This is a genomic window from Mycobacterium sp. ACS1612 (assembly GCF_001667505.1).
Lineage (GTDB): Bacteria > Actinomycetota > Actinomycetes > Mycobacteriales > Mycobacteriaceae > Mycobacterium.
This window is the reverse complement of sequence record NZ_LZHZ01000028.1, coordinates 1-44,705: the sequence shown is the minus strand read 5'-3', so window position 1 is coordinate 44,705 and position 44,705 is coordinate 1. Positions and strand designations below refer to the sequence as shown.

Sequence of the window (44,705 nt, the reverse complement as noted above, 5' to 3'; positions counted from 1 at the left end):
GGGAAAAAAAGGGGCGGCAAAAAACAACAAACAAAAACCACCAAACACACTATTGAGTTCTCAAACAACACACCCGCTCGGCCGCGCAACGAGCCCGCGGCCAAAGGCCGCGTACTTGTAGTGCGGACGATCAGGAACCCACCGAAGTGGGGCTTCCCTCTGGGAGCCGCCGCGCTCTTCCGGGCCAGGCCCGTGTCGCAGCGACTCCGATAAGTTACGTGAGGGATAACTCGGAGTCAAATGACCTGATAGGGCGTGTCTTTCGGACTCCGACCCATCGCGCGCACCAGGGTGCGTCGACTCCAACAAGTGGTGCAACGCACATTGCGAATCGTTTGTTCCCGCGTTTCAGCCGACCCGCTCGACGCCCGCGATATTGCGCTTTCCTCGCCGCAGCACCAACCACCGGCCGTGTAGGAAGTCGCTCGGCTGCGGCACCCACTCCTCACTGTCGATGCGCGAGTTGTTGACATATGCGCCGCCCTCGCCGATCGTCCGCCGCGCGGCGCCCTTGCTCGGTGAGAGCCCCGTGGCCACCAGTAACTCCGTAATCGTGTCGGGACCACCGGGCTTGAGCTCGGCGACCGAGGCTTCGCGCAGCGCGGCGGCGAGAGTCGGCTCGTCCAGTTGGGATAGCTCACCCCGGCCGAACAGCGCCTGACTGGCGTGTTCGACACCCGCCGTCGCCGCCTCGCCGTGCACCAGCGTGGTCAGCTCGCGGGCAAGCCGGCGCTGGGCCGCGCGTTCGTGCGGCTTCTCTGCCGTGGCCTGCTCGAGTTCCGCGAGTTCGTCGCGAGACAGGAAGGTGAACCACCGTAGGTACCGGATGACATCGGCGTCGGCCGTGTTGATGAAGTACTGGTACCACGCGTAGGGGCTGGTCATCTCCGGGTCTAGCCACAGGCTGCCGCCACCGGTCGATTTGCCGAACTTCTTGCCTTCGGAGTCGGTCACCAGTGGCGTCGTCAACGCGTGCACCGTCGCACCCACGATCTGCCGGACCAGCCGCACCCCGGCGATGATGTTCCCCCACTGATCTGAGCCGCCGACCTGCAACGCGCAGCCATACCGTCGGTGTAGCTCCACATAGTCGTTGGCCTGCAGCAGCATGTAGCTGAATTCGGTGTAGGAGATGCCGTCACCCTCGAGTCGGCGCCGTACCGTCTCGCGGTCGAGCATCACATTGACCGAGAAGTGCTTACCGAGGTCGCGCAGGAACTCGATGGCCGACAGCTCGCTGGTCCACGTCAGGTTGTTCTGCACGATCGCGCCGGTCGGGGAATCGTCGAAGTCGACGAACCGCTCGAGCTGACCGCGGATCCGGTCGGCCCAGTCCGCGACGGTGTCGGCGCTGTTCAGCGTCCGCTCCCCGGTGTCGCGCGGATCCCCGATCATGCCGGTCGCGCCGCCCGCGAGCACGATCGGCCGATGCCCCGCCCTTTGGAATCGGCGCAAGGTGAGCAGCGGAATCAGGTGCCCGGCATGCAGGCTCGGTGCGGTTGGGTCGAAGCCCGAATAGACAGTCACCGGTCCGGAGGCCAGCTCGGTCGCGAGCGCATCCCTGTCGGTGGACTGTGCGATCAGCCCACGCCATTCCAACTCGTCGAGAATCGCCGCGTCCGCAGAAGTCACGCCTCGATCTTCCCTTACCGTCAACGCTGATGTTGTTGCAGATCGAGGGCTATCACCTGCCCGGCCCTGTGTGGCAGACCGGCGACGAGTACTACGACAATGTCCACGTCGGCATCCAGGTCGGCAAACGGCCGCACGACCTCGTGCGCGGCGACGTCGGCTCGGCGTCGTGGTCACTACCGATCGAGGTGGTCACCGTCGACGGTGGGCTGGATTTCCGAGGCGCAGCGGTGCAGGGCAGGCGCGGCGACCGGTTCGTGTATCTGACCTGGGGCACCGTCGATGCTGACGGGTCATTCGTGATGTTCCGCCGGGCCAAACTCGTGCTCGCCGATCTCGAACCGCTGATCACGGACGCGGCCGCCACCCGGGTGATCGCACGCGTCGACCTCACCGACGACCACGGCGGGCCGCGGTGCGCCAGGCTCAAACCGCCGGCGCTGACCCTGCACCGCGACAACTAGTCGCTTGCACCTGGCGCGGGTGCCCGCGGACTGCGGCGATACAGCGATACCTCGGGACGGCCGGCTATCCAGAACCGCCACGGTCGGTCGGCCGCCTTGCTGACCCCGACGCGCGGGCCCGCCACACCATCGCTCTTCTCGGCCAACGTCAACCTGACCGGGCTGTCGGGATCGAACAAGTCGATTCCGTTGTCCTCCATGGTGATTCCGAGTGCGGAGCAGAGATTGCCTGGGCCACGCGCCAATGCAGTCGGCCGCGTCGCAGCACCGCGTCGGGCCTGCGCTTCGTCGACGCCGGCCGCTACGGCCGCCGCGCGCAACAGCACCGCCGCAGCCACCCCATCGCTGGCACACACCACGTTCGCACACACATGGATTCCGTGGCTGCGGTAGGTGTAGAGCCGCCCGGCCGGTCCGAACATCACCTTGTTACGCCCGGTCGGTCCCCGATACGAATGCGCGGCGGCGTCCGGCCATGGGCCATCGCTCGGCCCGCCGTAGGCCTCCACTTCGACGATCATTGCCGACACTCCACGGCCGCTCAGCGCCGCTCCGAGCAGTCGCCGCGCCGCGGTGACGGGATCGACGGACAGCAGCGCGGCGCTCACCCGAGCGATTGTGCCTGCGGGCCTTGACACGCGAATCATCGGGGAGCACTATTCATCACATGATGAGTTCATCTAGCGATGAATTTCGTCGCACTTCGACCGACATCGCGATCGACGTCCAGAACCTGCGCGTCATACGCGGCAAACGGGTCGCTCTCGACAACATCTCGGTGCAGATCGCCCGCGGCACCATCACCGGTCTGCTCGGCCCGTCCGGGTGCGGCAAGACGACGTTGATGCGCTGCATCGTCGGCACGCAGATCGTCGACTCCGGGACGGTGACCGTATTGGGCCGACCCGCGGGGTCGGCCGACCTGCGCCACCGCGTCGGCTACGTCACCCAGGATCCGACCATCTACGACGACCTACGCATCGTCGACAACGTGCGGTATTTCGCCGCACTCTACGGCACCGACGCCAACGCCGCCGACGAGTCGATCGCCGCCGTCGGCCTCGACGATCATCGAACCGCGTTGTGCGGCAACCTTTCCGGCGGCCAGCGCACGCGGGCGTCACTGGCCTGCGCGCTGGTCGCCCGTCCCGAACTGTTGGTGCTCGACGAACCCACCGTCGGCCTCGACCCCGTTCTGCGGGTCGAGTTGTGGGAGCAGTTCCACCAACTCGCCAGGCGCGGAACGACTTTGATCGTGTCCAGTCATGTGATGGATGAGGCGGACCACTGCGGCGACCTGTTGCTGATGCGCGAAGGCCACCTGCTGACCCACAGCACACCGGCGAAGCTACGGGAGGACACGGGATGTCAGTCACTGGAGCAAGCGTTTCTGTCCGTCATCCGGCGCAGCACCGCAGCCGCAGCAAGCTGAGCCCACAGGGCTACCTCGCCACCACCGCTCGGATTCTGCGCCAGCTTGCCGCCGACCATCGCAGTGTCGCGATGATCCTCGTCGTGCCGAGCTTGATCATCACGTTGCTGTACTTCATGTTTCAGAACGCCCCGCACCGGCCCGGCGCGCCGAGCCCGTTCAACAACGCGTGCCTGATCATGCTCGGCGTTTTCCCGCTGATCGTCATGTTCCTCATCACGTCCATCACCATGCAACGGGAACGCGCATCGGGCACCCTCGAGCGAATACTGACGACTCCCCTGCGCAGGCTCGATCTGCTCGCCGCCTATGGCACTGCGTTCTCGATCGCCGCGGCGGCGCAGGCCACCTTGGCTTGTCTGGTGTCGTACCTGTTCCTCGGCCTCGACACCAAGGGCAGCCCGGTCCTGGTGTTCGTCATCGCGATCATCAATGCGGTGCTCGGCGTGGGACTCGGGCTGCTGTGTAGCGCCTTCGCGCGCACCGAGTTTCAGGCGGTGCAGTTCATGCCGGTGGTGATCGCCCCGCAGCTGTTGCTGTGCGGCATCATCGTCCCCCGCGACGTGCTGCCCGACTGGCTGCAATGGATCAGCAATGTGCTGCCTGCCAGCTACGCTCTGGAGGCGCTGCAACAGGTGGGCGCTTACTCGGAGCCGACGGCGATCGCCGTGCGCGACATCGCCGTCGTCGTCGGTTTCGCGGTAATAGCGCTGGCGCTGGCGGCGGCAACACTTCGACGGAGGACTCCATAGGGTGACGGCAGAACTCGAACGCAAACGGCCGGGGCGCCCACCCGGGCCGTCCGACTCGCGTGACCGCATCTTGTCGAGTGCCCGTAACCTGTTCGCCCGCAACGGCATTGACAAGACATCGATTCGCGCGATAGCCAAGGACGCCGGCGTCGACCCCGCGTTGGTGCACCACTACTTCGGCACAAAGACCCAACTGTTCGCCGCGGCCATCCACATTCCGATCGACCCCATGCAGGTCATCGGTCCGCTGCGGGAGGTCCCGGTCGACCAATTGGGTCACGTCCTGCCGCAAATCCTTCTGCAGCTGTGGGATTCCGAGCTGGGTAAGGGATTCATCGCGACGCTGCGGTCCATTCTCGCGGGCGGTGAAGCGTCGCTGATCCGGTCGTTCCTGCAGGAAGTGATCGCCGTCGAGGTCGGCAACCGGGTGGATGATCCGCCCGGCAGCGGTCGACTTCGCGTCCAGTACGTCGCGTCCCAGTTGGTCGGCGTCGTGATGGCCCGGTACATCCTGGAGTTGGAGCCGTTCAAATCGTTGCCCGTCGAGCAGATCGCCGAGACCATCGCGCCCAACCTGCAGCGCTACCTGACCGGTGAGCTACCCGGCCTGGCCTGACGCGCGATCCAGCATCCGCTGGTGTTCGGCGTCGTCGGTTACGGCGATCGCCTCGTCGATGAGGAGCACCGGGATGCCGTCCTCGATCCGGTAGGCGCGGCGCAGCCGCGTGTTGTACAGGTATTCGTCGTCGACCAACAACAGCGGACCGAGGTCCTGCGGGCAGACGAGAATGCCCAGCAGTTTTTCGTCGAGCACGACGGCTGGCTACCCGACGCCGATGAAGGCGCCCGGAGTTCCACCCGGCTCGACCGGCACGCCCGGAGGAATGGCGGGTCCCATACCCGGAGGCGCTTGGCCGATACCGAAGTTGTATCCCGGCTGCGACGAGTTGTTCGCGTTCTGCTGGAGCGCCTGCATTTTGTGCTGGTAGGCGAGCGTGTCCTTGAGCGCCTCGATCAACGGCGTCTGGTTCGGCCGGTAGTCGAGCGCCTTGACGATGGCATCTTTGTTTGCGTTGGAGGGCTTGAAGCCCTGGGCGCGGAGTGTCAGCACGCTGTGGATCAGCTGGGATAGCTGACCGCCGCCTGCGCCGGTGTCGTAGTCCTGGTCGATGATGGCGAGTACCTGATCGGCCGTCATCGGCTGGGCAGCGCCGTCGGCCGGCGCGCTTGCCGCAGCTGGATCGTTCTTTGCGCACTCGGCCCCTGTGCAGCTCTGACCGGGCTCGGCGTACGCCGGCGCCACTCCAAGGCCCCCGAGGAGTCCGATGGCCACGGCGCTGCCGCCCAAGACGCCGGTGACCGCGCGCCGCAGATTACCGTTCTGCAATGTCATCTCCTCCTGCCGCCAGCGGGAGCCTAACAGTGATACCGCCTCACTGTTGGGCGCCGACGATCTCGGTGCGTACTGCCACAGTCAACCGCTTGTATCGATTCGTATCGGGATCCAAATACCAGGCGTTACGTGACGGTTTGGGTACCCCCTGCTCTTGGAGCGGGCTGACCAGCGGACGGTAGGTCGCAGACAGCCTCATCTCCGGCACCACGTGCACGATGTCGGGCGGGCTGCCGACGGGCAGATCGGCCAGCGCCTCGTTCAGATCGGCCGACGGAATGCTGCCGCCCGGGCACAGCGCCAGCGCGGTGACAGCCAGCTGCCCGCCGTTCACGTCGACCCCGTAGGTGACGGCAAGGTCGACCGCGCCGAGCCTGCCCATGGCATCGTTGACCGGCGAGGCGAACACGCTGCCGCGCTCGGTGTGGATCACGGCGCCGCGGTTGTCGACGAGCCAGAAGTCGCCGTCCTCGTCGCGACGGAACAGGTATTCGGTGGACACCCAGGTGTCCGCGGGGGCGAAGACGCCGCGCTTGACCGACGCCGTCGGGTCCACCGGGCCGCGCGGGTGGGCCAGCAGCACACCGACCTCGTTGGCCTCGGCCCTGCGTACGAAGCCGCGCTCGTCCTCGAGGATCAGGTCATCCTCCGGGTCATACGCGGCGAGTTCGACGTAACCGCCACCGGGCAACGGCCTGCCCTTGCTGCCGATCTTCGCGCCGGACACGTTGGCCAACACGGCCTGGCCGTCGGTCGTCGCGAAGAACTCGAGGACGTGAGCGGGCGTGAACACCTCCTCGACCCGCTTCCACAGACCGGTCGGCATACCGGACCCGATGAACAGCCGGACCGGGTGGCTGCCCGTCAACGAGAACGACGGATCGTCGATGACCGCGCGCAGCATCGCCCACGTGTAGGACACGACCGTGACGCCGTACTGACGGATCTCCTGCAGGAACCGCGCCGGCCGCAACTCCCGCGACAACGCGATGCGCGATCCGCCGACGACCGCGCCGCCGAGGCTGACCAGCAGCCCGGACTGGTGGTGCAGGGGCGTGAGGCAGTAGACGGTGTCGCCGCGGCCGAGGTTGGCCGCCGATGCGGTGCCGAACGCGGACAGCGACCACCGGTAGTTGGTGATCTGGCGGGCCACCAAGTCGCCGTTGATGTTGCTGAACCCGATGAACGCCAGGTCGCGGGCCAGTCCGGGGTTCGGCCGGTACCACCCGGGCAGATCGACGACGTCGGGGTCGATCTTCTCCATGTCGATGACGTCGGCGTGCTCGGGTAGGTGCAGGTCGCGCGATTCGCCGCCGCCGAGCACCAGGACCCGCATGCCGAGTCCGCGGGCGCCCTCCAGGTTGCTCGGGTCGGCGATGATCTCCGAAACCGCGCCCAGCCGTGCGGCCTGGACGAGGTCGACATCGGGCGGCATCAGAACCGCGACGGCGCCGAGGCGCGACAGCGCGGCTATCGCGACGAGTGCACTAGGCCGGGTCTCCATCAGCACGCCGACATGCGAACCCTGCCGGACGCCGACCTCGATGAGGCCCCGTACGACGTTGTTGATCCGGCGGTCCACCGCCTCGTAGGTGTGCACACGCCCGTCGAACAACAGGCACTCGCCCTGCGGGGCATCACGAGCCTGCTCGGACATGATGCGCCCGAGCGAGATTCGGGTGTGATCGTTGATCTGGCCGAGGCGCGCCAGCCTCGGCAGGGTCCGATACGTCTCGACCGCCAGCGTCCGCGCCGACTTGTTCGCGGCCACCACGGCCTCCGCGGCGGTCCGTGCCAGGCTGAAGGCCAACTCGGTGGCCGCGGCGGTGGTGTGTGCCACCCGTGAGGTGAACGAGACGCCGCTTTCGGTGTGCTCTGCGGGCTGCAGCGCCATCGGGTTGACGTCCTCGGGCTGATCGCCGGTGCCGTCGATCCATTTGACCCACTGCGCGACGGTCGGCCATGTCTGGTTGGCCGCCTTCGAACCGACGACCAAGCCGAAATGGCCTGCGCGGATGAGGTATTCGTAGACGTCGGCCTTGGGGGCGGCGCGTTTGATGCCACGCACCGATGCCGGTTGACCGATGTCGTCGACCTCGCCGACGACGGCCAGCACCGGGCAGTCGATATCCGACAGCGTGACCAGGTCGCCGTGGATCGAGAAGCCGCCGCTCATCATCCGGTTGTGGGCGATGAACTGCTTGAGCAGCTCGGCGATGGCGGGCCCAGACCATGCGATCCAGCCTTCGGAGGCAAGGAATCTGCGTTGTTGTTCCCGGCTCAGCAGCGCCTCGCGGTCGTGCAGTTGGCGGAGGAAGTCCAGCCGCGACTGCGCGGTCTTGATGGGGTCGAGCATCTGGAAGCCGGTGCGGGCGAGCCAGCCGGGAATGTCGATGCGGCTGAACACGTGGTCGGCCATGAACTCGGCGGCCGCGGGCGCCATGCTGGCCGGCATGTTCATCGGCAGCGCGGCAAGCGTGTCGACAGGCGACCCGAAGGCCACGATGCTCGCCAGGTCCTTCGACCGGCGATAGGCCGCCGTTTGATAGGCGAACATGCCGCCTTGTGAGTAGCCGGCCAGATGCACATCGCGACCGGTGACCTCTTTGACGGTGTCGATGGCTTCGCTCAGCGCGACGACGTGGTCGGCGAGGTTGCGCTCCATGCCCCCCTCGACCTTGTCGGGCGAGCCGAAGTCGATGACCCACGGATCGATTCCCGCTTTGTGCAGGATGCCGACCGCGCCGTCATCACGGGTGACGTCCCACATGTCCGCAGACATCATCATCGGATGCACCATCAGGACCGGAGGCCCCGGCCGTTTGGCGCCCGGCCGCGCGTCCGGCGGAAAGTAGCGCCGCAGCCGGTACATCGGAACGCTCTCGATGATCTGAAATGGAGAGGGCACCGCCCCGGTCTCGAGGCCGCCGTAGCGCAGCACTTCCAACCCGTTCTGTGCGGTGGCCACCAGCCGCCCCACAGGCCTGGTAATAGCCGACAGGTCCACCACTACTCCCCTTGATGCGTGTTCAGTCCCCCGACTGCACCGGTCATCATTTCACGCCGCACACATATCATCGGCGCCTGATGGCGAATCTGATCAACGTCGAGAAAGCGACCGTCGGTTACGGCACTCGGACACTGCTGGACGGGGTCAGCCTGGGCGTCGAGGAGGGCGACGCGGTCGGCGTCGTCGGCCGAAACGGCGACGGCAAGACCACACTGCTTCGAGTGTTGACCGGCACCCGGCCGCCCGATTCGGGCCGGGTCACCCACACCTCCGGTTTGTCGGTGGGCTACTTGCGCCAGGGCGACGAGCTGATCGGCGCCACGGTGCGCGACGTGATCGTCGGTGGTCGCGCCGACCATGTGTGGGCGGCCGAACCGGAGACGCGTGAGGTGGTGTCGCATCTGTTGTCGGGCATCGACCTCGACTCCCCGGTCGCGGTGTTGTCCGGCGGCGAGCGACGCCGGGTGGCGCTGGCCGAGGTGCTGTTGGCCGGCCACGACGTGCTGGTGCTCGACGAGCCGACCAACCACCTCGACGTCGAGGTGATCGGGTGGCTGGCCGGGTATCTGACGGGGCGGCGCGCCAAGGCGCTGGTGGTGGTCAGTCACGACCGCTGGTTTCTCGACGCGGTGTGCACGCGGACATGGGAGGTGCACGACGGCACGGTCGACGCCTACGACGGCGGATACGCGGCTTACGTCCTGGCACGGGCCGAGCGGATGCGGGTGGCGGCGGGTACGGAGGCGCGTCGACGCAACCTGATGCGCAAGGAGTTGGCATGGCTGCGCCGGGGCCCGCCGGCACGCACGTCGAAACCGAAGTTCCGGATCCAGGCCGCCAACGACCTGATCGCCAATGAACCGCCGCCGCGCGATTCGCTTGTGCTGCAACGCTTTGCCACTACCCGGCTGGGCAAGGACGTATTCGACCTGCACCGCGTGGTGTTGCAGGTCGCCGACCGGGTGATCCTGGATCGTGTCGACTGGTCGATCGGGCCGGGCGCCCGGATCGGGTTGGTCGGCGTCAACGGTACGGGGAAGACGTCGGTGCTGCGATTGTTGAACGGCGAATTGCAGCCGTCCGCGGGCACGATCAAACGCGGCCTGACGCTGCGGATCGGCTACCTCAGCCAGGCGCTGGCCGAACTGGACGGGCCCTCCAGGGTGCTGGACGCCGTCGAAAACCGCCGTCGGGTCACCGAATTGGCGGGCGGCCGGGAGATCAGCGCGGACACCCTCCTCAAGGATTTCGGTTTCACCGGCGACAAGCTGACGACGCGGATCGACGAACTCTCCGGCGGCGAGCGCCGCCGGTTGCAATTCCTGCGACTGTTGCTCGACGAACCGAATGTGTTGCTGCTCGACGAGCCCACCAACGACTTGGACATCGACACGCTGACGGTGATCGAGGACTATCTGGATGGCTGGCCGGGCACGCTGATCGTCGTCACCCACGACCGGTATTTCCTGGAGCGGGTCAGCGATGTGACGTATGCGCTGACCGGTGGCGGCCGGTGCGATCTGCTGCCCGGCGGCATCGAGCAGTATCTGGCGGACCGCGCCAATGCGCCTGGCGAGAGCAAGGTTTCGGCGCCGTCGCGGGGCGAGTCGGCGTCGGCGCGCGAGCGTCGGGCCGGTAAGGAGATGGCCCGCATCGAGGGGCAGCTGGAAAAGCTGGACGGCCAGATCGCGGCGCTGCACGAGTCGATGGCCGAGGTGGCTGCCGATCACGTGCGCCTCGGTGAGCTCAACGGTCAGCTTCAGGACTTGTTGGAGCGCAAAGAATCCTTGGAAGAGGCCTGGTTGGCCGCGGCCGAGGAATAATCGGTGCTGTTGCGACGGTCGTCAGCGCCTGAGCCGCAGCCGTAGCCGATCGACGGTGTCGTGCACGACGCCGAGTTGCTTGGCGACCTGGATCGGGGCGGTGCCGCCGCGGGCGTCGCGCGAGTTGACCGAGCCGTCGACGGTGAGCACCTCGCGCACCTCTCCGGTCAGTTCGGGATGGATCTCGGCGAGCTCCGCGTCTTCGAGATCCTCCAGCCCGACGCCGCGGGCCTCCGCTGCGCGCACCGCCGCACCGGCGGCCTCGTGCGCGACCCGAAACGGAACTCCCCTGCGCACAAGCCATTCCGCGACATCAGTGGCCAGGGTGAAGCCCAGCGGCGCCAACTCGGACATCCGGTCCACGTCGAAGCGCAGGGTGGCAACGAGGCCCGCCATCGCGGGCAGCAGCAGTTCGAGTTGGGCCACCGAGTCGAAGACCGGCTCCTTGTCCTCCTGCAGGTCGCGGTTGTAGGCCAATGGCTGCGCCTTGAGCGTGGCCAGCAGCCCGGTCAGGTTGCCGATCAGCCTGCCGGATTTGCCCCTGGCCAGTTCAGCGATGTCGGGGTTCTTCTTCTGCGGCATGATCGAGCTGCCCGTCGACCACGAGTCGTGCAGCGTCACGTAGCCGAATTCGGTTGTGCTCCACAGGATGATGTCTTCCGCGAGCCGGGACAGGTCGACGCCGATCAGCGACAGCACGAAGGCCGCTTCAGCGGCGAAGTCGCGCGATGCTGTCGCGTCGATCGAGTTGTCGGCCGCGGCGTCGAACCCGAGGTCCTCGGCGATCGCGTCCGGATCCAGCCCCAGCGACGACCCGGCCAGTGCTCCGGACCCGTACGGCGACACCGCGGCCCGCTTGTCGAAGTCGGCGAGCCGATCCACATCGCGCAGCAGCGGATGCGCGTGGGCGAGCAGGTGGTGCGCCAGCAGCACCGGCTGAGCGGACTGCAGATGCGTCTTGCCGGGCATGATCGCCGTCGGATGCGCCGCCGCCTGGGTCGCCAACGCTTTGACGACTTCGAGTGTGCCGTCGGCGACACGTCGGATGGCGTCGCGCAGCCACATCCGAAACAGCGTGGCCACCTGGTCGTTTCGCGACCGGCCCGCCCGCAGCCTGCCGCCGAGTTCCTCACCGACGCGGTCGATCAGGCCGCGTTCCAGCGCGCCGTGCACGTCTTCGTCGGTGACCAGCGGCCCGAAGCTGCCGTCGGCGACGTCGGCGGCCAGGCTGTCCAGACCGGTCAGCAGACCGTCGCGCTGCTCCTGGGTCAGCAGACCCGCCCGGAACAGCACCAGCGTGTGCGCCTTCGACGCGGCGACGTCGTACGGCGCCAGCACCCAGTCGAAATGCGTCGATTTACTCAGGGCAGCAAGGGCGTCCGACGGCCCGTCGGCGAACCGGCCGCCCCACAGCGATCCCTCGTTGGTGCTCACAGTCGATGCTCTTCGGACAAGCTGCTCGGCATCACTGACCCGCGAGATCCCGGCGGGCAGAGATCTTCGACGACAGGCCGTGCACGTGTACGAAGCCCTTCGCCGACGACTGGTCGAACGTGTCGCCCTCGTCGTAGGTGGCGAGGTTGAAGTCGTACAGGGACTCCTGGCTGCGACGCCCGTTGACGGCGATGTGCCCGCCGTGCAACACCATCCGTATCTCACCGGACACGTGCTCCTGTGTCTTGGCGACGAACGCCTCCAGCGCGGCCTTCAGCGGCGAGTACCACAGGCCGTCGTACACCAGCTCGCCCCACTTCTGGTCGGTGCCGCGTTTGAACCGGCCGAGTTCGCGTTCCAGTGTGACGTGCTCGAGTTCGGTGTGGGCGGTGATGAGCACCATCGCGCCTGGCGCCTCGTAGATTTCGCGGCTCTTGATGCCGACCAGCCGGTCCTCGACGACGTCGAGGCGGCCGACGCCTTGCGAGCCTGCGCGTTGGTTGAGTTCCTCGATGGCTTGCAGCACGGTCACCGGCCGACCGTCGATCGACACCGGCACGCCCTTGTCGAACCCGACGATCACCTCGTCGGGTGTGCTCCAGTTGACGGTCGGATCCTCGGTGTAGTCGTAGACATCTTTGGTCGGCGCATTCCACAGATGCTCGAGGAACCCGGTTTCGACGGCGCGGCCCCACACGTTCTGGTCGATCGAGAACGGTGAGCGTTTGGTGACGTTGATCGGGATCGCGTTCTCCTCGGCGAACGCGATCGCCTTCTCCCGCGTCCACGCGTAGTCGCGGACCGGGGCCAGCACCTCGAGATCGGGTGCCAGCGAGGCGAATCCGACCTCGAAGCGGACCTGATCGTTACCCTTTCCGGTGCAGCCGTGCGCGACGATGCCGCCACCGAACTCACGGGCCGCGGCGACCAGATGCTTGACGATCAACGGCCGCGACAGCGCCGACACCAGTGGGTAGCGGTCCATGTAGAGCGCGTTCGACTTGATCGCGGGCAGGCAGTACTCCTCGGCGAACTCGTCTTTCGCGTCGACGACCACGGCCTCGACTGCACCGCAGTCGAGCGCCCTCTTGCGGACGACCTCCATGTCCTCGCCGCCCTGGCCGAGGTCGATGGCGACCGCGACGACTTCACGTCCGGTTTCCTTGCCGATCCAGCTGATCGCCACGGAGGTGTCCAAACCACCGGAATACGCCAGGATGACGCGTTCGGACATTACCCAATCTCCTTTTGTTGAATGCTTTCCAGCTTCGCGGCGAGTTCAGCGCCGGTCATCGGCTCGCGGGCCACTACGAAAATGGTGTCGTCGCCGGCGATCGTGCCGACCACATAGGGAAGTGCAGCGCGGTCCATCGCGCTGGCCAGATAGTGTGCCGCCCCTGGCGGTGTGCGCAGCACAGCGAGGTTGCCGCTGGCGTCGGTGGACACCAGCAGTTCACCGAGCAGGCGCGTGACCCGCTCTGTGCCACCGGAAACGCCGCGGACCGGGCTGCCGTCCTCGGGCACGACGTACACACCGACGCCGCCGTCGGCGCCGCGCAGCTTGACCGCGCCGAGTTCCTCCAAGTCCCGCGACAGTGTGGCCTGCGTGACGTCGATGCCTTCGTCGGCCAGCATCGCGGCCAACTCGGTTTGGCTGTGCACCGATTGCGACGACAGGATCGACACGATGCGGGCCTGCCTGCCGACCCGGGTCGGGGTGCTCACGACCGCTCCAGCAGCCACACCATCAGCGCCTTCTGCGCATGCAACCGGTTCTCGGCCTCGTCCCACACCGCGCTGTGCGGCCCGTCGATCACCTCGTCGGTGATCTCGTGGCCGCGATGCGCCGGAAGACAATGCAGCACAACAGCATCCGGGTCTGCGAGGCCCACCAGTTCGGAGTTGAGTTGGAACGGCCGAAACGGCCGCACCCGGTCGAGTCCGTCGTTTTCCTGCCCCATCGAGGTCCACGTGTCGGTGACCAGCACATCGACGCCGTCGGCGGCCTCCTTCGGGTGGGCCGTCAATGTGACCGTCGCCCCAGTCACCTGCGCCCGTTCCTCGGCGGCCGCGACGAACTCGGGATGCGGTTCGAAGCCTTTCGGCGCGGCGATGGTCACGTGAATGCCCGCGGTGACACCGCCGAGCATCAACGAATGCGCCATGTTGTTGGCGCCGTCGCCGAAGTATGCCATCCGCAGGCCCGCCAATCGGCCCTTGCGCTCGGCCAGCGTCTGCAGATCGGCGAGCACCTGGCACGGGTGGAACTCGTCGGACAATGCGTTCACGACCGGCACTGTCGATCCGGATGCCATGGCGCTCAGGCGTTCCTGTGCGAACGTGCGCCACACGATCGCGTCGACGTAGCGGGACAACACCGTGCCGGTGTCTTCGAGGGTCTCTTCGCGGCCGAGCTGAGTGCTGCGGCCGTCGACGACGACGGCGTGTCCGCCGAGTTGGGCGATGCCGACCTCGAACGAGAACCGGGTGCGGGTGGAGTTCTTGTCGAAGATGACCGCGACACCGCGGGGGCCTTCCAGGGGCCTGCGACTGAACGGGTCTTTCTTCAGCTCAGCGGCGAGCGCCAACACCTCGGCCTGCTCGTCGGAGGTCAGATCGTCGTCGCGCAGGAAGTGGCGCGTCATGACGCCGCCCCGTGGTCCAGGACGCCGGGCAGCGCCTTGAGGAACCCGTCGATCTGCTCGTCGGTGACCACCAGCGGAGGCGCCAGCCGGATCACGTCGGTGGCGGCGGCGTTGACCAGGAACCCGGCCTCACGGGCTGCTGCCTCAACGGGTTTCGCGACTTCGGCGGTCAGCACGATCCCCTGCAGCAGCCCTTTGCCGCGGACATGTCCGACGAGGGGGTGCCCCAACTCTTCGATGCCGTGGGACAACGTCTTGCCCAGCACATCGGCGCGGCCGATCAGATCGTCATCGGCGAGCACCTTGAGCACCGCGTTGGCGGCGGCCGTGCAGACCGGATTGCCGCCGAATGTGCTGCCGTGCAGGCCGGGAGTGAGCAGATCGGCGGTCGCACCGATCGCCAGGCATGCTCCGATCGGCAGTCCGCCGCCCAACCCCTTGGCGAGTGTGACGATGTCGGGTGTGATGCCGTCGTGCTGATGCGCGAAAAACGCTCCGGTGCGGCCCATTCCGGTCTGCACCTCGTCGAGCACCAGCAGCGCACCGTGTTCGGCCGTGATCTCCCGTGCCGCGACCAGATAGCCGGCGGGTGGGACGACCACACCACCCTCCCCCATGATCGGCTCGAGGAACACGGCCGCGGTGGTGTCGTCGACGGCTGCGGCCAGCGCTTCGGTGTCGCCGTAGGGAACGTGGACGACGTCGCCGGGCAGCGGCGCGAACGGCTCCTGCTTGGACGGCTGGCCCGTCAGCGCCAGCGAGCCCATCGTGCGGCCGTGGAAGGCGCCATGCGCCGCAACCAGTTTCGTCTTTCCGGTCAGCCGGGTGATCTTGAATGCGACCTCGTTGGCCTCGGTGCCGGAGTTGCAGAAGAACACGCGTGCTTCGGTGCCGAGCAGTCCCACCAGGGACTCGGCCAGCGCGATACCGGGTTCGGTGGCGTAGAGATTCGACGTGTGGCCGAGCGTGTTCAGTTGCGCGGTGACGGCGTCGATGACGGCCGGATGGCGGTGGCCGAGGATGTTGACCGCGATGCCGCCGAGCAGGTCGACATACGTCTTGCCGTCGACATCGGTCACCACGGCGCCGTCACCGCTGGCCAGCGCCAACGGCGGTGTGCCGTAGTTGTTCATCATCACGCCCTGCCAGCGCTCAAGCAGCGTCACGCGCTCACCACCTTCGTGCCCGTCCCTTCGTCCGTGAACAACTCGACCAGCACGCAGTGTTCGACACGTCCGTCGATCACATGTGCGCTCGGCACGCCGCCCGATACGGCGCGCAGGCATGCCTCGATCTTGGGCACCATGCCGGCCTCCAGCGCCGGCAGCAGTTGCGTCAACGCGGCGGTGTCGATCTCACTGACCAGCGAGTCCCGGTCGGGCCAGCTGGTGTAAAGGCCCTCGACATCAGTGAGCACGACCAGTTTCTCGGCACCGAGCGCTTCGGCCAGCGCGGCCGCCGCGGTGTCGGCGTTGATGTTGTGCACGACACCGTCGACATCGGGAGCGATCGTCGACACCACCGGGATACGGCCCGCGGCAATGAGATCCATCAGCGCGGCGGCGTCGACGTGTTCCACATCGCCGACCAGGCCGATGTCGGTGGCCACCCCGTCGACGGTGACGCTGCGCCGCACCGCGGTGAACAAGTGGGCGTCCTCGCCGGTGACCCCCACCGCATACGGCCCGTGTGCGTTGATCAGGTTCACCAGTTCGCGGCCGACCTGACCGAACAGCACCATCCGGGCGACGTCGAGTACCTCTGGTGTGGTCACCCTGAAGCCGCCCTTGAAATCGCCTTCGATGCCAAGCTTTTTCAGCATCGCACTGATCTGCGGGCCGCCGCCGTGCACCACGACGGGGTGGATGCCGCAGTTGCGTAGGAACACCATGTCCGCGGCGAAGGCGGTCTTCAGCACCTCATCGGTCATCGCGTTACCGCCGTATTTGACGACGACGATCTTGCCGTGCAGTTGCTTCAGCCACGGCAGTGCGGCGGCCAGCACCTGCGCCTTGACGGGCGTCGCTGGCGGAGCCGCTTTGCCGGCGACGTGAGACGAAGTCATGAGCTGTATGCCGAGTTCTCTTCGACGTAGCCGTGCGACAGGTCGGTGGTGCGGATGCTCGCGCGTGCCGGGCCGACACCGAGGTCGATGGTGACGTCGATATCCGCACCGGACAGGTCGACGTCGCGCGCGCCGGGGGCACCGGTGCCGTCGATGCACACCGGAGACCCGTTGAACGACACGCTGATCCGCTCGGCGTCAAGGGTCACCGGCGCCATGCCGACCGCGGCCAGCACCCGGCCCCAGTTCGGGTCGGAGCCGAACAGCGCGGTCTTGACCAGGCTGTCGCGCGCCACCACCCGGGCGGCAGTCAGTGCCTCGTCCTCCGACGCCGCCCCGGTCACCGTGACGACGACGCGCTTCGTGACGCCCTCGGCGTCGGCCTGCAATTGTGCGCACAGGTCGTCGCACACCCGCAACACGGCGTCGTCGAGCTCGGCCTGGGTGGGCGTGATGGCACTGGCACCCGACGAAAGCAGCAACACGGTGTCGTTGGTCGAGCAACTGCCGTCGACGTCGAGTCTGTCGAAGGTCAGCGCGGCCGCCCTGCGCAGCGCGTGGTCCAGCGCCGCCGCGTCGGCGACGGCGTCGGTGGTGATCACCGTCAGCATGGTGGCCAGCGAGGGAGCCAACATGCCCGCGCCTTTGGCCATCCCGCCGACCGTCCAGTTGCCGCTGTGGTGCAGCGCAATCTGTTTCGGCACCGTGTCAGTGGTCATGATGGCGCGGGCGGCCTCCTCGCCGCCGGTCAGCCCGCCCGCCAGTTCGTGCACCACCTCGGTGACACCGGCCAGCACCTTGTCCATCGGCAACCGGTCGCCGATCAGCCCGGTCGAGCAGACCGCCACCTCGATGGCGCCGGTCTCGGTGCCCCAGTCCGACAACGCGGCGGCGACGGCTTCCGCGGTGGCGTGAGTGTCCTGGAAGCCCAGCGGGCCGGTGCACGCGTTGGCGCCGCCGGAGTTGAGGATCACCGCGCGCAGCCGACCGGTCGTCAGCACCTGCTGCGACCACAACACCGGCGCGGCCTTGACCTTGTTGCGGGTGAACACGCCGGCCGCGGCGTAGTCGGGTCCCTCGTTGAACACCAGCGCCAGGTCCAGTGCGCCGGACGCCTTGATACCCGCGGCGATCCCGGTGGCCCGGAACCCGGCCGGTGCGGTGACGCCCTGCGTGCGGACCAGCCGGGTGTCGGTGGAAAGTTCAGTCACGGCGCCACTCCCACGATCGAAAGCCCTTCCGTCTCCGGCCATCCCAATGCGAGGTTCATGGACTGCACAGCCGCGCCTCCTGTCCCCTTGACGAGGTTGTCGATCGCGGCGACCGCGACGAACGTCGCGGCCTCCTCGTCGAGCGCGACGGCCAACTGGGCGGCGTTGCTGCCGATCACCGCACCGGTCTTCGGCAACTGGCCTTCGGGCAGCAGGTGGACGAAAGGCTCAGCGTCGTAGGCCTTCTCGTAAGCGGCGCGCAGTTGCGACAGCGGCGCAGCGGTGCGGGCGGTGCAGGTGGCCAGTATTCCCCGCGAGGTGGGAATGAGCACCGGCGTGAACGAGACGGTGACGTTCTTGTCGGTCAGCGCCTCGAGGCCCTGCGCGATTTCCGGGGTGTGCCGGTGCGTGCCGCCGATGTTGTAGGCGCGGGCTGACCCGATCACCTCCGAGCCGAGCAGGTCCACTTTGGCGGCACGACCCGCGCCGGAGGTGCCGCTGACCGCGACGACCGTGACAGCGGGCTCGACGAGGTCCTCGGCGATCGCAGGCCACAACGCGAGCAGAGCGGCTGTCGGATAGCAGCCCGGGACGGCGATCCGCTTCGCCGCACGCAATCTCTCGCGGGCCCCGGGTAGCTCCGGTAATCCGTAGGGCCAGCTACCCGCGTACGCGGACCCGTAGAACTTCTCCCACGCCGCCGAGTCGGTGAGCCGGAAGTCGGCGCCGCAGTCGATAACGACGGTGTCGGGGCCCAACTGCTCGGCCAGCGCGGCCGAGTGCCCGTGCGGCAGCGCGAGGAAGACCACGTCGTGTCCGGCGAGCACGTCCGCGTCGGTGGCGTCGAGCACCCGGCCCGCCAGCGGCAGCAGGTGCGGATGATGTTCGGCGATCGTGCTGCCCGCGCTGGCGGCGGCGGTGAGTGAGCCGATGGTCAACCGTCCGGCCGCATACCCGGGGTGCCCGAGGAGCAGTCGGAGGATCTCGCCACCGGCGTATCCGCTGGCTCCGGCGACCGCGACAGACGTCATGCAGGCAGTCTTGCATGTTTATGCAGACTGCTGCAAACCGATTACAGGCCGGTCATCGTGGGCATCGGGGCCTGGTCCGGACTGGACGGCCAGAACATCCCCTCGGGCGCCACGATAAGCAGGATGGACAGTGCGAACAGGATGGCCGCGGTGCCGTACGTCACCAGCCGCCCCCACGGCAGGGTCTTCTCCACCGCGATCAATCCTGCGATCACAGCCATCCAGAAGACGCTCATGACGCCGAGCGCGAAGAGCGAGGCCATCAGCGCCCAGCAGCACCCGACGCACCATGCGCCGTGCTTCATCCCCATCTGCAGTGCCCCGGCCAGGCCGTCGCGCCAGGAGCCGAGCAGGAAGCCCAGCGGGCTGCGGCAGTGCCGAAGGCAGACGTTCTTCAATGGCGTGAATTCGTACACCGCGGCGACGACGAGGACGCCGGCGGCGACCCACCGGTCCGCACGGTCCCACGCCAAAGTCTCCCCGGCGAGGCGAGGCCCGAGTCCGGATACGACGAAGGCGACCAGCCCGGGCACTGTCCAGGTGACCAGATAGCCGCAGGCGAAGACCAGCGGGGCGAGCGGGCCGCGACCTCTCGTCATCGTCGAGTACAGCGCCACCGTCGGCGCGACCGACGGAAACATCATCGCGGCCATCATCACCAGCCAGATGCCGATGAACCAAGCCAGCGAGCCGAGTTCGGCGCCAGGGCCTTCGTCCATACCGCGCATCTGGTCGACGGTGCATTACCACGCCAAGGCGGCAAGGACGAACAGCAGCGCGACCAGGCCGAGCCGACTGCGGGCCGCGCTGAAAAGCGGTCGCAGGCCGTCCTGTTGGACAGTCACGCGGTCAGGACGCCCAGGAGAACTCAGAGGTGGTGATCGCGGATTTTCCTTGGTACTCGATACCGAACAGGCTGATGTCTGCCGATTTCGCCTTCGCGACAACGAATTCCGAGGCCGCTGGATGGAAGATGCCGGTGACCCGGGCCGGCTCCCCGGTCTCGACGCCGAACGGTACGACATCCTCGACCTCGAAACCCGTTGTGTCGCCTATCCGCACGCTGTGCTGCAGGCCTTCTTCGCGCACCTCGATGGCGGCACGCTGGACGCCGAGGTTTTCGCTGACCAGCGGTCCGAGTGCGGCCATCGGACCGCCGAGGTCGCCGCTGAAGACGGCCCTCAACTTATCGGCCTGTTCGTCGGTTGCCCTCGAATCGATCACCGTGCCGAGGCGCCAATTGCCCTCTGTCATGACCTTCGGCGTGTCGGCAATGACCACCACCGCGAGCCCACCGACGTCGGTGCCCTCGACGTCACCACTGGCGATGTTGAAGACGAGCGTCGCTCGGCAGCGGTCGTAGTCTGCACCGTTGGCCAGATTGAAGTTGCATGGGCAAAAGAATTCGCACGAACAAGTTTCGACGTATGTTCCCCGTAGATGCCACGTCATGGCTGGATTGTCCGCCGATTGACGGCGAGTCGAAGCGGTTCGCGCAGAAAACGCCCATACTTCTCAGCAAACAGCTACTTCCGGGGGAACTGTGACGACAACCGAACGCCCATCCGTCGATGCGCTCTTCACCTGCGATACCAGCTTGCACGACGTGCTGCGGGAAGCGGCCCGGCTGGGGCCGCTCGCCACCGACGCGACCACAGGCGCCACCGTCGCGCTGCGACAGCGCGACGTCGAGGAACTCGCCCACGATCCACGCCTGATCGGAGTCGGGCTGACGTTCTTCGACATGATGGGGATCAGCGACGGGCCACTGCGCGACTGGTACGGCCAGTTGATGTTCACCACCGAGGGCGACTATCACCGTCGCGTCCGATCACTGGTGTCACGCGCCTTCACGCCGCGGTCCGTCGGGGCGCTGCGCGCGGCTGCCGCGGAAATGGCCACCGCCGCTGTAGCTTCGGCGAGCGAATCGGGTGATCTCCGCGTGCTCTCCTCGATCGGTACCCGGATGATCTGCCGACTGCTGGGGGTACCCGACGGCGACGACGGGGTGTTCACTGAGTGGGCAGAGGCGTTGAGCCCGGTGTTCTCGATCATGTCCGCCGAACAGATCGCCGCGGCCACCACAGCAATCGTTGAGATGCGAAGTTACGTCGACGACTTGACGAGGCGGCGGGCCAGCGACCCGAAAGACGACCTGATCACCTCACTGCTGGCCGCCGAGTCCGACGGAGAACGCCTGACGCACGCCGAAACCGTTACGATGATTGCGAATCTTCTTGTCGCCGGCCACGATACGGCAGGCAGCCAGATTCCGTGCAGCATCGTGGTCGCCCTGCAACACCGCGATACACTCGCGGGCGTACTGGACGATCCGGCCCGGTTCACCAGCGCCGTCAGCGAAACCATGCGCCTGGAGCCCAGCATCGCGATGATCCCGCGCACCACCGTGTCGCCAATCGAATTGCACGGCACCACGATTCCCGCCGGATCGATGCTGTTTCTGTGCATCGCCTCGGCATGTCGCGACGACGCCGCGTGGCCCGATCCCGACCGTTTCGACGCCGACCGCTTCACCCGGCCGGACAGTGCCAAGTTGTTGAATTTCGGCGCCGGAACGCATTACTGCTTGGGCACCGCGTTGGCCAAGGTCGCCGTCGAGGAATGTGTGCGCGCCGTGCTGGCCGCCGACCCGCCTCTGCAGCTGTCCGAGGATCCTGCGGCGCTCCCGTGGCGGCAGGTGCTCGGCCGCAGCCCGGCCCGACTGCCTGTGGCGTCCGCGAGCTAGGCGCGTTGCACGGCGCCGACCCGCGCGGCCGCCGTCCTCACCGCGGCGTCGCGCGCCGCACTGGCCTCGTCTTCGGTGAGTGTCCGGTCGGTGGCGCGGAACCGCAGCGCCAGCGCCAGCGATTTGCGGCCCTCGCCGATCTGCGGTCCGGTGTAGACGTCGAACAGTCGGACATCCTCGAGCAACTCGCCCGCACCGTCGCGCACCGCATCTACCACCGACTGCGCGGCAATGTCGTCGGCGACGATAAGGCTGACGTCCTGGAACACCGCGGGAAACGGCGAGACCGACGGCGCGGGCAGTCGCTCGACCAACGGGATCGCGTCGAGGTTGAGTTCGACCGCGCACGTGCCCTTCGGGAGGCCGGTGCGCTCCACCACGGCCGGGTGCAACTGGCCGGCATGGCCTACCACCGTCTCATCGACGAGTACCTCGGCGCAGCGGCCCGGATGCCACGGCAACTGCTGGGCGGCCTGCAGCCTGAAGTCGACTCCCGCCGCGCGGCCGATCACGCGCACCGCCTCGAACGCGTCGCGGGCCTCGACCGGACGGCCTGGCCCCCATGGGCCCGCCGGTTCGCGCAGTCCGGTGAGCACCGCGGCGACGTGTTGCGGCTGGTGCGGCAGCGACGCGTCGAGGGTGGCGATCTCCTCGTCGGTGGGCCTGCGGTTGTTCGGGATCCGTTCGACGACACGCGTCTGCGCGGTGCGCTCCGCCACTTGCTGGATGGCGTACAGGGCGACGTCGACAGCGCCGCGGGACACGTTGCGCGCCAACGCTTCCAACAGCCCGGGCAACAGGGTGGTCGCGAGCTCCGGCCGGTCCGCTTCCAACGGGTTGAGCACCTTGGTGGTCGCCCGGCGCGGGTCGTCGTCGGGCAGTCCCCACAGGTCGAACACGCCGGCAGGTAGGAACGGCGTCGGCAGGACTTCGACATAACCGCTGAGCGCCAACGACTTTCCGATCGCGCGGCGGCGTTGCTGGATCGGGGTGAGACCCCCGCCCGCCGGCGCCTGCGGGAGCACCGACGGGATGATCTCGAGGCCCTCCAGGCGCAGCACTTCCTCGACGAGGTCGGCAGGCTCACGCAGGTCGGGTCGCCAACTCGGCGGGATGACCGTCACCCGATCGCCGTCGGTCGTCACGTCGGCACCGATCTGGCTCAGCCTGCGCTGTGTGGTGCCCTCGGGATAGTCGACGCCTGCGGTCCGGTCCGGCAGGTCGGCGGCCATGCTCACCGGAGGGTGCGTCCAATCCTCTCGTGGCGGATCGCCGCGCCAGTCGGTCAGCTTGGGTTCGATTGTGCCGCCTGCGATGTCGGCGAGCAGGGCGGCGGCCCGGTCGAGTGCGGCGACCGAGACGGCCGGGTCGACGGTGCGTTCGTAGCGGCGGCCCGATTCGCTGGTCAGATGCAGTCGGCGTTGGGTCCGCGACACCGCGGCCGGATCCCACACCGCCGCCTCCAGCATCAGGTCGGTGGTGGTGTCGCGCACCTCGGTGGTGCCTGCGCCCATGATGCCGCCGATCGCCGCGGTCGCGACGTCGTCGACGATCAGCACGTCGCGCGGGTCGAGTTTGCGTTCGACATCGTCGAGGGTGACGACCGTCTCCCCCGGTTCCGCGAAACGGACCTTCAAGCCACCGGTGATCAGGCTGCGGTCGTGTGCGTGCATCGGGTGCCCGAGTTCGAGCATCACGTAGTTGGTGACGTCGACGGCAGGCGAGATGGCGCGAACGCCGCTGAGCAGCAACCGCCGTTGCATCCACCACGGCGACACCGCTTTCGGGTCGATGCCCGTGACGGGTCGCAACCCGAACCGGAGCACCCCGGTGCCGGGCTGGATGGTCACCGGCAGCGCCTCACCCTCGGCGGGCAGCGGCGGGACGTCGGCGGGGTCGACGTAGTCGAGGTCGTAGGCGCAGGCGATTTCGCGGGCCATGCCGCGCACCGAAAGGCAGTAGCCGCGGTCGGGCGTGATCGCGAGGTGAAAGACCACGTCGTCGAGACCGAGCACGTCGGCGGCGGGCGTGCCCGGTTCGGCGGTGCCCCGCGGCAGCACGAGGATGCCGGAATGGTCGGTGCCCAGGTTGAGTTCGGCCGTCGAGCAGATCATCCCGTCCGAGGTGCGGCCGTACGTCTTGCGCGCCGCAATCCTGAAGTCGCCGGGCAGCACGGTACCGGGCAGCGCGACCGCGACGAGGTCGCCATCGGCGAAATTCGTTGCACCACAGACAATGTCGCGATGTTCAGGTTCACCGACGTCGACCTTGACGGCCCGGATCGGCTTCTTGAACTCGGTGAGTTCCTCGATCTCGACCACGCGGCCGACAGTCAGCGGTCCGGTGACCGGCCCGACAGGGATGACCTCCTCGACCTCGTGGCCGATCCGAATCAGCGTCTGCTCCAACTCGTCTGCTGGCACATCCCAGCCGGGAGCGCCGGCCTGGACGACGTCGCGAAGCCAGCTGTAGGGAAGCCGCATCAGGCTCCCACCCCGAACGGCAGCGAGAAGCGGACGTCGCCCTCGACCATGTCGCGCATGTCCGGGATGCCGTTGCGGAACTGCAGGGTCCGCTCCAGCCCCATGCCGAACGCGAAGCCGGAATACACCTCGGGGTCAATCCCGCAGGCGCGCAACACGTTCGGATTGACCATTCCGCAGCCGCCCCATTCCACCCAGCCGGGGCCGCCCTTCTTGTTCGGGAACCAGATGTCCACCTCGGCGGACGGCTCGGTGAACGGGAAGAAGTGCGGGCGAAACCGGGTGCGGCCCTGCGGCCCGAACTCGGAGCGCGCGAACGCGTCGAGCGTGCCCCGCAGATGCGCCATCGTCAGGCCCTTGTCCACCGCGAGCCCCTCCACCTGATGGAAGACCGGGGTGTGGGTGGCGTCGAGTTCGTCGGTGCGGAACGTCCTGCCGATCGAGATGATGTACACCGGAAGCTCGCGCTCGAGCAGCGCCCGGATCTGCACCGGCGAGGTGTGCGTGCGCAGCACCTGACGGGACCCGTCAGGTGCCACGTAGAAGGTGTCCTGTTCGCTGCGCGCCGGGTGATCGGGCGGGAAGTTGAGCGCGTCGAAATTGAACTGCTCGGTCTCCACCTCGGGGCCCTCCGCCAACTCCCAGCCCATCGCGATGAACGTGTCGGCGACGTGTTCGGCCAGGATCGTGATCGGGTGCCTGGCACCGATCGGCTGCCGGGTCGACGGCAACGTGACGTCGATGCGCTCGGCAACCAGGACGGCGGCGTCACGCTCGGCGCGCAGCACGGCCAGGCGCTCGTCGTACGCGCGCTGCGCTTCGGTGCGCGCGACGTTGACCCGCTTGCCCGCGTCGGCGCGGTCGGCCTTGGGCAGCGAACCCAGCGCCTGGCGGGCCAACGCGATCGGCGATCGGTCACCGAGGTGCTCGGTCTTGGCGCGGGCCAGTGCGTCGAGATCCGCGGCCAGGCCAAAGGCATGCTGGGCCGCGCTGACGGCTTTGGTCAGCGATTCTTCAGACAGGTCTATGGGCTGATCAGCCACCCGGCGATCGTACGCGATGGCCGGAGGTGGCCTTAACCGCATTACTGGCAAGCGCCTGCTCCACCCGGTGCCTGCTCAGCGCCTCTCCGATCACCGCGCCCGCCAGGCCGGCAGCCGTCGCAACCAACATGTCGGTGCTGGCCAGCACCAGGTAACCGAACGCGGTCGCACCGCCGAGCAGCACCACCCGAACCACGGTCCAGTGCCCGGGTCCGCGAAGTCGGATCGCCACCAACATCCCCAAGCCCAGCGCCACCACGTGTCCGACGTCGGTGAAGTCGCGTCCGACGAGCACCATCGCCACGCCCGCCGCCACGAACCACCCGATCCACGCGGGCCGCCAGCGACTCGGTATCGCAGCTGTCAGCGAGCCGAGAACGGCAGCGGCCCCATAGCTCATGCCGACATCGGTTGCCCGACTGACGGACAGCGGCAGCCAACCCAGCTTCACCGCCATCGCCAGGCCGGCGGCGACCAACAGGGTGGCGCCGATGTGGCCGGTGGCGAACGTCGCCGCCAGCAGCCCGCTGCGGAACGTCAGCTCGGCGACGGCGAGCAGGCAGACCAGCCCCGGCAACCACACATAGATCGGTCCGGCGTCGACCACGAAGGCGCTGCCGATCAGCGTGCCGAAGTGGCCGTGCCTGAGGTTGTGCAGGTTCGTGCTGACATGACTGACCACTCGGTCCTGCGCGGCAGGACCGAGGACGGACAGGGCGATGGTGACGGAGGTGACGATCACCGCGTATGCGACGGTGACGCGCACCCGCGCCAACCAGCCCAGCACCCTGAGCAACATGTCAGACCACTATGCGCCGGCCGGGTCGTCTTCGCCGTTCGGGCCGCCTGGCAACTGCCTGCGAGTTCTCAGTCGATACATGGCCAGGTCGGCGGGCACCCCGTCTTGCCTGGCCGTGAAGACCTGTCGGCGAAGCCGTTTCGCCGTCACACCCAGCGTCTGGAAATCCTCATCGGCGATCCGGTCGAGCGTGGCGGCGGAGACCACGAATTCACCCCTGGTGGCGCGTTCCATCACCCGTGCCGCGATGTTGACGTCCACACCGAGCCAGTCCGACCCGATCCGTTGCGGCCGTCCGGTGTGCACACCGACCCGCATTCGCGGCGTATAACCGTCCACCTCAACGGCTTTCACCGCTTCACGAGCCACGATGACCGCGCGCACCGCGGTGAGAGGGTCAGCGAACACGGCCATGATGCCGTCGCCCATCCGCTTCACGATGTGGCCGCCCGCCTCCAACAGCGGCGGCTCGACGACCTGGGCCACCCGGCGCAGCAGCTTCAACGTTGCCTCGTCGCCCGCGCTCAGCGACCACGCCGAGAAGCCGACGAGGTCGGTGAAGACCAGCGTCACCTCGCGGTTCGCGGGCTTACCCGACACCCGCTCGGTGAGCGCCTGCCACACCTGCAATGCGCCGAGGCTCACCTCCCGCGACGCCGCTTCCCGCTCGAGCAGCCGATCGGCGGCGCGTGCCGCCGCGCGCGGGCCTCCGTCCCCGTCGACCGACAGCGGGTCCCCGAAGTCGGGGTCGCCGGGCAGGGCGCGCCGCGCCCGTCGCAGAAAAGCGATGACGGCGGGGTTGTGATTGGCGCCCGACAGCCAACCGCGTGGGCCGGATGATTGTGGGCCGGGCCGCTCGTCGATCGACTCGACATCATCCACGGGCGCCAGCCTAGTGGAGGCAAATTGGAGCGGTAAAACGCCAGGTCACAACGATGTGGCACAGCGATGGAGGCTGCATGACACCGTATCGCCACACCGCCGCAAATCGTAGACAACATATGTTGTCATCACTATCTTTGAGAGGTGCGCTCACCGTCGACCGCAAACACGGGCAATCCTCTCGGCCCCGATTCGTTGACCTGGAAGTATTTCGGTGACCTTCGCACCGGCATGCTCGGCGTCTGGATCGGGGCGATTCAGAACATGTATCCGGAACTCGGCGCCGGCGTCGAGGACCACTCGATCCTGTTGCGGGAGCCGCTACAGCGGGTGGCGCGGTCGGTGTACCCGATCATGGGGGTGGTCTACGACGGCGATCGCGCCCCGCTGACCGGCGAGCAGATCAAGAGCTACCACAAGACGATCAAGGGCATCGACGCCGAAGGTCGCCGCTATCACGCGCTGAACCCGGAGACCTTCTACTGGGCGCACGCCACCTTCTTCATGCTGATCATCAAGACCGCCGAGTACTTCTGCGGCGGGCTGACCGAGGCGGAGAAGCGACAACTGTTCGACGAGCACGTCCAGTGGTATCGGATGTACGGCATGAGCATGCGGCCGGTGCCCGACAGTTGGGAGGACTTTCAGGAGTACTGGGCCCGCAAGTGCCGCGAAGAGCTCGAGGTCAACAAGGCCACTCTGGACATCTTCTCGATCCGGATCCCGAAACCGTGGTTCGTGCTGATGCCCAGCGCGGTGTGGGACCAACTGTTCAAGCCGATGGTCGGAGCGCAGCGGTGGATCGCGGCCGGTCTGTTCGACGACACGGTGCGGGAAAAGGCCGGTATGCGCTGGACGCCGGGCGATGAGGTGCTGCTGCGACTGTTCGGCAAGCTCGTCGAGCTGGCCTTCGTTGCGGTGCCCGACGAGATCCGGCTGCATCCGCGCGCATTGGCGGCATACCGCCGCGCGCAGGGCAAGCTGCCCGAGGACGCTCCCCTGGTCGAGGCGCCGGCGTTCGTCGCGCCGCCGCGCGACCGGCACGGCCTGCCCATGCATTACCTGCCGCCGCGCAAGTCACTGCTGGACCGAGCTGGGTCGTTGGTGCACACCACGTTCTCATTGGCCGGGCTGCGTCCGGCGCGCGGACGCCATAAGGCAGCCTGAACGCATGCTGGAATGGTCTGACGTCGATCTCGCCGTGCGCGACGCCGTGCGTGAGTTCGTGGACAGAGAGATACGCCCGCATGTCGACGAGCTGGAAAGCGGCGACATGGAGCCCTACCCCATCATCCGCAAGCTGTTCGCGACGTTCGGCATCGCCGACATGGCGCGCGACTCGCTGAACAAGCGGTTGGCGAAGCTGCGCGACGGTGGCGAGTCGCCTGGCAAGCCGTCGTCCGGCGGCGGCATGTTCGGCGACGCCGCGGGCGGCATGGGCTTCGTGGTGGTCAGCGAGCTGTGCCGGGTGTCGATGGGCATCGTCACCGGCATGGGCGTGTCGTTGGGGTTGACGGTGCCGACCATCATGGGACGCGGCACCCTGGCCCAACAGGAACGCTGGCTGCCGGACCTCGTCACCTACGACAAGATCGGCGCGTGGGCAATCACCGAACCTGATTCAGGCAGTGACGCTTTCGGCGGCATGAAGTCCTATGTGGTGCGCGACGGCTCAGGAAATGGGGACTACATCCTCAACGGGCAGAAGACGTTCATCACCAACGGGCCCGACGCCGATGTCGTGGTGGTCTATGCAAAGCTGGACGAGCCGGGTGTCGACAAGCGCGACCGCAAAGTGCTGACCTTCGTGCTGGATCGCGGCATGGAGGGTTTCGTCCAGTCAAAACCGTTCCGCAAGATGGGAATTCACAGTTCGCGCACCGGTGAGCTGTTCTTCAACAACGTCCGGTTGGGGCGCGACCGGTTGCTCGGCGAGTCCGAGGACGCGGCGGGCGACGGTCGGGCCAGCGCGCGGTCCAACTTCTCGGCAGAACGGATCGGCGTGGCGGCGATGGCGTTGGGAGTCATCGAGGAATGCCTGCGACTGTGCGTCGATTACGCCAAGAATCGCAAACTTTGGGGCCAGGAGATCGGTCAGTTCCAGCTCATCCAGCTCAAGTTGGCGAACATGGAAGTGGCGCGAATGAACGTGCGCAACATTCTGTTTCGCGTCATCGAGTCGGCACAGAGCGGTAAGGCGATCTCTCTGCCGGAAGCGTCGGCCATCAAGTGGTACTGCTCGCAGGCCGCCACGGACGTCGCGATGGACGCGGTGCAGTTGTTCGGCGGCAACGGCTACATGACCGAGTACCGGGTCGAGCAGTTGGCGCGTGACGCCAAGTCGCTGATGATCTACGCGGGCAGCAACGAGGTGCAGATCACCCACGTCGCCAAGGGCTTGTTGAGCGGCTAGGCACTACGCGGCGGGCGGGCAGGCAGCGTCATCTCGGCGACCTTGGCGTGTAATTCCTGAACCCGCTTGTACATCCGCTCCTCGGTGGACCGCGGCATGCACCCGGGAAGGTATCGGCCGCGCTTGAGGCGCGTCACCCGACCCTGGGCGATCTCCCGGCGCAGTGCCTCGGAGACCGCCTTCGACGCGCGCCCGGTGGTGCGGAAGCCGTGATAGGCCAGTGCGTCGACCAGATCGTTCACGGTCGCCGGGCCATGGTCGAACAGGTAGGCGGTGATGAGGTAGCGAAGGTCGGTACCCCGCACCTGTAACGAGTCGGTCATGGGCAGACAATGGCACGCGGGTACGACAAGAACTCACTCGGCGACTAACGCCGGTGCGCCTTCGCGCTTTGGTACAGGCAGATCGACGCGGCCGACGCCACGTTCAGACTCTCGGCGCTGCCCGGCATCGGGATGTGCACCCGATGGGTGGCCGTCTGCGCCAATTCGACCGGCAGGCCGCGGGCTTCGGGACCGAACAGCCACGCCGTCGGGCCGGACAGGTCGGCGTCGTCGAGGCCGATCTCGCCGTCGACGGTCGTGGCCAGCACCTGCAGTCCGGCGTCGGTGAGCGCGGCAACCGTGCCTGCCGCATCGGATTCGGGGACGACGGGAATCGAGAAAATGCTGCCCGCCGAGGACCGCAGGCACTTCCCGTTGTAGGGATCGACGCTGTTTCCGGCGAGCACCACCGCGTCGGCGCCCATCGCGTCGGCAATCCGGATCAGCGTGCCCGCATTGCCGGGTTCCGAGATCTCCACCGCAACGGCGACCAGGCGCGGTGACTCCGTGAGCACATCGGCCAACGTCGTCTCCGGCATCGAGCACACGGCGACCAGGCCGACCGGAGTCACGGTGTCCGACAACGCTTTCGCGGCAGGCTCGGTGACCAGATGCACCGGGGCATCGGTGAGCATGGAACCGAATCGGCTCATCGCGGTTTCGGTGGCGAACACCTCGGAAACGAGTCCGCGCCGCAACGCCGACTCGACGAGATTGGGTCCCTCGGCGAGAAAGCGTGCGGCGCGGCGTCGTCCGATGTGGCGGTGCAGCTTGACCGCGGCAGCCACCCGCGCGGAGCGCTCGGTGAGCGTCAGGCGGCCTCGCCGGCGTCTGATGTCGCCGGCCTTCCGGCTCCGGCAGGAGCGTTCACGTCCTCGGGCAGCGCACCCTTGGCGACCTCGACCAGCGCGGTGAACGCGGCGGGATCGCTGACCGCGATCTCGGCGAGGTTCTTGCGGTCCACCTCGACACCGGCGGCCTTCAGGCCTTGGATGAGCCGGTTGTAGGTGATGTCGTTGGCGCGAGCGGCCGCGTTGATCCGGGAGATCCACAGCTTACGGAACTCGCCCTTGCGGGCACGCCGGTCGCGGTAGGCGTAGGTCAACGAATGCAGCTGCTGCTCTTTGGCTTTGCGATACAGCCGCGACCGCTGACCGCGGTAGCCCTTGGATGCCTTGAGTACTGCGCGACGCTTCTTCTGAGCGTTGACTGCGCGCTTGACGCGTGCCATGTGAGTGTTCCTTCGTTCAGGTCGTACGGAGCCGGGCCAGTTAGCCGTTCAGCAGCTTCTTGATGCGCTTGGTGTCGTTGGCCGCCACCTCGGTACGGCCGGCAAGGCGACGGGTGCGCTTGGTCGGCTTGTGCTCGAGCAGGTGCCGACGGTTGGCCTTCTGGCGCACGACCTTGCCGGTCCCGGTCAGCCGGAACCGCTTGGAAGCGCCGCTGTGGGTCTTCGCCTTTGGCATGTGTCCTCTTTCAGTTCTGCGTTACGTCTGACTGTCTTCAGTTGGTGCCGCAGTGGGCGCCGGGGCCTGTTCTGCCCGTCGCGCCGGCGCGGCATCTGCGTCGTGCGCCGCCTTGGCGCGAGTCTTCGCGCCGCGGTGCGGGGCCAGCACCATCGTCATGTTGCGGCCGTCCTGTTTGGCCGACGTCTCGACGAAGCCGTAGTCGGCGACGTCGGCGCCCAGCCGTTGCAGGAGTCGGTAGCCGAGTTCGGGCCGCGACTGCTCGCGCCCGCGGAACATGATCGTCACCTTGACCTTCGACCCGGCTTGCAGGAAGCGGACGACGTGACCCTTCTTGGTCTCGTAGTCGTGCGGGTCGATCTTGGGACGCAGCTTCTGTTCCTTGACGACGGTCTGCTGCTGATTCTTGCGAGACTCGCGCGCCTTCTGAGCCGTCTCGTACTTGAACTTGCCGTAGTCCATGATCTTGCAAACCGGTGGTTTGGCATCAGGAGCTACTTCGACAAGGTCGAGATCGGCGTCCGCGGCGACGCGGAGGGCGTCTTCGATGCGCACAATGCCTACCTGCTCGCCGCCTGGTCCGATGAGACGGACTTCAGGGACTCGAATGCGCTCGTTGACGCGGGTCTCAGTGCTGATGGGGCCTCCTATGTTGTCCTCTAGGAGCCCACGCCTTCAGCCACTCTGCTCGGATGAACAGAAAAGCCCTGCTCAAAGCAGGGCCCAAAGCCGACCAGGACAGGCACGGATGCCTGTGACCGGACCGCTGGACCAGTATGGTCGGCGGTGGGAGCGGGACTCCACTTGTCGGTCCCGGCCTTCGCCGGGACGGTACTTCCATGTCCCTGGCGTACGCCGGGACGGTCGCGCATGCCACTCTAGCAGGCATGACCGAGTCTCCCAACATTCGCGAGCTAGCCGAGATTCCCGCCGTCGAGGTGATCACCCGATCGGCCGTCATGCTGATGAGCGCCGCCGCGGAGAAACTCGGACTCTCGGCAGAGGATCCCGAAGACAGCCCGCACCGCGACCTCGACGAGGCGCGCCGGTTGATCACTGCGCTGGCCGGACTGGTCACCGCCTCCGTCGAATACCTCGGCCCGCACGCCGGGCCGGTGCGCGACGGACTGAAAACACTGCAGGTGGCCTTCCGCGAAGCCAGCGCCGCACCGGACGAGCCGGGCCAGGGACCGGGCGAGAAATACACCGGACCCGTTTGGTAGCTGGCGCAGTCACAACAATTTCTGAGCTTGAGCGAATATCCTCGCGGCCTATGACCGCCACGTTGACGCGTCAGGCCTCTCGTTACTCGTGGGTCCCCGCAGCCGCCGGCTGGACGGTCGGCACCATCGCCACACTGTCGTTGATCGCGAGCGTCTCGCCCGGCATCCGGTGGATCATCAAAGAGCCGCGCGAGTTCGTCAACGACTACGTCTTCAACTTCCCGGACACCAGCGTCGCGTGGGCCTTCGTGCTCGCGCTGCTGGCGGCGGCGCTGGCCGCGCGCAAGCGGATCGCCTGGTGGATCCTTGTCGGTTACATGCTGGCGTCCATCGTCTGGAACGTCGGCGGCCTGGTCACCAGTCCGAAGTCGGTGCTGGACGACATCGGCGAGGTCATCGGGCTGGTGCTCCACACCGCGTCGATTCTGTTTCTGGTGCTGGCCCGCAGAGAGTTCTGGGCGAAGGTCCGCCGCGGCGCGCTGCTGAAGGCGGCAGCCACGCTGGTGGTCAGCATGGCGGTCGGCACGCTGATCGGCTGGGGGCTGCTGGAGGTGTTCCCCGGCTCGCTGGCCCGCGAGGACCGATTCTGGTACGCGCTGAACCGCGTCAGCGCGTTCGCAGGCGCCGGTTCCGAGTCGTTCACCGGCTATCCACACGTGTTCGTCAACGCGTTGCTCGGCCTGTTCGGCGCGCTCGCCTTGATGGTGACGGCGATCGTGCTGTTCCAGTCGCAGCGCGCCGACAACGCGCTCACCGGCGAGGACGAATCGGCAATCCGGGGCCTGCTCGAATTGTTCGGCAAGAACGACTCGCTCGGCTATTTCGCCACCCGCCGCGACAAGGCGGTCGTGTTCGCGCCCAACGGCCGGGCAGCCATCACCTACCGCGTCGAAGTCGGTGTCTGCCTGGCCAGCGGCGATCCGGTAGGTGACCCGAAGGCATGGCAACAAGCCATCCACGCGTGGCTGGCCCTGTGCCAGACCTATGGTTGGGCGCCCGGCGTGATGGGTGCCAGTTCGACCGGCGCGGAGGCGTTCCGCCTCGCCGGCCTCAACGCGCTGCAACTCGGCGACGAGGCGATCCTCTACCCGGACAACTTCCGGCTCTCCGGCCCGGATATGCGCGCCGTGCGCCAGGCCGTGACACGGGCGCGACGGGCGGGTGCGTCGGTCCGGATCCGGCGGCACCGCGACCTGTCAAGCGAGCAAATGGCCAAGGTGATCGAACGCGCAGACGCCTGGCGCGACACCGAAACCGAGCGAGGCTTCTCGATGGCGCTGGGCAGGCTCGGCGACCCCGCCGACGGCGACTGCCTGCTGGTCGAGGCCGTGCAGAACGATGACGTGGTGGCGATGCTGTCCCTGGTGCCGTGGGGCACCAACGGCGTGTCACTCGACCTAATGCGCCGCTCGCCGCAATCCCCCAACGGCACCATCGAGCTGATGGTCAGCGAGCTCTGCATGCAGGCCGAAGACATTGGGGTGAGCCGGATTTCGCTGAACTTCGCGATGTTCCGCACGGCCTTCGAACAGGGTGCGCAGCTGGGCGCGGGTCCGATCGCGCGGCTCTGGCGCGGCCTGTTGGTGTTCTTCTCACGCTGGTGGCAACTCGAGACGCTGTACCGATCGAACATGAAGTACCAACCGCAGTGGGTGCCCCGCTACGCCTGCTACGAAGACGCACGTCTGGTCCCCCGCGTCGGCGTCGCCTCGGTGATCGCCGAAGGCTTTCTGGTGCTTCCGTTTTCGCGGCGCAACGAGCAACCGCACACCGGCCATCACATCTCGGCTCCCGACGATCTGGTCGCCAGCGGGCTGTTGCACCACGACGGCAGCGCGCCCGACCTGGGTTCACTGCAGGCCGATCTGCCCGAGGCGGATGACAGCCAGCGTCTGCCGGAGCAGGTGCGGGTGCGGATGGCAAAGCTGAAATCGTTGCAGGACAATGGCGTCGACGCGTACCCCGTCGGGGAGGCACCCAGCCACACCATCGCGCAGGCGGTCGAATCCGAGGGAGCGGGCACCGTCACCGTGGCCGGGCGGGTGCTGCGGATCCGCGACTACGGCGGCGTGCTGTTCGCCCAACTGCGCGACTGGTCAGGCGAAGTCCAACTGCTGCTCGACAATTTGACCCTGGAGCAGGGCGACACCGCGGACTTCACCCAGGCCATCGACCTGGGTGACCTCATCCAGGTGTCCGGAACCATGGGCTACAGCAAGAAGGGCACCCGGTCGCTGCTGGTTCTCAGTTGGCGGCTGATCGGCAAGTGCCTGCGCCCGCTGCCGGACAAGTGGAAGGGGCTGACCGATCAGGAAGCGCGGGTGCGGGTCCGCTACGTCGATTTGGCGATCAACACCGAGGCCCGCGACCTGATCCGCGCACGCAGCGGTGTGCTGCACGCCATCCGTGAAACCCTGGTCAGCAAGGGTTTTTTGGAGGTCGAGACCCCGATCCTGCAGCAGATCCACGGCGGCGCCAACGCACGACCGTTTCTCACCCACATCAACGCCTACGACCTCGACCTTTATCTGCGCATCGCGCCCGAGCTGTACCTCAAGCGGTTGTGCGTCGGCGGCGTCGAGCGGGTCTTCGAACTCGGCCGCGCGTTCCGCAACGAGGGCGTGGACTTCAGCCACAATCCCGAGTTCACCCTGCTGGAGGCCTATCAGGCGCACGCCGACTACAACGTGTGGATCGACGGCTGCCGCGAACTGATTCAGAACGCCGCCCAGGCCGCCAACGGGGCACACGTGTTCCTGCGCCCGCGCGACGACGGCGCCCTCGAACCCGTCGACATCTCCGGCCAGTGGGCGGTCAAGACGGTGCACGGTGCGGTATCGGAGGCGCTCGGCGAAGAGATCCGGCCCGACACGGAACTTCCTGTGCTGCGCAAGCTTTGCGACGCGGCGGGCATTCCGTATCTGACGCACTGGGACGCGGGCGCAGTGGTACTCGAACTCTACGAGCGGCTCGTCGAGGACCGCACCGAGGAGCCCACCTTCTACAAGGACTTTCCGACATCGGTGTCGCCGCTGACCCGCCCGCACCGCAGCATTCCCGGGGTGGCCGAACGCTGGGATCTGGTGGCGTGGGGCGTGGAGTTGGGCACCGCCTACAGCGAGCTGACCGACCCGGTCGAACAGCGCAGGCGGCTGCAGGAGCAGTCGCTGCTGGCCGCGGGCGGCGATCCGGAGGCGATGGAACTCGACGAGGACTTCCTGCAGGCAATGGAGTACGCGATGCCTCCGACGGGCGGGCTCGGGATGGGCGTGGACCGGGTCGTCATGCTGATCACCGGCCGCAGCATCCGTGAGACCTTGCCGTTCCCATTAGCCAAACCGCGTTAGCAGCTGGCTCACAGCCAGCGCCAAGGAAACACGGCCACGATTGTTGCCGTGACGTTACCCGACGAGTTTCGCCACCATCTCTCGCTGATGCATGGATGGCTGCCGATCACCGTGCAAGTCATCACCGGCTTTTTGCTGCTGGCCGCGATCGGCTGGCGTACACGGCGCTGGCGTTTGGTATGGCTGCCGTGGACGGCGCTCGTCGGCGCGGCACTGTCGGTGGCGGTGTACTGGTACATCGCCTCGCAGGGGCTCAGCGACGACAACAACCCGGCGCCCGTCTCGCTGTGGATCTGGATCGGTTTGACCGGTGTGGCGGCTGCTGTGCTGATCGCGGGTTGGCGCAGCGCCCGCTGGTGGCGGCGCGGGGTGTCCGCGGTGGCGTTGCCGGCGTGCCTGCTGTGCGCGGCGCTGGCGCTCAACCTCTGGGTCGGATACTTCCCCACCGTGCAGAACGCGTGGAATCAGCTCAGCGCGGGCCCGCTGCCCGATCAGACTGACACCACCACGGTGGTCGCCATGCAGCAACGGCACGCGATCCCGGCGAAGGGCACGGTGGTGCCGGTCAGCATCCCCGACACCGCGTCGGGGTTCAAACACCGCGGTGAGCTGGTCTATCTACCGCCTGCCTGGTACGCCACCGATCCCCCGCCACCGTTGCCGACGGTGATGATGGTAGGCGGCGAGTTCAACACGCCCGCCGACTGGATGCGAGCAGGCAACGCCATCAACACGATCGACGCGTTCGCTGCCGCACACGGCGGCAACGCACCGGTGTTCGTGTTCGTCGATTCCGGCGGTGCATTCAACAACGACACCGAATGCGTCAACGGCACCCGCGGCAGAGCTGCCGATCACCTCACCAAAGACGTTGTGCCGTTCATGATTTCGAACTACCGAGTGTCGGCCAGCCGGGCCAACTGGGGCATCGTGGGATGGTCGATGGGCGGCACCTGTGCGGTCGACCTGACGGTCATGCACCCCGACATGTTCAGCGCGTTCGAGGACATCGCGGGCGATCTGACGCCCAATTCGGGTAACAAGTCCCAGACGATCCAGCGCCTGTTCGGCGGCGATGCCGCGGCCTATGCCGCGTTCGACCCGACCACGGTGATCACCCGGCACGGGCCCTATGTCGGGGTGACGGGCTGGTTCGACATCAACGGCACGCCGTCGGCGCAACCGCACATCGTGAACGCCGTGGCACACCCCAACGATCAGACGGCGGCCGCAAACTCGCTGTGCGCGACCGGCAGCGCGTACGGAATCCACTGCGCCGTCGAGATGCGGCCCGGCAGGCACGATTGGCCGTTCGCGGCGCGCGCTTTCGCGGCGGGACTGCCATGGCTCGCGAGCCAACTCGACACTCCGGGGGTACCGCTGGTGCCGCTGCCACCGTCGACGGTGATGTCGCAGGCAGGGTCGCCGCCCGCAGCACCCCACTCCGGACCGAAACTGCAGGCGGCCGCGAAGTAGGCCTTAGAACTGCAGGGCTGCCGTCAAGGCGTCTGCGACCGGATCGTGATAGCCCGCAGGCGCGAATAACTGCCACTCTCCGGGGACGCCCTTGAGGTCGTAGAATCCCCGACCCGAAAAGGTGATTCCTGACCCGTAGACAAGCTCCTTCACCGTGTTGGAGACGAGTACCTCGCCCGAACTTGCCTTCGCAGCGATTCGCGCGGCGATGTGGACCGCGATCCCACCGATGTCGTTGCCGCGACGCACACACTCTCCCGTGTGTAGACCACTACGAATCTCGACTCCGATCCGCGGCATGCGTTCGGCAAGAGCCGTTGCACACAAGACTGCTCGCGTCGGACCGTCGAAGGTGGCTAGCAGGCCGTCGCCGGTATCTTTGACGAACCGCCCTTGGAACGAATCGATCTCCGCATGTGCAATCTCGTTGTGGCGCTCTAAGAGGTCACGCCAGCGTTCGTCACCGAGTTCGGCGGCGTGCCGGGTCGAGTCGACGATGTCGGTGAACATCACGGTCGCTAGCACTCGGTCTTGCGGATGCTCATGCCGCTGGCCGGTCAAGAACTCTTCGACCTCGCCGACCACCGACTTGTAGTCTCCTGCCCACGGAATGTGGTCGACGCCATCGAGTTCGATCAGCCGGGCGCGTGGCAGCCGGGCGGCGAGGGCGCGACCGAACTCGACGGGTATCGCGTCGGCTCTGCGGTGCAGGACCAGTGTCGGGACTTGGATATCTCCAACGATGTCCGGCATATCCAGCTGTCGGAGGACGGCGAGCCAGGTGATCAAGGCCATCTTGGGGCTCATGGCGGCCCTTTCAAAGGCACCCATCTCCCGTCTTGCGTCCGGGTCGCCACTCAAGCTCGGTGCGGCCCAATCCAGCGTCTGCCCTTCACCCCAATGATCAATCGTCGCTCTGATCCGATCGAAGGTCTCGTATACGCGTTGCACCATCGCGGAGCCGAAGCGATCGGGTGGTCCTCCTGCGCCCGTCCCGTAGAGAATCAACGCGCGGACCCGCTCCGGATACGTCGCGGCGAACAACACACTGATCGGTCCGCCTTCGGAGAATCCGAATAGCGCCGGGCGGTCGCATCCGGCCGCATCGATCACCGCTCGTAGGTCGTCTGCCCGGTTTTCGACGGTAGGCACGCCGTCGATCGGATCGGATAGGCCAGTACCGCACTTGTCGTACAGAACCAGACGCGCGAATGTTGCGAATTCACTGATGTACGCGCGCCAGAGCGGGTTCTCCCATTGCTTGTCGATATGGGAGAACCAGCCCGGCACGATCACGAGATCGGTTGGACCGTCACCGACCACCTGGTAGGCGATGTTCCCGTTCGGGCCCTTCGCGTAATGCGTGTCCGGTTGCCGGACCATAACTGCAGTGTCCCACCGCACTACGAGCGACACGGCGGTTCCGACAAAGCCGAGTACCGTGAGGCCATGCCCGAGGAACCCGACGCGAACGAGCCGAGCGCACCGCCACCCGCCGAACCAGCAGATACCGGCTACACACCCGGCGGCGTGCCGACGTTCGAATCGGTGCGCGAGAAGATCGAAACGCGGTACGGCACCGCGATCGGCGCGTCAGAACTGGCCGCCGAGACACCGCAGGGCCGCACTGTGGAGGAGCAGTACGACGCGCGTCAGCGGGCGGCCGCCGAGCGCCTCGCCGAGATCCGCAAATCGATGCACCGCGACGAGGACGACGCTCAGTAGTCCGATTCGGCGGCCAACACTTCGGCCAGGAACGCGTCACCGGCGGGCGCACGCAGCCTCGATCGGGCAAACTCCCTGATCCGCTCGCGCGTCTGTGGTGACTCGTCGATGTCCGCGCCTACCGCCACCGCGGTCGACCGCCAATCGTGGTCCCAGGCAGCCGATTCCGCGACAGGGTGTTGCTCCGCGTCGAGAAGCGGGAACGTGGCAGCCCCGTCGGCGTCGAGCACGCCCGAACCCGTGAACTTGTCAGAACGCAGCCGCACAGGGATGCCCGCCGACAGTCCTGAACCTGATAACCTTACGCGCACAATGGCTTTCGCGGTCCCGTCCGCCGCTTCAACGCGCCACTCCACAGTGTCCTCTGCGGCATCGAACACACCGGGCGGGACTGCGCTCCACTTCACGGAGTCGGTCCCTGCGGCGACTGCACCCGCGCCGCGGCCACGTCCGTCCACACCTGCGGCCAACGCGTAGTCGTCGCGACGCTGGGTGACGCAGGCAGATTCGGCGAGCACGACGCCGACGTCGTCGGCGAGATCCGCACAGCCGGTCACGAGTTCGATCACCCGCGGGTCGCCGGCATGCAGATGCGCGCTGAGCGCCGCGGTGTGCGGGCGCAACAGCGCAGCCACGTCGGAATCGAAGGTGTCGTCGGTGAAGTAGTCCTCGGCGGCCGCCGTGAGCATCGCGATCTCGGCGTCCAGCAGTGCGCCGTCGAGCGCCGCGATACCGTCGCGCTCGCTGACCGGCCACCACCGCCGCAGCCAATGCCCGAGCGCGAGTCTGCGCAGCGGTTCCAACGATTCTGGTTGCAGGTCGACGCCGGCGATCTCGACGTCCGCGCCGGGCGGCCGTCCGTTCACCGCCGCGGCGACGGCGACGTGCCCCGATTCGCCGAGCACCCGCCACAGCCAATCCGCACGGTCCACATCGGTGAAGGTGATCTGCGCGGCATGCGTGGGGTCGTCAACGATCCACGACAGCACGGCACCACTGACCTCCAGGACGGCGACGAGTTGCGGCTGCGCTGCCTGGTGGCCCGTGCTCCACAACCCGGCGTCGGCGACGAGTCTCATCCGGCCACCTGCAATTCCAGCATCGCCTTGATCCGCTGTCGGTGGTCGAGGCTCACCGACCGTGCCACACCCTCCAGAAGCGCCCGGACATCGTCGACGTCGTCGCAGGGTTCCTGCCAGACATCGCGACCGTGCAGCCGGGCCCACAACCGGCTCAGATAAGGGCGCGCGAACGAGGCGAGGTCGTCGATCACCTGTTGCTGCCGCGGGTGCGTGGGCCCGCCTTCGGTCAGGTAACGACGGGCGTGCAGGACATAGGCTTCCTTACGCAACCGGGCCTGAATCTGGGCGGCCAGTTCGTATTTCGGCACGGCCGTTTCACTCAGCGGCGCCAGACACGCGCCGATCTCGATCCCGGCCACCAGGGTGGCCTGCTTGTCCTCGGCCAGCAGGCCCCACGGCGCACTGGCCCTGTCGACCTCCTCAGCGCACAACAGCGGGATGTCGGGCAGCTCATCGCGGTCCATGGCTCGCCGCAGGGTGGCGCGCACCCGGTCGACGACGGAGCGGTTCAGCGGGCGGTCGCTGTCCGTTCCGGCCATGACAGCGGGCGGTGGTTGCGGCGCAATGGAACTCAGTCCGAGCGCGACGATCGACCATGGCAGCTCGTCGGTGGTGTGATGCGCTCGGGCACCGAGGTTGTACGGCGTCGCGTCGGCGATCAGCGCTGACCAGACCCGCTGCCGGGCGACCGCGGCGTTGTGGCCCTGCGCCGGCCCCAGCACCGTGGTCAAGCCGGCGAGGAACGGATCGGTGATCTCCGTACCCGGTACGACGTCGGTCCAGCTGCGGGCGAGTTGGTCAGTCAGCTTGGCGACCACATGCGGATCGGCTGCGTATTGGTTGAGCACCTCGATCGCGGTGCGGTCGCGGTCGCCATGGATGCCCCGCAACACCGCTTCGGCGGAGCCGTCGTCCTGTTGCGCCGGAGCGCCTTTCGTCACCGCCAGCTCGAAGCAGACGGGGAAATACAGCTCCTGGGCGTTGCCGGTGGTGATGCGCAGGCGGCGGCGCTCACGCTTGAGCACCTCGAACCATGCTGCCGCAACGCGTAATTGGGGTCCATGCCCGACGATCAGCTCGTGAATCGCGACCGCGGTGCCGGCGTCGACGAACGGCGCCGAGTAGGCGGTGTTGGCGCGCAGACGCAGCACCAGCGGGTCGAGGATGCGTTTGACCGTGCGGCGCAGCGGTCCACCGTCGTCACCGCTGAGCACCTCGACTCCGGGGCCGATGGCGCGCCATGCGCGGTCGATGACGGCGCGGCGTGGTTGGCTGACAGCGGTCGTCGTCGCCACGTCGTAGCCCGCGCTCATCGCACCAGCATAAAGTTGGGTTCGGTAGCCAGCGCAAGAGCTGACGCTAATGGCATGTCCACAGCGTTGTTGCTCGGAATCGCCGCCGACCAGCTTCTCAACATCGCCTACTTCGGCTTTCTGGTCGCCGGCAGCGCCGCCACCGTCATCCCTGACCACCGCACCGCCGCTCCCGTCCGACCGCGGTCCGACGAGGCCGACGAACGACTCGCCACCGTCACCGACATGCTGACCGTGCGCGCCGCCTTCGATGACATGTTGATCCAAAAAGGCCTGCTCACGGGGGATCAACTCGAGCTGATCCGCAAGGGCACCAAATCGCAGGCCGTGGTCACCGGTATGCGGCCCACCGGCGAGTTCCGCGAGGACCACCGGGAGGTCGTGCTCGACGTGATCGTGAGAAAGCCCGGAGGAGGCCAGTTTCCCGCGCACGAGACCGCACTGATACCGGCCTCGTCGCTGGCCAAGGTCTGCCCCGGCAGCATCATCGACACCTACTACCGGTCCGGCGACGAGTCGTCGGTGGCCGTCTGCGTGTCGCCCGGCTGACGGGTTCATCGCGCACCGTCGACCGCGAATGTCGCCAACGCGGCCCAATACAGCGGGCTGGCACCGATATCGCCGTCGCGCCAGCGACGCATCTGCTCCCGCTGCCAGCGATTGACCGCCCGACCTGCCTCGGCGTCTTCGTGGGCGCGGTCGACGGCGATGATGACGTCGGCCATCGGGTCGTGATCGGCTGCGGTGAACTGTCGATAACCGGCCGCCGTCGGTAACGACCACAGCGTGGCCGTGACCAGTTGAGCGCCACCGAGGATCATCGCCGCCACCAGGCCGGTCGCCTCGTCGAATTGGTAGTCGCCGCCGGACGCGCAGGCGATCATCGCGATTCGGGGCGGCATCGGCAACTTCGCCGACATCAGATCCGCAGCTGTGAGCGGACGTTCGTCGGCGAGGTGCAGCGCGGCGCGGGCCGCGTGCCCGACGTCGCCGTCGGCGGCGGTGGCGTGACCGACGTACAGCAGCCGACTCGGTTTCCGGTCGAGTTGGCCGCCAAGCCAAGCGCGGTCGGCGTCTGTCCGCCGGAACAGCTCAACCGCGTAAGTGACGTCAGGTAGCACCGCCCGTTGCCGCATGATCTCTGTGAAATGTTGTGCCAGAGGGGTTTCCGACGAAGGCCTGCCGAGCACCGAACCGAGCGCCGAATCGGGGCGCTGGCCGGGAACCCGTGGGTCGAGAAGCAGCAGAGGCGGGTTGTCGCGGCGATCGGCCCAGACCGCCGGCGTGCGTGTCGAGTTGACGATGTTCGACGGCGCCGCCATCAACACGTCGACCAATTCATTCAGCCGGAAGCCGTCATCGCCGGGTAGGGCGAGCAGCCCCCATGGCACCCGCGCCAAACGTGCGCTGGGTGAGACGAACAAGGCGGCCCGCGGCGACGCCACACAGTCGACGAGCAGCTGCCACGCCGCAGGCCCCAGCAGGCTGGCGCCCAACGTGCGGGCGATGGCCATTTCCGACTCGGGCGCCGCGAAGGGGCCGGTGGCGACTGCTCGCTGCACAGCGTCACGGCGGCTTTCGGTGGCCACCGGGTCGGGCAGCGCGGTCTTCAACTGGTCCAGTGCGGCAACGAGTTCGGGCTCCTGCACCACCCAGGTGACCGTTCGCGCCGGCTCGCCGACCACGCGGAGGCTGGCGTAGGTCGCGACGCCGACGTCGGCGAAGCGGAGAACGAGAGTTACGGCCACGTCGACCACGCCGCTTCGTCGGCGGTGACGGCACACCCGTACCGCTCGAACGCCAGCGTGCGATACCGGCTCATGATCGGTCCGCTTGCCGGATCCATCTGTAGAGGCGGCAGCGGCCCGAGTCGGGTCAGCGCCGCGCCGCCTTCCACCGCAGGCCCCGCCGCGACGAGCGCGTAGTCGTCGACCGTCTCGACAGGAACGGCGGCGGTCGCGGTCTCGGCCCAGCCCGCGATTTGGGAGGTCTCCGGTTCGGTGCTGAAACTTCCTCGTGCACTGTGGTATTCGACGAGCTCGCTGACGAGTTCGGTGTTACCCCACTCCCAGGCCAGCGCGAAGGCGCCCGCCAAAATCTTTGCCGAGACGTGGGTGGCCCACCGCATGCGGGCGTCGGCGTCAGCCATCGACAACCGCACCGAGTCGACGGCGAGCGCCGCGGGCACCTTCAGGTCTGCGGCCTGTTCGAATTTCGCCGCCGCGCCGCCTGGGTCGGCCAACGCCTCGGCGCGCAGGATGTTGCCAAGATGGTCGTCGAGCCTGGCATACTGCAACCAGCTGTGCCGCGGCCACGAGTCCAGCAGCGCGCGCGCTTCTTCGACGCGTTCGCGTGCCGCGTCGAAGTTGCCGCGGAAGATGTCAACCCAGCTGCGTTGCAGCAGGATTCGGTGGATGTGCAGCGGCTTTTCGACTTCGCGCCAGTGCCGCTCTGCGTGGCTGAAGCGTTCGTCGGCGTCGTCCAGTCTCTCGATGGACAGCGCGATGAGGCCGAAGTACAGCCAGGACCGCGAGACGTCGTGTGCACGATAGCCTTCGGCCAGTGCGGGGTACGCCGCGTGCACCAGGTCCTGCGCGCGGGCCCGATCCCCCGCCGCCCACGCCGCCGTGCAGCGCTCGAATTGTGTTCTGGCGGTTGCCAGTTTCCATCCCCGCTTCTGCGCCCGGGCGCCTGCGCGCTGCAGCCATGGCTCGGCTTCGGCCAGCCGCCCGGTTTCGACACAGAACCGGCCGTATCCGGTACCCACCTGGACAAGCAGGAAGTCGTCGAGTTCGGTGCCGTCGATGGACCGCTCGACCGCGTCGATCGCGAGTTCCCACAACGGAACTGAGCGGACGTGCAGGTCGTCGTCGCACAGCGCGACGGCGCACAGGATGCGTGCGTAGGTGACGAGGAACCGGTGTTCGGCGGCCAAGTCGGCGAACTCCGTCGACGTGTCGTCGGTCAGCACCAGCAGCGCGGCCTCGGCGGCCTCGTGGTCGCCGTGCGCGGCGGCGGCCAAGCCGGTGCGCAGGAATTGCGCGCGCCGCGTGTACCGGCAGATCATGTGGTCGATCTCGGCGTCGGACATCGTCGCCTGAGCAGCCGCTTCCGGGTTGGCGCCTGCCTGGATCGACTGGTAGATCGCGAGGCAGTCGGTGATGCGGCGCAGGGCTTCCTCGACGCCGTTGTACGCGGTGCGGACCAGATAGATTTCGCCTAGTTGGGCGTAGACCTCGAGCAGGAGGTCATCGCGGCCGACGGCTTCGATCTGCTCACCGAGAGACAGCAGCAACTGCTTCGCCGCCTCCTCCTCGGCGGCGAAGATCAGCTGACGAGCCCGCTCGAGGTCGGTGACGATCGTCATAGCGGAATTGTAGGAAGCGGGGGGGGGGGGGGGGGGGGCCCCCGCGGGGGGGGGGGGGGCGCGGGCCGGCCCCGGGCCGGCCAGGGGGGCGGGGTGGGGGTGCGGGCGGCCCTCCGGGGGTTGTT

Annotated in this window: 42 protein-coding genes; 13 read left to right on the top strand and 29 right to left on the bottom strand. The window is 67.3% G+C overall.

The window, feature by feature from the left end; genetic code table 11:
• Window positions 1-348: 348 nt before the first annotated feature.
• Complete coding sequence (tyrS, locus tag A5724_RS12190; RefSeq protein WP_067801423.1) at window positions 349-1,632, bottom strand: tyrosine--tRNA ligase; 1,284 nt, start codon at window positions 1,630-1,632, stop codon at window positions 349-351.
• A 29-nt stretch (window positions 1,633-1,661) separates the two neighbouring features.
• Between tyrS and A5724_RS12185 the strand changes: the two genes are divergently transcribed.
• Window positions 1,662-2,096, top strand: a complete 435-nt coding sequence (locus A5724_RS12185) for a DUF5990 family protein (protein ID WP_067801421.1) — start codon at window positions 1,662-1,664, stop codon at window positions 2,094-2,096.
• On the opposite strand, the gene A5724_RS12180 is transcribed toward A5724_RS12185, so the two are convergent.
• Window positions 2,093-2,743 (bottom strand): DNA-3-methyladenine glycosylase, encoded by a 651-nt coding sequence (locus tag A5724_RS12180; RefSeq protein ID WP_197518628.1) that lies wholly within the window; start codon window positions 2,741-2,743, stop codon window positions 2,093-2,095. The genes A5724_RS12185 and A5724_RS12180 overlap by 4 nt on opposite strands.
• Before the next feature lie 20 nt (window positions 2,744-2,763).
• Here A5724_RS12180 and A5724_RS12175 point away from each other — a divergent pair, with 20 nt between their 5' ends.
• From A5724_RS12175 to A5724_RS12165, 3 genes are read left to right on the top strand one after another with little or no spacing between them, the layout of a single operon-like run.
• Entirely contained in the window at window positions 2,764-3,528 is a 765-nt protein-coding gene (locus A5724_RS12175) for an ABC transporter ATP-binding protein (protein WP_067801414.1), read from the top strand.
• On the top strand, window positions 3,462-4,280 hold the full coding sequence (locus A5724_RS12170; protein ID WP_082964983.1) for an ABC transporter permease: 819 nt from the start codon (window positions 3,462-3,464) through the stop codon (window positions 4,278-4,280). The genes A5724_RS12175 and A5724_RS12170 overlap by 67 nt, the downstream gene beginning before the upstream one ends.
• 1 nt (window position 4,281) lies before the next feature.
• Window positions 4,282-4,896, top strand: coding sequence for a TetR family transcriptional regulator (locus A5724_RS12165; RefSeq protein WP_067801410.1), 615 nt, complete (start codon window positions 4,282-4,284; stop codon window positions 4,894-4,896).
• Here A5724_RS12165 and A5724_RS12160 read toward each other — a convergent pair.
• Genes A5724_RS12160 through A5724_RS12150 form a run of 3 tightly spaced genes read right to left on the bottom strand, consistent with a single transcriptional unit; the run spans window position 4,879 to window position 8,683 of the window.
• Window positions 4,879-5,094 (bottom strand): Trm112 family protein, encoded by a 216-nt coding sequence (locus A5724_RS12160; protein WP_067801407.1) that lies wholly within the window; start codon window positions 5,092-5,094, stop codon window positions 4,879-4,881. The genes A5724_RS12165 and A5724_RS12160 overlap by 18 nt on opposite strands.
• Before the next feature lie 9 nt (window positions 5,095-5,103).
• A complete protein-coding gene (locus A5724_RS12155) occupies window positions 5,104-5,673 on the bottom strand; it encodes a hypothetical protein (protein WP_067801404.1) in 570 nt (189 codons plus the stop codon).
• 40 nt (window positions 5,674-5,713) lie between these two features.
• On the bottom strand, window positions 5,714-8,683 hold the full coding sequence (locus A5724_RS12150; RefSeq protein ID WP_369830626.1) for an acyl-CoA synthetase: 2,970 nt from the start codon (window positions 8,681-8,683) through the stop codon (window positions 5,714-5,716).
• A 77-nt stretch (window positions 8,684-8,760) separates the two neighbouring features.
• Here A5724_RS12150 and A5724_RS12145 point away from each other — a divergent pair, with 77 nt between their 5' ends.
• Complete coding sequence (locus A5724_RS12145) at window positions 8,761-10,506, top strand: ABC-F family ATP-binding cassette domain-containing protein (protein WP_067801401.1); 1,746 nt, start codon at window positions 8,761-8,763, stop codon at window positions 10,504-10,506.
• 21 nt (window positions 10,507-10,527) lie between these two features.
• On the opposite strand, the gene argH is transcribed toward A5724_RS12145, so the two are convergent.
• The 10 genes from argH to A5724_RS12095 all read right to left on the bottom strand — a co-directional run bounded on the left by argH (window position 10,528) and on the right by A5724_RS12095 (window position 20,344).
• Window positions 10,528-11,940: an argininosuccinate lyase gene (gene argH / locus A5724_RS12140; RefSeq protein ID WP_067801396.1), complete on the bottom strand. Its 1,413-nt coding sequence runs from the start codon at window positions 11,938-11,940 to the stop codon at window positions 10,528-10,530.
• A 31-nt stretch (window positions 11,941-11,971) separates the two neighbouring features.
• Window positions 11,972-13,174, bottom strand: coding sequence for an argininosuccinate synthase (locus A5724_RS12135; RefSeq protein WP_067801393.1), 1,203 nt, complete (start codon window positions 13,172-13,174; stop codon window positions 11,972-11,974).
• Entirely contained in the window at window positions 13,174-13,683 is a 510-nt protein-coding gene (locus tag A5724_RS12130; protein WP_197518627.1) for an arginine repressor, read from the bottom strand. Before A5724_RS12130 ends, A5724_RS12135 begins: the two co-directional genes overlap by 1 nt.
• Window positions 13,662-14,585, bottom strand: a complete 924-nt coding sequence (gene argF / locus A5724_RS12125; protein ID WP_067801388.1) for an ornithine carbamoyltransferase — start codon at window positions 14,583-14,585, stop codon at window positions 13,662-13,664. Before argF ends, A5724_RS12130 begins: the two co-directional genes overlap by 22 nt.
• Window positions 14,582-15,721 carry an acetylornithine transaminase gene (locus A5724_RS12120; protein WP_232004802.1) on the bottom strand — a complete coding sequence of 380 codons (1,140 nt, stop codon included), beginning with the start codon at window positions 15,719-15,721 and terminating at the stop codon, window positions 14,582-14,584. Before A5724_RS12120 ends, argF begins: the two co-directional genes overlap by 4 nt.
• A gap of 26 nt (window positions 15,722-15,747) precedes the next feature.
• Window positions 15,748-16,650 carry an acetylglutamate kinase gene (gene argB, locus A5724_RS12115; RefSeq protein WP_067801382.1) on the bottom strand — a complete coding sequence of 301 codons (903 nt, stop codon included), beginning with the start codon at window positions 16,648-16,650 and terminating at the stop codon, window positions 15,748-15,750.
• A complete protein-coding gene (gene argJ, locus A5724_RS12110) occupies window positions 16,647-17,903 on the bottom strand; it encodes a bifunctional glutamate N-acetyltransferase/amino-acid acetyltransferase ArgJ (RefSeq protein ID WP_369830625.1) in 1,257 nt (418 codons plus the stop codon). Before argJ ends, argB begins: the two co-directional genes overlap by 4 nt.
• Window positions 17,858-18,892: an N-acetyl-gamma-glutamyl-phosphate reductase gene (gene argC, locus A5724_RS12105; RefSeq protein ID WP_067801376.1), complete on the bottom strand. Its 1,035-nt coding sequence runs from the start codon at window positions 18,890-18,892 to the stop codon at window positions 17,858-17,860. Before argC ends, argJ begins: the two co-directional genes overlap by 46 nt.
• Window positions 18,893-18,933: 41 nt before the next feature.
• Window positions 18,934-19,620, bottom strand: a complete 687-nt coding sequence (locus tag A5724_RS12100; RefSeq protein ID WP_232004800.1) for a DUF2182 domain-containing protein — start codon at window positions 19,618-19,620, stop codon at window positions 18,934-18,936.
• A 121-nt stretch (window positions 19,621-19,741) separates the two neighbouring features.
• Window positions 19,742-20,344 carry a DUF1326 domain-containing protein gene (locus tag A5724_RS12095; RefSeq protein ID WP_067801373.1) on the bottom strand — a complete coding sequence of 201 codons (603 nt, stop codon included), beginning with the start codon at window positions 20,342-20,344 and terminating at the stop codon, window positions 19,742-19,744.
• Window positions 20,345-20,435: 91 nt separating this feature from the next.
• On the opposite strand from A5724_RS12095, the gene A5724_RS12090 reads away from it, so the two are divergent.
• The gene (locus tag A5724_RS12090) at window positions 20,436-21,638 is read left to right on the top strand and encodes a cytochrome P450 (protein WP_156752245.1); all 1,203 of its coding nucleotides are present in this window, start codon (window positions 20,436-20,438) and stop codon (window positions 21,636-21,638) included.
• Here A5724_RS12090 and pheT read toward each other — a convergent pair.
• From pheT to A5724_RS12070, 4 genes are read right to left on the bottom strand one after another with little or no spacing between them, the layout of a single operon-like run.
• Window positions 21,635-24,121, bottom strand: a complete 2,487-nt coding sequence (gene pheT / locus A5724_RS12085) for a phenylalanine--tRNA ligase subunit beta (RefSeq protein ID WP_067801368.1) — start codon at window positions 24,119-24,121, stop codon at window positions 21,635-21,637. The two genes, A5724_RS12090 and pheT, sit on opposite strands and share 4 nt — an antisense overlap.
• On the bottom strand, window positions 24,121-25,164 hold the full coding sequence (gene pheS, locus A5724_RS12080; protein ID WP_067801364.1) for a phenylalanine--tRNA ligase subunit alpha: 1,044 nt from the start codon (window positions 25,162-25,164) through the stop codon (window positions 24,121-24,123). Before pheS ends, pheT begins: the two co-directional genes overlap by 1 nt.
• Window positions 25,157-25,963: a rhomboid-like protein gene (locus A5724_RS12075; RefSeq protein WP_067801360.1), complete on the bottom strand. Its 807-nt coding sequence runs from the start codon at window positions 25,961-25,963 to the stop codon at window positions 25,157-25,159. The genes pheS and A5724_RS12075 overlap by 8 nt, the downstream gene beginning before the upstream one ends.
• 9 nt (window positions 25,964-25,972) lie before the next feature.
• Complete coding sequence (locus A5724_RS12070) at window positions 25,973-26,845, bottom strand: adenylate/guanylate cyclase domain-containing protein (protein WP_067801357.1); 873 nt, start codon at window positions 26,843-26,845, stop codon at window positions 25,973-25,975.
• 144 nt (window positions 26,846-26,989) lie between these two features.
• Here A5724_RS12070 and A5724_RS12065 point away from each other — a divergent pair, with 144 nt between their 5' ends.
• Both A5724_RS12065 and A5724_RS12060 read left to right on the top strand, forming a co-directional pair.
• Window positions 26,990-28,012, top strand: coding sequence for an oxygenase MpaB family protein (locus A5724_RS12065; protein ID WP_067801354.1), 1,023 nt, complete (start codon window positions 26,990-26,992; stop codon window positions 28,010-28,012).
• Window positions 28,013-28,172: 160 nt separating this feature from the next.
• A complete protein-coding gene (locus A5724_RS12060; RefSeq protein ID WP_369830627.1) occupies window positions 28,173-29,258 on the top strand; it encodes an acyl-CoA dehydrogenase family protein in 1,086 nt (361 codons plus the stop codon).
• Here A5724_RS12060 and A5724_RS12055 read toward each other — a convergent pair.
• Genes A5724_RS12055 through infC form a run of 5 tightly spaced genes read right to left on the bottom strand, consistent with a single transcriptional unit; the run spans window position 29,255 to window position 31,686 of the window.
• A complete protein-coding gene (locus A5724_RS12055) occupies window positions 29,255-29,581 on the bottom strand; it encodes a hypothetical protein (RefSeq protein ID WP_067801347.1) in 327 nt (108 codons plus the stop codon). The two genes, A5724_RS12060 and A5724_RS12055, sit on opposite strands and share 4 nt — an antisense overlap.
• Before the next feature lie 44 nt (window positions 29,582-29,625).
• Window positions 29,626-30,369 carry an RNA methyltransferase gene (locus A5724_RS12050; protein WP_067801344.1) on the bottom strand — a complete coding sequence of 248 codons (744 nt, stop codon included), beginning with the start codon at window positions 30,367-30,369 and terminating at the stop codon, window positions 29,626-29,628.
• 23 nt (window positions 30,370-30,392) lie between these two features.
• Window positions 30,393-30,812, bottom strand: a complete 420-nt coding sequence (gene rplT, locus A5724_RS12045; RefSeq protein ID WP_067801341.1) for a 50S ribosomal protein L20 — start codon at window positions 30,810-30,812, stop codon at window positions 30,393-30,395.
• Between the two features lie 40 nt (window positions 30,813-30,852).
• The gene (gene rpmI, locus A5724_RS12040) at window positions 30,853-31,047 is read right to left on the bottom strand and encodes a 50S ribosomal protein L35 (protein ID WP_067801338.1); all 195 of its coding nucleotides are present in this window, start codon (window positions 31,045-31,047) and stop codon (window positions 30,853-30,855) included.
• 21 nt (window positions 31,048-31,068) lie between these two features.
• Window positions 31,069-31,686, bottom strand: a complete 618-nt coding sequence (gene infC / locus A5724_RS12035; RefSeq protein WP_082964982.1) for a translation initiation factor IF-3 — start codon at window positions 31,684-31,686, stop codon at window positions 31,069-31,071.
• A 248-nt stretch (window positions 31,687-31,934) separates the two neighbouring features.
• Between infC and A5724_RS12030 the strand changes: the two genes are divergently transcribed.
• The 3 genes from A5724_RS12030 to A5724_RS12020 all read left to right on the top strand — a co-directional run bounded on the left by A5724_RS12030 (window position 31,935) and on the right by A5724_RS12020 (window position 37,093).
• Window positions 31,935-32,270 carry a DUF1844 domain-containing protein gene (locus tag A5724_RS12030; protein ID WP_067801432.1) on the top strand — a complete coding sequence of 112 codons (336 nt, stop codon included), beginning with the start codon at window positions 31,935-31,937 and terminating at the stop codon, window positions 32,268-32,270.
• Between the two features lie 50 nt (window positions 32,271-32,320).
• The gene (gene lysX, locus A5724_RS12025) at window positions 32,321-35,617 is read left to right on the top strand and encodes a bifunctional lysylphosphatidylglycerol synthetase/lysine--tRNA ligase LysX (RefSeq protein WP_067801323.1); all 3,297 of its coding nucleotides are present in this window, start codon (window positions 32,321-32,323) and stop codon (window positions 35,615-35,617) included.
• Window positions 35,618-35,704: 87 nt separating this feature from the next.
• Window positions 35,705-37,093: an alpha/beta hydrolase family protein gene (locus tag A5724_RS12020; RefSeq protein WP_067801429.1), complete on the top strand. Its 1,389-nt coding sequence runs from the start codon at window positions 35,705-35,707 to the stop codon at window positions 37,091-37,093.
• Between the two features lie 3 nt (window positions 37,094-37,096).
• Here the strand turns inward: A5724_RS12020 and A5724_RS12015 are convergent, their stop codons facing one another.
• Entirely contained in the window at window positions 37,097-38,476 is a 1,380-nt protein-coding gene (locus A5724_RS12015) for an adenylate/guanylate cyclase domain-containing protein (protein ID WP_067801318.1), read from the bottom strand.
• 66 nt (window positions 38,477-38,542) lie between these two features.
• Here A5724_RS12015 and A5724_RS12010 point away from each other — a divergent pair, with 66 nt between their 5' ends.
• A complete protein-coding gene (locus tag A5724_RS12010) occupies window positions 38,543-38,818 on the top strand; it encodes a hypothetical protein (RefSeq protein WP_067801316.1) in 276 nt (91 codons plus the stop codon).
• On the opposite strand, the gene A5724_RS12005 is transcribed toward A5724_RS12010, so the two are convergent.
• Both A5724_RS12005 and A5724_RS12000 read right to left on the bottom strand, forming a co-directional pair.
• A complete protein-coding gene (locus A5724_RS12005) occupies window positions 38,812-39,897 on the bottom strand; it encodes a hypothetical protein (protein WP_067801313.1) in 1,086 nt (361 codons plus the stop codon). The two genes, A5724_RS12010 and A5724_RS12005, sit on opposite strands and share 7 nt — an antisense overlap.
• Window positions 39,894-41,213, bottom strand: coding sequence for a hypothetical protein (locus tag A5724_RS12000; RefSeq protein WP_067801310.1), 1,320 nt, complete (start codon window positions 41,211-41,213; stop codon window positions 39,894-39,896). Before A5724_RS12000 ends, A5724_RS12005 begins: the two co-directional genes overlap by 4 nt.
• A gap of 54 nt (window positions 41,214-41,267) precedes the next feature.
• Between A5724_RS12000 and A5724_RS11995 the strand changes: the two genes are divergently transcribed.
• Window positions 41,268-41,762: a hypothetical protein gene (locus A5724_RS11995; RefSeq protein WP_082964981.1), complete on the top strand. Its 495-nt coding sequence runs from the start codon at window positions 41,268-41,270 to the stop codon at window positions 41,760-41,762.
• Window positions 41,763-41,767: 5 nt separating this feature from the next.
• Here the strand turns inward: A5724_RS11995 and A5724_RS11990 are convergent, their stop codons facing one another.
• Both A5724_RS11990 and A5724_RS11985 read right to left on the bottom strand, forming a co-directional pair.
• Window positions 41,768-42,970, bottom strand: a complete 1,203-nt coding sequence (locus tag A5724_RS11990) for a CHAT domain-containing protein (RefSeq protein WP_067801307.1) — start codon at window positions 42,968-42,970, stop codon at window positions 41,768-41,770.
• The gene (locus A5724_RS11985; RefSeq protein ID WP_067801303.1) at window positions 42,952-44,580 is read right to left on the bottom strand and encodes a hypothetical protein; all 1,629 of its coding nucleotides are present in this window, start codon (window positions 44,578-44,580) and stop codon (window positions 42,952-42,954) included. Before A5724_RS11985 ends, A5724_RS11990 begins: the two co-directional genes overlap by 19 nt.
• Window positions 44,581-44,705: the final 125 nt, after the last annotated feature.

Excerpts from the sequence above, each read along its gene's own strand:
- A5724_RS11985 (WP_067801303.1), bottom strand. The coding sequence starts at position 44,580 with ATGACGATCGTCACCGACCTCGAGCGGGCTCGTCAGCTGATCTTCGCC.
- argJ (WP_369830625.1), bottom strand. The coding sequence starts at position 17,903 with ATGGCCGGAGACGGAAGGGCTTTCGATCGTGGGAGTGGCGCCGTGACT.
- rplT (WP_067801341.1), bottom strand. The coding sequence starts at position 30,812 with ATGGCACGCGTCAAGCGCGCAGTCAACGCTCAGAAGAAGCGTCGCGCA.
- A5724_RS12170 (WP_082964983.1), top strand. The coding sequence starts at position 3,462 with ATGTCAGTCACTGGAGCAAGCGTTTCTGTCCGTCATCCGGCGCAGCAC.
- A5724_RS12075 (WP_067801360.1), bottom strand. The coding sequence starts at position 25,963 with ATGTTGCTCAGGGTGCTGGGCTGGTTGGCGCGGGTGCGCGTCACCGTC.
- A5724_RS12005 (WP_067801313.1), bottom strand. The coding sequence starts at position 39,897 with ATGAGACTCGTCGCCGACGCCGGGTTGTGGAGCACGGGCCACCAGGCA.
- rpmI (WP_067801338.1), bottom strand. The coding sequence starts at position 31,047 with ATGCCAAAGGCGAAGACCCACAGCGGCGCTTCCAAGCGGTTCCGGCTG.
- A5724_RS12055 (WP_067801347.1), bottom strand. The coding sequence starts at position 29,581 with ATGACCGACTCGTTACAGGTGCGGGGTACCGACCTTCGCTACCTCATC.
- pheT (WP_067801368.1), bottom strand. The coding sequence starts at position 24,121 with ATGCGGCTTCCCTACAGCTGGCTTCGCGACGTCGTCCAGGCCGGCGCT.
- A5724_RS12095 (WP_067801373.1), bottom strand. The coding sequence starts at position 20,344 with ATGACGTGGCATCTACGGGGAACATACGTCGAAACTTGTTCGTGCGAA.
- argF (WP_067801388.1), bottom strand. The coding sequence starts at position 14,585 with ATGACGCGCCACTTCCTGCGCGACGACGATCTGACCTCCGACGAGCAG.
- A5724_RS12020 (WP_067801429.1), top strand. The coding sequence starts at position 35,705 with ATGCATGGATGGCTGCCGATCACCGTGCAAGTCATCACCGGCTTTTTG.
- A5724_RS12015 (WP_067801318.1), bottom strand. The coding sequence starts at position 38,476 with ATGGTCCGGCAACCGGACACGCATTACGCGAAGGGCCCGAACGGGAAC.
- A5724_RS12000 (WP_067801310.1), bottom strand. The coding sequence starts at position 41,213 with ATGAGCGCGGGCTACGACGTGGCGACGACGACCGCTGTCAGCCAACCA.
- A5724_RS12135 (WP_067801393.1), bottom strand. The coding sequence starts at position 13,174 with ATGTCCGAACGCGTCATCCTGGCGTATTCCGGTGGTTTGGACACCTCC.
- A5724_RS11995 (WP_082964981.1), top strand. The coding sequence starts at position 41,268 with ATGTCCACAGCGTTGTTGCTCGGAATCGCCGCCGACCAGCTTCTCAAC.
- A5724_RS12060 (WP_369830627.1), top strand. The coding sequence starts at position 28,173 with ATGGCGCGCGACTCGCTGAACAAGCGGTTGGCGAAGCTGCGCGACGGT.
- A5724_RS12185 (WP_067801421.1), top strand. The coding sequence starts at position 1,662 with ATGTTGTTGCAGATCGAGGGCTATCACCTGCCCGGCCCTGTGTGGCAG.
- A5724_RS12120 (WP_232004802.1), bottom strand. The coding sequence starts at position 15,721 with ATGATGAACAACTACGGCACACCGCCGTTGGCGCTGGCCAGCGGTGAC.
- A5724_RS12145 (WP_067801401.1), top strand. The coding sequence starts at position 8,761 with ATGGCGAATCTGATCAACGTCGAGAAAGCGACCGTCGGTTACGGCACT.
- A5724_RS12030 (WP_067801432.1), top strand. The coding sequence starts at position 31,935 with ATGACCGAGTCTCCCAACATTCGCGAGCTAGCCGAGATTCCCGCCGTC.
- A5724_RS12155 (WP_067801404.1), bottom strand. The coding sequence starts at position 5,673 with ATGACATTGCAGAACGGTAATCTGCGGCGCGCGGTCACCGGCGTCTTG.
- argC (WP_067801376.1), bottom strand. The coding sequence starts at position 18,892 with ATGACGTCTGTCGCGGTCGCCGGAGCCAGCGGATACGCCGGTGGCGAG.
- A5724_RS12100 (WP_232004800.1), bottom strand. The coding sequence starts at position 19,620 with ATGCGCGGTATGGACGAAGGCCCTGGCGCCGAACTCGGCTCGCTGGCT.
- A5724_RS12010 (WP_067801316.1), top strand. The coding sequence starts at position 38,543 with ATGCCCGAGGAACCCGACGCGAACGAGCCGAGCGCACCGCCACCCGCC.
- argB (WP_067801382.1), bottom strand. The coding sequence starts at position 16,650 with ATGACTTCGTCTCACGTCGCCGGCAAAGCGGCTCCGCCAGCGACGCCC.
- lysX (WP_067801323.1), top strand. The coding sequence starts at position 32,321 with ATGACCGCCACGTTGACGCGTCAGGCCTCTCGTTACTCGTGGGTCCCC.
- A5724_RS12175 (WP_067801414.1), top strand. The coding sequence starts at position 2,764 with ATGATGAGTTCATCTAGCGATGAATTTCGTCGCACTTCGACCGACATC.
- A5724_RS12180 (WP_197518628.1), bottom strand. The coding sequence starts at position 2,743 with ATGATTCGCGTGTCAAGGCCCGCAGGCACAATCGCTCGGGTGAGCGCC.